We start from the raw sequence: 51,207 nt of genomic DNA, 5'->3' as shown, positions 1-51,207 counted from the left end.
CCAGATGCATTCTTTATCGGCGCTTGGGTGAAAGGAGGAGGGTGAAATCTCCCACGGTCTGTACTGCGCTAACAGTCAGAATCGAGCCTTGTCCCTCCTCCTCCCTTCAAGTCCTACCATACAAGCGTGCTTGCTCGCGTATATGGAGTACCCGATGAATACTCTCTGGCTGGCAGATTGCTTTCGCGTGCAAGCTCGCTCCCAAAGGGTTTGTGTTGATCAGGGGTTTAGTGGAAGTCGCGGCTCTGCACGCGGATGCCGTTGAGCAACGGGCTCAGGTCGCTCAGGCGGCCGGCGATCAGGTGGCGCACTTCGCCCTCGCGCTCCCAGCGGCCATCAACCTTGAGCAATTGCGAGCCGACCAGTACCTGGCGTTGACGCTCGGCCAGATCGCGCCAAACCACCACGTTGACGTTGCCGAACTCGTCTTCCAGGGTCACAAACGTCACGCCGCTGGCGGTGCCTGGTCGTTGGCGTCCGGTCACCAACCCGGCAACGCTGACCGGGCGCCCGTGTTCGATTTCGAGCAACTCCTGCGAACTGCGGCAACGCCGCGCCTTCAGCTCGCCTCGTAACAACGCCAGCGGATGCGGCCCCAATGTGGTGCCAACGGTCGTGTAATCGGCGTGCAGATCCTCGCCGACGCTGGGTTTGGGCAGCACCACGCCGGGCTCTTCCTGACTCGGTAGCCCGGCGAACAGCCCGAGTTGCTTCTGCACCCCGGCCACTTCCCAGCGCGCCCGATGCCGATGACCGGCCAAGCCGCGCAACGCCCCGGAATCGGCCAGCAAGGCTTGCGCTCGACTGTCGAGCCCGGCCCGTTCCCCCAGATCGGCAACATCGGCGAACGCCCCACGCACTCTTGCGGCTTCGATGCGCCGGGCATCGTCCTCGCGAAACCCCTTGATCATGCGCAGGCCCATGCGAATCGCCGGTTGTGCGCCAGTGATGGGTTCCAGGCTGCAATCCCAGTCACTGGCACGCACATCCACCGCACGGATCTGCAACTGATGCCGACGGGCGTCCTGGAGAATCTGGTCCGGGCTGTAGAAGCCCATCGGCCAACTGTTGATCAGCGCACAAGCGAACGCCGCCGGTTCGTGGCACTTGAGCCAGCAACTGGCATACGTCAACAAGGCGAAACTGGCAGCGTGGGACTCAGGAAAGCCGTAACTGCCGAAACCTTTGATCTGCTCGAAAATCTGCGCGGCGAATTCCGGCGTGTAACCGTTTTTCTTCATGCCGGCGGCGAGTCTTTCCTTGTGTGGCTCCAGCCCACCATGACGCTTCCACGCGGCCATGGAGCGGCGCAACTGATCGGCTTCACCGGGGCTGTAATCGGCGGCGACAATGGCGATCTGCATCACCTGCTCCTGAAACAGCGGTACGCCAAGGGTGCGTTTGAGCACCACTTCCAGTTCCGGCGACGGGTAGGTCTCCTCCTCTTCCTTGTTTCGGCGGCGCAGGTACGGATGCACCATTCCACCCTGAATCGGCCCCGGCCGGACGATAGCCACTTCAATCACCAGATCGTAGAACTTCGCCGGTTTCAGGCGTGGCAGCATCGACATCTGCGCCCGGGACTCGATCTGGAACACGCCGATGGTGTCGGCGCGGCTGATCATGTCGTAGGTGGGTTTGTCCTCGGGCGGAATCGTCGCCAGGCTCAGATCCAGATGGCGATGACGGCGCAGCAAATCGAAACAGCGGCGGATCGCACTGAGCATACCGAGGGCGAGGATATCGACCTTGAGCAGCCCGACCGCGTCGAGATCGTCCTTGTCCCACTGAATGATCGTACGGTCGGCCATCGCCGCGTTCTCCACCGGCACCAGACTGTCCAGGGGCTGTTCGGAAATCACGAAACCGCCGGGGTGCTGCGACAGATGCCGGGGGAAACCGATCAGTTGCCCGGTCAGGCTCAGCACCCGGCGCAACACCGGGCTGTCAGGGTCGAACCCGCCTTCGAGCAAACGCGCCAGCGGCGGCGTTTCATCGCTCCAGTGGCCGCAGCAATCGGCCAGTGCGTTTATCTGATCCGGCGGCAGGCCCAAGGCCTTGGCCACATCGCGCACCGCGCCGGCGGCGTGATAGGTGCTGACCACCGCCGTCAGTGCCGCACGATGTCGGCCGTAGCGGCGGAACACGTATTGCAGGACTTCTTCACGGCGTTCGTGCTCGAAGTCGACGTCGATGTCCGGCGGCTCGTTGCGCTCCCTGGACATGAAGCGTTCGAACAGCAGCGTGGTGCGATCCGGGTCGATTTCCGTAATGCCCAGGGCAAAGCACACCGCCGAATTGGCCGCCGAACCACGGCCCTGACAAAGAATCTTTTGCTCGCGGGCGAAGCGCACCACGTCGTGCACAGTGAGGAAGTAGCTTTCGTAGCCGAGTTCGGCGATCAGTTCCAGCTCATCGTCGATCTGCTTGAGCACTTTGGGCTGTGGCCCTTTCGGCCAGCGCCAGGCGATGCCCTCTTCGGTCAGGTGACGCAACCAGGTACTGGCGCTATACCCCTCAGGCACCAGTTCCTTGGGGTATTGATAACGCAACTGGCCCAGGTCGAAAGTGCAGCGTCGGGCCAGGCTCACCGAGGCCTGCAGCAAGGCCGGCGGGTAGACCTCGCGCAGCACCTCGACGCTGCGCAAATGCCGCTCGCCATTGGGGTGCAGGCGTAAACCGGCCTCAGCCACCGGAACGTGATGACGGATCGCGGTCATGGTGTCCTGCAAGGCGCGCCGGCCACGGGCGTGCATGTGTACATCGCCGCTGGCCACCGGCATGATTCCCAGCTCAGCGGCCAGACTCGACAACGCCGCCAGCCGCCGCTGATCGTCCTGCCCGCGGTGCAACTGCACCGCCAGCCACAGCCGCTCGCCGAAGGTTTGCTTCAACCAGCGACCCTCTTCCCTGTCATCCACCGAGTCCGGCACCCACAACACCAGCAACCCGGGCAGCGCTTGGCTGAAATCCTCGCGCAGCACCTGGTACTGGCCTTTCTGCGTGCGCCGCCGGGCACGGGTGATCAAACCGCACAACGCCTGATAACCCTCGAGGTTCTCCACCAGCAGGACCAGTTTCGGGCCGTTGTCGATGCGCACTTCACTGCCGATGATCAGCGGCAGTTCAACGGGTTTCGCCGCTTGCCAGGCACGCACAATTGCGGCCAGCGTGCATTCGTCGGTGATCGCCAGTGCCTGATAGCCGTGTTGTTTCGCCCGCTGGAACAGTTCCAGCGCACTGGACGCACCACGCTGGAAACTGAAGTTCGACAGGCAGTGCAATTCGGCATAACCATCGCTCATGCAAACCAGCCTTGCAGCCACAACGGCCCACCCTCGCCCACGGTTCGATAAGCCCAGCCTTGCTGACCGGCGCGGTTCTGGATCAGGTAATAGTCGCGGCGCACATCGTCACCGTCCCACCAGCCTGACTCGATACGCTCCGGGCCCATGAGAATCCGCGCCGAACCTTGCGGCACGCTCTGCGGTTCGCCCAGCAACCAGCCCGGACGATAGACACTGGGCAAACCTGCACAGCGTTGTTTGTCGACGCCGTTCTGCCAGGCGCATTCGGGCCGGTGATCGGCCTGAAAGCGCAGCCCTTGCACCGCATCATCGCCCAGTCGTGCGCGCAGACGTTCGCGCAATTGCTCCCAGGGCAAGGTCTGCTGTGGGCGGTCGTCGAACAGTTCCTGACATTGCGGCACAAAACTCGGCAGATCTTCGACGCGCAAACGAAAACCGCGTACCGGCGCTTCGACCTGCACTTGTTCCAGTCGCCCACGGGCCAGTTCGAAGAGCATCGCCGGATCGCGCTCGGCGCCGAGCAAGCCGACTTTGATCACTGTGTCCGGCAACCCGGCGTGTTCAAGATGCAAATCGAACCGCTGCACGCCGCTGTCGCGTCCACAAAGGAATGCCGACAGGTCAGCGGTCAGACGTCGTAACGGGAACAGCAGCGCCTGATGGGATTGCACGTCGAAATTGAGTTCAATACGTACATCGAAACGGTCCGGTGGCAGGTAGAACGCCAGCGCGAGTGGACGTGCGCCGGACAAGGTGTCGAGGTGCTTGAGCATTTGCGCCTCGAAACGCCGGGCCAGCGCCTGACGCGGCAAGCTTTGCACCTGACTGAGGTTGCGCAGGCCCATACGCGACAACGCCGTGGCTACAGCCGGCTCCAAGCCAATGCGATCGACGGGCAATTGCCCAAGGTGATGCTGCAAGGCTTCGTCGTCCGGTACCACCAGGCCGTCATAAGCATTGGCCAACACCCGCGCCGCCACCGGGTTTGGCGCGGCGACGATACGGTGACGAAAACCCAGGTCCGTCAGTTCCTTGCGCAACCGCGCCTCGAACTGCGCCCAGGACCCGAACAGGCCCAGGCTCGACTCGATCTCGAACACCACAGTACGCGGGTAATGCACGCTGACTTGCGCACTGAAACGGTAGGCCCATGCGGCCAGAAACTGCTGCCAGTGCTCGACGTCGGCAACATCATAATCCGCCGTGGCAAAGCCCTTGCTCAAGGCTTGCGCGGCGGTCATTGACTGACCGGGCCGCAGCCCGAGTTGGCGCGCCGCCGGGTTGACCGCTTGCAGCACCCGGCGCTGGGCCGGACCGCTGAGCAGCACCAATGGCTCGTCGGGATCGGGACGCTGACGCAGCACCGCGTCCAACGCCAATTGCGCAAACACAATACACACCCAGCGCATGACGGCCTCAGTGCCCCACGGCAAAAGCAATCGGTGCCGGGCGCGCCAGTCCGCCACGGCACTTGAGGATACGTAATTGCGCGGGTTTGGCGTCGATGGCAATCCGTAAGGCAGCGGGCGAAGGGTTGATCGCTTCGCTCAACGGCCGCCACGCAAATGCCAGGGTCTGGCCCGTTTCCGCCGCTACCTGCAAACGCCGCAACGCGCGGTCATCCGCCTTGTGCGGCCAGCACAGCACCGCACCACAACTGCCTGAGCGCAGGCATTGCTCCGCCGCCCACAAGGCATCGCGCTCACTGGCCTGAATGACCGACAACTGGCGAAGATCGACCCCGGCGTTTTCCCACGCCTGGGGGTACGGCACGAAGGGCGGTGCAACCAGCACGATGCGTTCACCTGCCGCCGATAGCCGCGCCAATGTCGGCCAGACCAGTTGCAGTTCGCCGACACCGGGGCCGGCCAACAGGATTTCGCTCAACGCGGCTTCCGGCCAGCCACCGCTGGGCAGCGCCGCATCCAGTGCCGCATGCCCGGTGGGTTGCGGACTGGCGGCCGGTGGCGCAGGCCGGCCCTTCCAGACCTGGCCGCCATTGAACAGCGTATCCAGCGCAATGACGGCGCCCATCAGCCTTGCCTCACCAGACCGCAGAACACCCCTTCGATGGCCAGATCCTGATCATCGCCCACGACAATCGGCCGGTACGCCGGGTTGCGCGGCAACAACCGCACCCCATCGCCGACACGTTCGAAGCGTTTGATGGTGACTTCACCGTCGAGGCGCGCCACGACGATCTGGCCATTCAGCGCCTCGGGATGGCGTCGCACGCCGACCAGATCACCGTCGAGAATGCCGTCTTCGATCATTGAGTCGCCCTGCACCCGCAGCATGTAATCCGGTGTGCGAGAGAACAGCGCCGGGTCGAGCATCAAGCGGCTATGAATCTCGGCATCGGCGCCAATCGGCGCACCGGCGGCCACACGACCAAGCACCGGGATATCGAGCCACTCCGGGCGCGCCGGTTGCCCGAGCAAGCGAATGCCCCGGGCCTGATGCGGGTTGACCTCGATAAACCCGGCTTCGGTGAGCGCCAGCACATGCTTGCGCGCCACGCTACGGGAGGCAAAACCAAAAGCCTCGCTGATTTCAGCGAGGCTTGGGGGCTGACCGTGTTCGGCGATGCGTTCGCGGATAAAGGTCAGGATGGCGGTGCGGCGGGGAGTCAGATTGGCCATGGAGTACATTTGTACTCCTGTAGGATTTTCCTGACAAGCACCATCAGTCAGGTGGGTGTCGCGACAGAAAAATGTGAAACATGTGACAGGATGTTTACGATTTTTTTACTAATGTTCTTCTACAGTTACACACGTTACTGCGTGTGTTTTCTATTCATGTAGAGGAAGGTTTGACATGGCTTTGGGCAACGGACTGCGTTCACCGTCCATCACTTCTACGCGACTGGTGTTGCTGTTTCCCTGGCGCTGGTGGCGTTGTACAACCTGGCGACCTGGAAGGCGCTGGGCACACTGATCACCCTGCAAGGCGCGTACAAACTGGCATTTTTCGCCTCTTTCGGGCTGTTTTTATGGTCCGCAATCACTCTGCTGCTGACCCTGGTGTCGTTCCGCTGGACGCTGAAACCGGTGCTGACCGTGGTCGCCCTGCTCTCGGCTTGCGCCGCGTATTTCATGAACGAATACGGGATCACCATCGACACGGTGATGATCCAGAACGTGTTCGAAACCAACCCCGGTGAAGCCACCGCGCTGTTGAGCGGCAAGCTGATGGCCTATGTGCTAGTGCTCGGCGTACTGCCGGCGGCGCTGATCTGGCGTTGGCCGGTGAGCTATCGACCGTTCTTTCGCGGCCTGCTGAACAAGATTCTGGTGATCATCGCCTGCGTGCTGGTGATCGCGGCCTCGGTGGGCACGTTCTATTCGACCTACGCGCCGATCTTTCGCGAAGAAGACAAACTCACCCACTTCATCAACCCGACCAACTACATCTACGCGATCAGCAAATACACCAAGCAACGCCTGGGCATCAAAAAGCACTTCGTGGTGCAGGCTGTCGGCGAAGACGCAGTGATGAGCGCCAAGGCTGCCAGCCGCGAGAAGAAATCGCTGATGGTGTTCGTGGTCGGTGAAACCGCCCGCGCCGATCACTTTTCGTTGAACGGTTATGAGCGTGAGACCAATCCAGAGCTGAGCAAACTGGACATCCTCAACTTCACCCAGGTGCATTCCTGCGGCACGTCGACAGCGGTGTCGGTGCCGTGCATGTTCTCGATGTTCCCCCGCGAGGATTACAGCGACAAGAAAGGCAAAACCTACGAAGGCCTGCTGGACATCCTCCAGCGCGCCGGCGTGCAAGTGCTGTGGCTGGACAACAACAGCGACTGCAAAGGCACCTGCCTGCGCGTACCGCATCGCGATATTTCGAAGAACCAGCCGGGACCGTTCTGTGACGGCAACAACTGCCTCGACGAAGCCTTGTTAGCCGATCTGCAAAGCTACATCGACAGCCTCAAGGGCCACGCGATCATTGTTCTGCATGCCGATGGCAGCCATGGCCCGGAATACTACGAGCGCTATCCGAAGGACATGGAGCGTTTCAAACCAATCTGCCACACCAACCAATTGGGCAGTTGCAGCCGTGATGAGCTGGTGAACGTCTACGACAACACCATCCTCTACACCGACCATTTCCTGGCCAAGGTGATCGAGTTGCTCAAGCGCAATCAGGATGCACTGGATACATCGATGGTTTACGTCTCTGATCACGGGGAATCGTTGGGGGAAAACGGGTTGTATCTGCATGCAGCGCCTTATGCACTGGCACCCGAGGCACAGACCCATGTGCCGATGGTGATGTGGTTTGGCAACAACACCTTGGCCAGCGAAGGCATCGACCGGGGCTGCCTGCAAGGCAAGACCGGCCAGGCGGATCTGAGCCATGACAACCTGTTTCATTCGGTGCTGGGGTTGTTCGGGGTGAAGACCTCGCTGTATCAGCCGGGGCTGGATATTTTCCACGGCTGCCGCCCGTCCATGACCGCCGCACAATAACCCGCCCCCACACCCCCCTTGTGGGAGCGGGCTTGCTCCTACAGGGGATGGTGTGTCGCTTGAGAGGTCATTGACGCTTGAGGATCTGGTCCATGACCCAGTCGGTTTTCAGGGCCTGTTCGGCCATCGCCGGGTGTTGCGAATCACCGCGAATGTGGGCGTTCATGCCCAAGACGTGGTGCCATTGGATGTGTTCGTGATGGGGGATGTCCAGGCTGACGGTTTGATCGGTATGCAATTGAACGGGATGTTCATCAAACACCGAAAAGCTGATTCGCCCCTGGCTGCCGATGATCTCGACCCGATCCTCGCGCCGATCGGCAACAAAGCTCCAGCACCCCATGCCCAACGCTCCGCTGGCGAAGCGCCAACTGGCGCTGACCGCATCTTCCGCCGCGTACAACCCGGCCTGATGCGCGGTGAAACCAGCGACATCAATGATGTCGCCGAGCAAATACTGGAACAGGTCAATGCCATGGCTGGCCAGATCGGCGAAGTAACCGCCACCGGCGACCGCCGGATCCGTACGCCAGTTGTGACGCCCATCCAGGTCTGCGGAGGACGGCGCTTTGGTCAGTGTCCAGCTCAGGTGCCGCACCGCGCCGATACGCCCCTGCTCCAGCCATTGCCGCACTTGCGCAAAGCGCGGCAACGAACGCCGATAGTAGGAAACGAACAGGTGCAACCCGGCGTCGGCAAACGCCTGCTGCATCTCACGGCTTTGCCCGGCATTGAGCGACATGGGTTTTTCCACGCAGCCATGTTTACCGGCGGCAGCGACTTTCAGGCTGTAGGCGTGGTGACTGTCGGGAGGCGTGGCGATGTACACCGCGTCCACCTCGGGATCGTTGATCAGCGCATCGACATCGGTGTAGACCCGTTCGATGCCGTGGCGCGCGGCGTAATCGCTCACCGCCTCAAGACGTCGTCCCATCACCGCCACCAGCGCCGAACCGGGAGCCTTGTAAAAGGCCGGCCCGCTCTTGCGCTCGGCGACGCTGCCACAACCGATCATGCCCCAACGCACCACGTCCATTGTTGCCTCCCTGTGTCTTGACGATCAGCCGATACGCAAGGCACGCAGATCGAGGCGCCCGTCCTTGAGCGGCGGGCACCAGTAGTAGCCGCCGGTGATCGGCCGGCTGATGCGATACAGACCATCGGTGATGCCATCTTCCAGACCGCTCATGCGGCGCAGTTGCGCTTCGAAGGCATCCAGCGAAAAACCGAACGCGAGGAACATCAAACCGGCGCGATGACCCTCGATCCACGGCATCGAGCGACGCACGACAAACGCCTCAGGGGCGAAGCTTTCCTGCGCCGTGCGTTTGACGTGGGCGGAAATGGGTGCGTCGTCGATTTCTTCGTTGTCGCTCAAGCGACGGCCCATGATGTTGTCCTTGTCTTCGGCGGACAATGTGTGAAAACCCTTGAGGTCATGCTGCCACTGCTGGATCGCCGCGAAGCTGCCACCAACCAGACCTTCAGCGCCCTCTGCTAGCAACGCAGCGGCAATAGCCGCTTCATCGTGCGGGTTTTCAGTACCGTCTTCGTAGCCCGTCAGGTCATGACCTTCCTTGTGGCGGAAGGCTTCCTGGGCCTCTACCAGACACAAGGCCGGCGCCAGAGCGGCGTCAAAAGCATTGCAACGATTGAGCAGTTCACCACGGTCGACACCGTGCAGCCAGACCCACAGCGCGTGCTGGGTCGACGGGTTTTCCACGCCGACGCCGGTCATGGCCGGGAAACTGCGCAGGCCGTCGATTTCTACGTTGAGGGCCCTGGTCAGGGATTCACCGAAACCGACCACCACCGACTTGCCATCCACCAGATTCATCAGGTTGTCGATCGCCTGCGGCAGTGCTGCAACCGACTCAAGGGCGAAGAACAGATGACGTGCTTGCGCAGGAACAGGGGTGGCGAGAATGCCCGGTTGGTAGTAACTCATGTGAACTCCTTGGGAAAGTGCGCGGGAGTTTACCCCTGGCCAGAGGATTTGTGTGGGTTCAGATGCCGCAAAACCCTCACCCTAGTCTTGTCTCAGAGACGAAGGGCCGTTCTCAATACGCCACGCACTCGGGCTCATCCCTGTCCAGCGTTTGAACGCCCGGCGAAAGCTGCGCACATCGCTATAACCGGCCTCTTCGGTGATGCGCTCGATAGACATATCCGGATTGGCCAGCAGACTCAGGGTGCGCGCCTGCCGCACTTGCTCCTGTAAAGCTTCAAACGTCAGCGAATGCTCGGTCAAACGCCGGCGCAAGGTGCGGCTGCTCATGTTCAGGTCGCGGGCAATCTTCTCGATATGAGTGCCACAAGCAAGATCCCGAGCTATCGCCCGCTCCACGGCCTGAATCAGATCGAGCTTCTGATGCACCTGCGCGGCTTCAAGCTCCAGCAAGGCCACCGCCTGACGCAACGCCAGCGCATGATGATTGGGCAGCTTGACGTCCAGCCATTGCACATCGATCAGCATACGGTTGTGCAGGCAACCAAAGCGCACGTCCGGCCCAAGCAGGCGGTGGTACTCGCTCAGGTAGCCTGGCGCGGCATGGACAAATTGCACGGCGATCGGCTTGAAATCCGCCCCGGCCAACGCCCGACCGTACACCAGGAGGCTGGCGAAAAACTCCTCGACCGCAAACATCTGCACATCGGCGAACGGCAAGCGACATTCGGCATCGAGATGCACTCGGTCACCCACCACATCGACGCTGGACACCACAATCGCGCCGGAGGTGTGCTGATGGCGAATCCCTACGGAAAACGCATCACGCAAGGTTCTGCACAGCGATAGCACATGTCCGAGCAAACCGAGCGTGCCAAGCACGTTCTGCGCCCCGACCCACAGGCCGAGCCCCTGATTGGGCAGCACTTTGAGCGCACGCTGAATCATTGCCACAGCCTGGCGATAGGAAATCCGTTGCGCCGGATCCTGCAGGTCTTCGAGAGTAAAACCCAGACCACGGCACAGGCTCTCGGGCTCGACGCCGTTGATTTGCGCGACTTCAGCCAGGGTTTGCAGGAGGAACGGCGACACCAGCGCCAGTTCGAAGGTCGGGTCTTGGACTTTTACGTTCATGAGCGGCTGACATTCCGGATTACGCTTGATTGTTATTTTTGTTACCGGTTATGTCGAAGAAAGTTAGCACAGCGTTTATCAACTGTCCGCAGAAGCCCCCCTACGTGTCCGCCAATACCCTGCCCCGTCAGGCTCCAAGCGCTTATTTCTAGAGTGCCGGGCGTCCTGCGTGCCGGCGTTTCGCCCAAACACAATAATAATGAGGACGGATATGTACCCGAACCGCGCGACATCCCCCTTGCGCCTGGCCCTGACATTGCTGGGCTGCACCGCGACCCTGCCGGCGCTCGCCACCGAAGCCGGCGTCGACAACATCGGCCCGGGCACCGATGGCTTCTTCATGCTGCCGCTGGAGGTCGACAGCCTTGCGCAGAACATGGTCGCGTTCAACCTCTACTACAACCATTACAAGTCGACCCGACTCAACATCAGTTCACTGGGCGGCAAAGTGCAGAATGTCGAAATCGAATCCACTGCGGTGATTCCGCGTCTCGATTATTTAAGCCCGGTGCGCGTGTTCGGCGGGCGCCTGGCCGGTTACATCGCCCAGCCGTGGTTGAAGCAGGAAGTCTCGGTGTTCGGCTTGAGCGACACCCGTGAAGGCATGGGCGATACCACCATCGCACCGATCATTCTGTGGGACATGGGCAAGCATCTGACCCTCGGCGCCGCCCTGGAAATCACTGTGCCCACCGGTGAATACAGCGTCGACCGGCTGGCCAACACCAGCAACAATTTCTACACCTACAAACCCATGTTCTCCTTCACCTGGCTGCCGACCGACAACACCGAAGTCTCGATGAAGACCAGCTACAGTTTCAACGAGAAGAACAAGGACACCGACTACAAATCCGGGCAGATCTTTCACTTCGATTATTCGGCCAGCTACAAGATTACCGACGACCTGATGCTCGGCATCAACGGCTACTACCTCAAGCAGACCACAGACGACAAACAGTTCGGCCGCACCGTGCAGTTCGCCGGGCAGGATGTGGATGACGGCGTGCGCGGCAAGGTGTTCGCAATCGGGCCGGCACTGCACTTCACCTTTCTCAAGTACGCCAGTGCGGAGATTCGCTGGGCCAAGGAATTTGACGTGGAGAACCGGCCGAAGGGGGAAATGCTCTGGGCAAAAATCAGCATTCCTTACGCTTTCTGAAACCCATCCCAATCCAATCCAGTGTGGGAGCCTGCTCGCTCCCACAGGGATTTCAGCGCGTTGGTGAATGTTTGTTAAAAAAAGGGCGACCCACCGGCCGCCCAAACGTACTGCACGAGAGTCTTTTACAACGTCAGTTGCCCACGTTCCTCCTCGGTCAACTGCTGCTTCGCCTGTTCATCCAGCGCCCCGGCGCCCAGCACCTGCACCGGACTGTTCGGGTTGTAACCCGGCGTCGACGCGCGGCTGGCGCCATCGCGCGACGGCGCGAGCTGTTCGTTGCCGAAGCTCAGCACCTGCACGGTGAACACCGAGGCCTGGTTCTGCCGCGACGCTGCCTGCTGCTGACGGGCGACGTCTTCTGCCGCTTGCGTGGCAGATGATGCGGCGGAGCTGGCCGAAGTGATCGCCCCGGTATTCACCGCCGATACCACCGGCACCCCCGTCGCCTTGCCCTGAACCGAAATGTTGGCGGCGTTGACCACCGTCAGCGCAGCGATGTTGACGTTGCCCGACACCCGAATCCCCGCCTCGCCCGCATCGATGGTGCCCAGCGGCGCGGTCAGGTCGATATCGCCCGGCACCACTTCGGCAATCGGGTTGAGCGTGGCGATACCGGCGCCGGTACTCGGTACCGATGGCGACAGGCTCACGTTGCCCCAGGTGTCGTAAATGCGTTTTGGCGGCGTGTAGACCACGGTGGTTTTCGAACCACGACCGGCGTTGATGTCGCCCTCGGCCGACCAGCCGAGGATCGACCCGCCGAACGTGGTCATGATCCGGCTCTGGCCGAGCAAAATGCTGCCCTGCGAGTACAGCTGAATATTGCCCGAACCCTGAGTGATGATCCCCGCCGTCGATGGCGGCACCGCGCCTTCGATGCCGAACACCTGACCACCGCCCGGGGTGAGCATCTGAATGTCGCCGCCGAACAGGGTCTTGACCCCTGCTCCGCCATACATCGTGATGTCGCCGTCGTAACGGATCGGATTGCCGGCCACGTCGGTAGTCGGGAACAGCGCCGCGATGGCGTTGCGACCGCGCAAATAACTGCCCTGACGCGGGCCGTCGACATCGTTGTACTCCAGGCCGCCGGCACGCAGTTCGGCGAAGTACACCTGCCGCGCGAAAATCGCCTGCTGGGCACTTGGCAGCGCGGCGTAGAACGCTTGCGCCTGTTCGGCGTTGCCACTGAAGCCGTAGCCGAGGGTCAGCCAGCTCTGCAGTTCGTCAAGGTAGGTCTTGACCACTTTGCCCGGTTGCCCGGTAAGGGACCTTTCCGGATTGGCGAGATTCTGCCGGCTCAGATAGCGCGCGATGAACTGCGCATAATCCGGGCCTTGCGCCCCCGCGCCGGCCTGCAGCACCACACTGGCACCCGCACGATTATCCCCCGCCACCAACGACCCGAGGCTGGTGATGCTGGCACGGTTTTCCATGAGAATGTTGCGTCCGGCGTTGATATCCAGAACACCCGGCCCGGCGATATCGAAACTGCTATAGAGGATGTCGCGACCTGCCGAAACCCGTGAAACGTCTCGCGGATTATTGTGGATGAACAGGTTGCCAGCGGAGGTGATGAGCTCTCGCCCGACACCCATTTCATCCGACTGGACTTGAGTGGGCTGGCCCAGATTGGTCCCGGACGCCACGATGTCGCGACCGGCAATCATCCACACCGGCCCCGCCGCCTCATACCAAGTACGTTTGGACGTAGTGAAATTCAGAGTTTCGCCGTTGCGTACGCCCACCAGATCGCCAGTTAATGCATAGAAGCGTGCGGGCCCCTGCACTCCGCTGAGACCCGAATACGTGTTGGGGCCAAATGCGAACAACGGATAACGCAAGTTGCCGTCCGATGCGACGCCGTCACTGCTGTAATTGGTGGCGACGGGGCTGACTTGCGCGTTGTTGTCAAAGCGGTTGAACGCCGGATTGAACGGCGTGGCAATGGACGCTGGACTCGCTCCGGACTGATTGATCGCATAGCCGCCGGCGTAGATGGAATCGCCCGCCAGCATTTCCAGCTGGCCAGCTGTCGACGGCGCCAAGAGCAATGAGTAGGCGGACAGCGGGAAATCGTTCCTTTTTACCGATGCTGAAGGCCCGGCATAAATCGATCCCTGACCCGCCACTGCGCGCAAAATCGACGGATAGACGAATCGACCGTCTGTAGGCGATGTGTTTCGCCCCAGCGGTAAACTGAAGTTGTTGAACTCATTAAACTCTGCCATTTGGGTAGAAGGCGTAAGGTTTCCCCCGGCCGAAAACAAGTCGATGGCGGTGTGCTCGGTCCACAATGAAAACCCACTGAGGATCCCGCCTCTCTGGATGTCACCATTGGCGTCGAAGACCGGGGTAGCGTTCTGCAGGCTGACGCGTCCCGGGTCGCTTGCTCCGCCCAGCACCAGATCGCCACGGGTGCTGAGGCTCATCCCCGAGTCACCGGGGATCAATACCAGACCACCAGAGGCTGTGCTTGTAGTTGATGTAAACGGGTCAAGCGCGCGGGTTTCCCTGATGTCATGCGAACGTGACGCGGCGCCGTACTGCAGATCGATACCGCCCAAGGCGCCGCCAGTCAATTGCACCGCGCCGCGCAGGTTGACCAACGCACCTTGCAGGTCGTGAAACGGCCGCGCCCCGCCGGTATCGCCAGCCCGGGCCTGCAGTGACGGGTTGAGCTGGCCGCCAATGCGGATATCCATGTCACCGCCACCCGTCATTTGCACGCGGCCATCGCTGCCGACCCTGCCGGTGCTGCCGACTGCAACGTTGAGCCCCTGGCTGCGCAGGTAACTCGTCGCGTCTCCCAGCGGCTTCAACATGCCCGCATCGGCCCCGGCGCGCAGACTGATGTTGCCGCCACCCAACGTACCAAAGCCGGTGAAACCCACCAGGTACGGCTCGGTACTCATATTGCTGTCGGGTATCGGTTGAGTGATGTAGCTGCCGAAATTGATCCACCAGGCCGTTGGAACATCGGCATTCCCCGTGCCTTGACGCCACAGCCAGTTGCCAACGGCAACACTGGCTATCTGCTCACGAGTACCGCCCGACTTCTGCTCTTTACGCCCCACCGAATCGCCGGAGATCGAGCCACCGGCATTGATGCTGAGGTTACCGCCCAGTTGCGGATACCAGGCCTGATAGAGGCTGTCAGTGCCGCCGTTGACCCATTTTTCGTAATCGGCTCCCGTGCTGCCTAAAACCGAGTTTGTATCGGACAGGTGCCCGCGCATCTGGTTGTAGAGCGGGTCGACATTGGCCGACTGCGTCCCTGCGGTGTACACGCCGAAAGGCGAATCCATACTCAGATTGCCGGCCGCCATCAAGTCGAGATCGCCCGTGCCGGTTCGCAGCACGCTGAACATCTGGGTGTGCACCTTGGCGGATTTTTGCGGGTTGTTTTCCAGACACAGGTCCGGCTGCAGTTCGCAGAGGATCAGATAATCATCAGGAACCGGCTCGTAATCAGCGCCCATGCCGCTACCCGGCGCCCAGACCCAACGCGCCATCGGCGCACAATCGCTTGGGCCGATTTCACAAAGAATCAGATACTCGTCGGGGATGGGTTCGTAGGGCGGGAAGCCATACTGATTGTCTACAGCCCAGACCAGTTTCGCTACGCCCTGCGTAATCGTCGCACCATAGTGAGTGTCCGCCAGCCGCAGATGACCTCCGCTGGTCAACGGCTGGACCGTGCGATTATCCGCCGCGTCAAGATCAGCGCCGGCCACCACACGCATCGACCACGAGGCAGTGCCTGCAGGCAGCATGCTCGCCACCGCCCAGTTCTTGCCCTGCTGGGTGCCGTTGAACGACCGCAATTCGATAATCGTTGTCCCATCAGCCAACTTCACGTCCGTCATGGACGGGATGAGTGACCCGCGCAGCAATGCCAGTGAACCGCTCAATTTCACCCCGGAAACGGTTCCCACATCCACATCGTATACGGCCGGCAGCGGCACGCCTTTTGGCCAGGTCATCGCTTGCAGCGACGTGGCGTCGTTCAGGCGAATCCCCGCCCCCAGGCGCGTTGACGCCGGCAACGTCACACTCTCGGAGAGCAAGGTGCCGGCGGCAAACAACAGATTGCCATTGCCGTCATGAATCGCCGCCGCCAGCACGGTGCCAGCGCCAAAGGTATAGGCCTGGGCCAATACCGCTTGAGTCGGCAGCAAGGTGCCGCTGGCCAATACCGCGCCTTGAATCATCACGTCGTAATTAAGCACGGCCCCCACCGGAAACTGCGTGCCTTCGGCCAGTGAAACGCCAGTGCCCGGCACGATAAGATCGCCACCGAACGGCTGCACACCGGTGATCAGCTTCCAACCGGCGTCATCCTGGGTTTGCGGTGGCGGCGCAAAGCCGTCGTTGATGCTGCCGTAAATATCGAGATTGCCGCCGGCGCGGATGACCAGACTGCCGGCCTCACCCGAGCCGTAAACCGACGGGTCCAGTCGCGTGTGCGGATTGAGGCTCGCGTAGCGATAGCCAGACAAGTCCAGATCACCCTCCACCACCAGGTCGCCGTCGGCAGTCTTGCTGGCAATCTCTACGCCCGGGCGCAGATGGAACGCATCGGCATAGGTGGCGTTGTTCAGCCCGGCGAGTTTGCGTTGCAACAGATCATTGTTGCCCAGAGCGGCGTTGATGAAGTTGTTGCTGTCACCGTGAATGCGATCGAGCATGGCCTGATCGATCACTTGATACGGGCGGCCAGTGACGGCCTGATCGGTGCCATCGCGAGCATCGGTGTAGCGACGCACGCCATTGAGACCGATGGAACGTGCGCCCTGAATGGTCAACGCACCACTGGCATCAATGGCGATGTCATTGCTGCCCAGCCGCGGCGCGTTCAGCTCCAGCGTGCCACGCAGCATTCCATCGTTTTGCCCCGCGAGAATGCCAGGTACCGCATCAGTGCCGTGACGCAGATCGATCCGCGCGCCAGAAGCCAGGGTGAGCAGACCATCACCGGAATTGAGCTCGACCGTCGCCCGGTTCGGCGCATCGATGATCTTGCCGTAGCTGTCGACCCGCAGCACACGACCATGGGCATCGAGCACGCTGTTGCCGGTCAGGGTCAGAGCGTTTTTCGCCGACAGACGAATACTGCCGACACGCTCGCCGCTGGCGTCGATCAGACCGGCCACCGTCAGACTGCCATTGTCCACCGAGACATTGACCTCGCCAGCCTTGAGGCCGTCGCCGATGAGCAGGTTGCCTTGCTTGAGCTGCAAGCTACGGCTGCCGAAGACCTGCCCGGCATTCAAACGCTGGTTGAGCGCGGCGAACTGTTCAGTGGCATCCCCCCCCAGACGCTGCGCGCGAATGTCAACGCCGCCGGCCTTGTACGGCACCAACGTGCCCCCGGCGTCGTAGTAACCGCTGCTGCCACCAAGGATCTCGCCTTGCAGATCGACCATACCGGCCGCCTCGGCCAACGCGACGACGCTGAGATTACCGGCCTGATTGTTCTTCGCCGACAGATCGATTCGCGAGCCCGCCGCCTGACGAATATTGCCGTTGGCGCTGTACAGCGATATGTCACCGCCCCAGCTGTACTTGCTGACATCGTTGAACGGCAAGGTACGCCCGGTCAGATCCAGCACGGCGGCGTTGCCAAGGCTTAAATCATCTTCGGACTTCACGGTCAGTTTGCCGCTGGCCAAGGCGATACGGCTATCGAGAACGATGTTGCGAGCCTCAAGGTTGAGTTCCGCACCCAAGGCATCCGCCCCCCCATAAGCCCCGCCACTGCTGAGCGTCAGGCTGTTGCCGGCCTTGAGCAAACTGACCGATGCTGCTTCACCGGTGAGCAGCGGCGTGCGCAGGTTCAGATTGCCGCCGCTGTAGCTGTAGCCCTTGACCGGGTCGTAAGCGCCCTGCTCCTGATACACCGCCAGACTGCCCTTGTGGTTGGCGGTGATGCGTTCGCTGGCCGTCAGGTTGACGTTGGCAAAACCCAGCGCCAGACGATTGTTCTGATCCAGGCCGCTGGGCTGTGGCATCGGGCCGTAACCCAGTTCGATGCGTTGCGCCTGGATATCCAGCGTGCCGCTGCCCGTGCCGGCGCCGCCAGTGATGACGCTGCCGGGTGTTTGGGTGGCGCCGTTCCAGACCAGGTTGGCGGTGCGGATGGTCGCCACATCGTTGGCATCGCCCAGACCGTAGATCGCCGGAGTGATGAGCACCAGGTTCTGCAGTTTGCTTTGGCCGGTCTGCGGATCAAGCGTATCGAGGCTTACACTGCCGTAGAAATTGAAAGCATCGCGGGTAGTCAGGCTCAAGGTTTCCAGTGCCGGAGCGCCAAATTGGGTATCGCCGCGCAACAGTCGATCAAGCACATTCTGGTTGAGGGTCAAACCTGCCGGTACGCGATTGCCTGCCGCCGCCAGCGCCTCGGCACTGCCGGCATTCACCGAACCGACCGACAACGCCAGATGACGCGTGCCGAAGCGCACGGTTTCACCGAGCTCAAACTGGTTATCCGTGGCAGCGGTGATGCTGCCGTTCGAATAAAGCAGCGCCGGATTACTGCATGAATCAGCCGCACAGGTGCCAATTCGGATACTGCCGGCACCACTCAGATTTGAGCCCGCTTGTGGCGCCAGCACGTGGGTCCAGCCGTTCGACACGAGCAACAGGCTTGATGCCCCCGGCTGATATATGAAGCCCGCCGTTGAATCGTAAGGTACGTTGCCGCGACCGAGCGTGTTGATCCCGGCACCCGCCTCGACCGTAATACCGCCAGTGGTCAAGGTGGTGCGCAGCAAGACTTCCGGCGCAGAAAGGACGGCCCCCTCACGCAACACGATATTGGCGGTGGTGCCGAGGAAGCTGATGATATTGCCTGACGTGTTGTACACAACGTCCGGCATTGCACCGAGGGTCAAACGCCCGGCGTTGAGGTTATTCAGCGTGTCGGCATACAACGACACACCAGCGACATGCGCGGTCGGCGCCTGCCCGGTTCCGAGGATTTCCAGGTCACTGCCGGCATAACCACCGCGCACCACCGCCGTCCCGGTCAACCCACCCTCGGCGGGGTTGAACAGCGCGCGCCCGTTGAACTGCAAAGCAATGTCTTGCTGACCACCGGTACTCAAACGCAGATCCAGGGTCTTGCCGTCCATAGGCGCCAATGCACGGGGCAGCCCGCGCCTGGCGGCATCATTGCGGATGAATGGGGTAAGCCCGGTTTCGTTGTACTGCGAGTAACGGCGCAGCACGTCCGCCGACGTCAGGATGACCTGACTGGCCAGGCTGTCGCGCAGGCCGGTATTGGCAATCGACATCTGCCCGCTGCTGGTCCACGAACCATTGCGCAGTTGCAGCGCCGCCGTCGTCGCAGTCGGTGTTGCCTGACCGTTGACTTCGACCCGGAACGCCCCCGGCAACAAGGCAAAGGTGGATGGCAACAGCGTGTAAGTTCCCGCCGCCAACCCCGGGACACCGGCGCCAATGGTGATTTGCTGGCCCACGCGCGGATCGACCGCGCCCGCTTCCGCCAGCACTGGCGCATAGCGGCTCTGATTGCCCGGAACGATGGCATAGACCGGGTTGCTCGTCAGCCCCGGCAAGCTGAAAGTGCCGTCGGTGGCATTGCGCACCAGCGGATTGAAACGCGCATCGGTAGAACCGCCGCGCCCGGAGATGAAACCAGCGCCGCGAAGATCGCCACCACCGGACAGATCAATCAGGGCACCGCTCTGCACATCAACGTATTGCCCACCGATTGCCACACCGTTTTTTTCGCCAGTGATGCCGTTCAACACCACGGATTTGCCGTTGTAGAGATAATCGATGCCGTCGGTAGTGCCGCCGTAGGGCATGACCAGACCGGCACCGCTCACCGACGTTGTACTGCCAGAAAGCAGGCGTACCTCGTGGCTGGTAGTCAGCAAATCGTCGCCCAGGACAATCTTGCCCAACGGTGCCCGCACAACACCGCCCTGCTCGATGTACGCAGCGGAAAAGCTCAGATTGCCGAAAACCGAGTACGGCACCTCAGCGGGCGCCGCGCCGTGGCCGCTGATGCGCAGGGTGTGGTCGGATACCGCAACGGCGCCCTGATAACCGACCCGCACTTCAGCCTGGACGCCAGTGCCCGGATAGATCTGCGCAGCACCAAGATTCAAGTCACCCGGCGTCCACAGCCGGGTTTTCTCGGCACCATCGTTTGGCGCGAGGAAACGCAGGTCGCCGCGGCTGTCAAGTGACACCACACCGAACGCCCGGCGGCTGTACTCAACAGCCGGGGCATTGAGTTGCAGAATCGAACCCTGCGTGCCGACGGAAAGGCCATTACCCACGTCCAGCAAGTCTGCCGACGCATTGAATGTCGCGTCCGACAGTTGAGCCGTCGGGTTATTGGTCAACCGCGGCCGGATCCTGTTGACGCCCGCGAAGTAGCTGCCCACACCGGACAAACGCAAGTACGGAGCGCTCAAGTCGACACGTGTCGTTTCCCTGGACGTTTCGGCCAGCGACAACGCTGCGGCGTACAGATTGAGGCTCTGGTTCATGTGCAGATTGACGTCGCCGTCAAACGACAGCAGGCCGTTGCTCAACAGGCCCAGGTTATCGAAACCGCCCGCCATCAAGCCGTCGGCACTCAGACGAGCCTGGCCATAGCGCAAGCCTTCGGCGCCCTGGCCCGGTCGCAGATTGACGGCCAGCAATTCCTCACCCGCGCCTTGGCCGATGATGATCTCCCTCGGCGCCCGCACCGCATTGCTTGCCGAGTCAGCGTAAAGAGGCGTCTCAAGGGCGATGTCCAGACGACCGCCGGCAGCGCCGACACCGCCCGCCGCCGCACGCAAGTGACCATCAATGAACAGGCCGTTGTAGGAACCCAGGCTGATGTGACCGCCATCTGTCGCAACGCGGGTTGGCCCCTGACCGGCGACATCCAGAATCGCCTCGGTGCCAGAGGCATCAAGCCGCGCGCCCGGACGCACAATCACGTAGGCGTCGGCAGCCGTGGCAGTCGCGCGTTTCGAATCGATTTCACCGCCGATGATGATGCTGCCACCCTTGCCGACCTGCCCGTAGGTTCGACCCAAGGCATCGAGCGCGGTGTTGGCGCGTCCAGCGACATCCAGCACCGCCTGCTCGCCGATCCAGATAGAACGGTTATGCGCAGTCGGATCGGCCAATTGAATCGACGTATCCGGTTTGATCGAGCCGAACTGTTGCTGGCGGATATCAACCGTGCCGCCCCAGGCATTGAGCTCACCTTCAACCGTGATCTGCCCGGCACCGCGCAGCTTGATGCTCTGCCCCGGATCGACGCTGATGCGCGAACCACGGCCAAGCGTCAACGCACTGTTGGCCGCGTCGATCAGACCGACCAGACTGGCCCCGCCCTGCAATGTCAGGCTGGCTCCGGCACGTTGGGTCAGCACTCCCTTGATCGGGTTTTCCTGGAAGAGCATTGGCGTCCACAGTTCCAGTGCCGATTGCGGATCAACACCGCTGACCTGATCCGGCGCGGCTTCGGCAAAGCGGTACACCGGCATGCTCACGTCAATCGCCGTGTCTTCGGCAACGTCGAGCCCGCTCAGACCGATCAGGTTGTAAGCGCTGAAGCCCTTGTTGAACAGGTCGGCGGACAACTGCAGGGTGTTGTCGGCCAGCACCTTGTCAGCCTGCCCGATGAGTAGCTTGTTAGCCTGCACGGTCAGGGTGCCGCCGCCCGTCACACCGTAGCCACGCACTTCGCCAGCAAGGTTCAAATGCGATTGGCCCGGTGCGCTAATGGCGCTGGATTCCAGCGTCAAATCACCGCCCTTGCCGCCCCGGGTCTTGCCGTTGGCGAGCAGCGCGCCGCCAGAAGACACATCGAGCAGACTGCCGGCGTCGATATCGATATCGCCACTGCTGCGAATCGACACCAGCCCCCCGTTGAGATACGCCAGGCTCGCGCCATCATCCGGATTGGTGCGCAGGTTGCTCCACACACCGCGAGTATCCAGTCGCACGCCTTCGGCAACCACTACCTGTGCCGCGTTGCCGGGTTTCGCCGTGAGTTGCGTGTCGGTGGTTGTCGAGCCGTTGAACTGATTGAGCACGTTACCCAGCCGCACACTGCCACCGCGAGCCGTCAGGTCGGCGCCCATTTGCACATCCGGGGCATACAGGGTGATGTCGCCACCGGCATCGACCGCGAGCGCGCCATCCACGGTGACTTGATCCTTGGCCGAAACCTTGAGCGCGCCGAGGCGAAAACCATTGAGTTGACCGTTATCCAGAAACAGCTTGCCCTTGCGCGAATCGGATACCGCGCCGGCCAGATCCAGATCACTGCCGGCCACCGGACGCTCGCCGCCAATCTGCACCTGATCCAGCAACGGATTGAGCGTGTAGAGCAATCCACTCGCCGCCGCCACATACGCCGGGTCATAACTGCCGACAATCAATTGCGCACGACGTGCCAGCGCCGTCTGGCTTTGTTCGTAGCCATCAAGCAACGGTTTCGGCGCCTGATTCTGCCGCTCGCCCTGATACACCTGGCCAATCATCTGCCCCTCGAGCACGGCGTTGGCGGTGGCGATTACCAGTTGCCCGGCATCACGCCCCACGGTGTACCCCGACTCGAAACGTGCGCGCGGCGCAATCAGCGGATTGTAGAAGTAGCTCGTCTGGCCCCAGCGCTCGCTGTTGTCTTCATAACCTTTGTACAGCCCGGTATAGAGCAGATCCCCCGGAGCACGGGAAACTTCATACAAGCGCCCATCCGCGCCACGCAACCAGCTCTGGCGGATCTGCCCGCTCTGCACATCCAGGGTGCCGCCGGACAGGTTGATCAGCGAGCCCTTTTCAGTGACCACATCGTTGCCGGCAAAACTCACCGTGCCGCCCTGCGCCATCCACTCGCCAACGCGGTGGCCCTGAGTGCCTAAGTAGCCGCCGACTTCAAGCAAACCGCCCGCCGTGTACCAACGATCCGTGGCATAGCCGTTGGTGCCGGCCGGCACGTAGACCAGCTCGCGCACATCGACCCAGATGTCATTGCTGTTGAGCGCACCTTTCTCACGGTTGACCGAGGCATCGCGCTGCTCGTTGCCCTGCACATTGATCTTGATGTTGTTGTTTTCCATCGCCACTTTGACGCCAAGAGCACCGGACACATCGATCATCGCGCCGTCACGCACCAGACTGCGGCGCTGGGCATTGACCGCAACCTGACCACCAGTGGCCAGGGTGATCGAGCCGTTCTGGAACTCGACGCTGGCGCCACTCTGGATTTCGATGCGCGACTGATCGCCACGAATCCGGTTGTTGGCGCTGACGGCGGTCAGGGCCGCGTCGCGCTGACTGTCGAGGGCCGTGAGTTCACTGCTGTCGAGCATGATCGCCGTGGCACTGCCCTGCCCCAGCGTGACGCTACCGCCGGTGTCGGTGATCGGGTTCGTCAGGTGAATCGTGCCGCGTGTCGCCACTGAAGTGCTGGCGAGCAACACGCCGTTCTGCACCACTTCATGACCGGTCAGGGTGATGTCGCCGGTGGCGGATTGAATCAACCCATTGTTAGTGACTTTGCCCGCCACAGCCCCGGCCTTGAAGCCCGGAATGACTTCGTTACCGAAGGTGGTGGACAGCGCATTGCCTTCGGTGCCCGAACCTTTACGGATGTAGAAACGGTCACCGGCCGCTAATACCGTCTGGCCCTTGATGGTGCTAATGCTGCCGTCGTTCTGCACTTCGTTGCCGAGCAGTAACGCGTACCCCCCGGCATCGGTGGAGGCCACAGGTTTATGCGTCGCGATGGAGGCGCCGCGCTCCACCAGCACCTTGCCGGCGGCATCAGTGAAGGTCGGCGCTGTGCCGGTGCTGTCGAAGTACAGGCCACGATCACGGAACTGGATATCGGTGATATTCGCTGCCGCCGCCACCAGGTTGCGCACGTTGACCTGGCTGCTGCCACTGAAGACGATGCCGTTGCGGTTGATCAGCATCACCGTGCCGTCACCCTTGATCTGACCCTGGATCTGGCTGGCGTGTGCGTTCGGATCATTGACGCGGTTGAGCACTGCCCAGTTCGCTTGTTGGGCGAACTCGACCGAGGTGTTACGACCGACGTTGAAAGTTTCCCAGTTGAGAATCGCCTTGTCGGCGGTCTGCTCGATCTTCACCGTGGTCTTGCCGTCGGCCAGGGTCTGTTGCGGCCCCTTGGCGTTCTGCCAACCTTGCGCAAGGCTGTTATCGACCTTCAAACCGCCCTCGCCCAGACCGTCCGGGACAAACTGCACCGAACCCAGCGCCGTTGCGCGCCCGGCCGCCTGCGCCGCTTGCTGTGCTGCAATCGCGGCAACGGTGTTGTTCAAGGTCTGGATCGACCGCTGCAACTGCTGATTGGCCCTCTGTTGCTGAGCCAATGGCGGCGTCATCCCCGGCAAACCACCGACGCTCGGCCGCGCTGCCGCGGCTTGCTGCGCGGCGCCCTTGGCAGCGAACCAGCTCGAACTGAAGGCCGTCTGCGCGTGCGCGCTGCCCGCCACCAGACACAACGCCACCGCTTGCGCCAACGGCTTGAGCAGCCACAGCGCCGGGTCCACGGCATCACGCTTGAAGGACGGAACGTTGGTACGACGACGGGATGGGCGAGCGAGCATCACTACGAGATCCTTTTTGATTGCCACACTTGGGTTGCCACGCAAGGCCGCAGGCGTGCAAAAACCTGCTGTTACGACATAGGCCGTTGGCGAGAGTCACGACCGAACGGATGTCACACAAACTTCATGTTCGGGGTGTATTCGAGCAAAAAAATGGCGGCAACCCGAAGGTTGCCGCCATTTCGATTACGCCAGCTTGAGCTTACAAAGGACGACCGATAGCGTTGCAGACGCTGGCGTTGTTGATGTCCAGGTTGTAGCCCGACGTGTTGGTGATGAAGTTGGCGGTTACAGCGGTTTTCCAGGCGTTAGGCACAGCGACGAATTTGTGAGCCTGAGTCGCGGTGTTGTTACCCGGGTTGCTGTAGTGAGTGGTCAGGAAGGCTTTGACGTCAGCGGCCACCGCTGCATCCTTGTAGCACTGGCCGAAGATGAAGTTGGTGTAGGCAGCCAGTTTGTAACCCACGGCAGGGTTAGGTACCACTGGCGACCAGTTGGCTGGGTTGGCAGCCTGAGTAGCGGTAGACGGAGCAGCAACAGCGGCCAGTGCCAGGTTGACGTTAGCCGAAGTCGGCTGAACACCGTTCACACGAGCAACGACCGCGTTGCTGGTCGCATCAACGCCGTCCGGGCCGACATAACCGATGGAACCGTCAACCGCGTTCACGGCAGTGGCGACTTCAGAAGTGCTGGCGACGCCGACCCAGTTCGAAGGCAGGGTCGAACCTGCTGGCAAACGAGCGTTGGTGAAGGTGGTGCTGGTGGTGAACTGAGCCGGGCAGACCGAAGTCAGGTGGCGGGTCAGGATTTCCGAAGTGCCGCTGGAGACGTTGCGATAAACAATGCGGATCTTGGTGGAGTCGGAAGTACCCAGCAGCGCGCCCCAAGTGGTTTTTGCGCCAGAGAAAGCATCGCACAGCTGAGCACTGGTCAGGTTCAGAGCAGTCTGGCCGGCTTTTTTGTACGGAATGACAACCGAAGTGGCAACCGATGGCAGTTGGATCAGCGGGCCGTACGAAGCACCGAAGTTGGTGTTGTAGGTGTTGATTTCCGAAGCGCTGAGAATCGAGTCGCTACCGGCGAAGTGCACAGTGCCGGTGGTGCCGAAACCGGCTGGGTTGTTGGTCAGGAAAGCCGTCTTGCCACCGCCGCTACCGATGGCGGCGTAACTGAAGTTGGCTGGCAGGATGCTGTCGGCAGAACCTTTGTACAGAGCGGCTGGCAGAGTTGCGCCACCACCGGTAACGGCCATGGCTTGAGCGGAGGCCAGAGCGGCGACGGTCAGGGAAGCGGCGATCAGAGTGCGCTTGAACATGAAGAATCTCCTTTTCAACTAGGGTGTGAACACAGGTTTTCAGGGGGCTGCATGACACTTGAAAGACTCACCTGGCCCTCGCAGGCGTTGGCCCGGGTTAAGTCGCACTGAGAAATTCGCAGGTTCCGGTGACAGATAAAGGAAAAAACCTCGGGAGGTGCGCGGTGATTTTTGCGCGATTTTCTCGGGTGTTTGCAGTGGCTGGCGGGGTGTCTGGATCAGGGTTTTGGCTGAATCGGGCTGGAGCCGTTGACGGGTCGTTGCAGATGACAGAAAGGAGAACCCGAGGATGGTTGAGTCAACGGTCGGGTGATGCTGAAGTCCTGGGAAAAAATCTGGATTATTTATTGCCCTGACTGGCCTCTTCGCGAGCAAGCCCGCTCCCACAGTTGAAATGCGTTCCTCCTGTGGGAGCGGGCTTGCTCGCGAAGAGGCCCGATCAGACACCATCAAAACCCGCTACTGCACCAACTGATTGATCTCAATGATCGGCAACAACACTGCCATCACAATCACCAGCACCACCGCGCCCATCACCACAATCATCAAGGGCTCAAGCAGCGCGGTCATGCCCATCGCCCGCCGCTCGATATCCCGGGACAGGGTCAGCGCCGCACGTTCGAGCATCGGTGGCAGCGAACCGGTTTTCTCGCCGCTGGCGATCAGGTGAATCAGCACTGGCGGAAACACGTTCTCCACCCGCAACGCCGCCGCGAGGTTCACGCCCTCGCGCACCTTGGCCGTGGCGTCGCTGACACTCAGGCTCAAGCGGTCGTTGGACAAGGTCTGCCGCGCCGCTTCCAGTGCGCGCAGCAGCGGTACCCCGGCGCCGCCGAGAATCGCCAGGGTCGAGGCGAATCGGGCGGTATTCAGGCCGAGGATGAAGCGCCCGATCAGCGGCAGTTTCAGCACTCGATGATGCCAACTCAAACGCGCCGCCGGGTTGCGCAGATACAGGCGCCAGCTCCAGAAGCTTGCGGCCATGATCCCCGCGCACAGCCAACCCCAACTGCGGATGAAATCACTCGCGTTAAGCATCGCCAGGGTTAAGCCCGGCAGATCCTGTCGCGCCTGAGAAAACGCACTGACCACCTGCGGTACCACATAACTGAGCAGGAAAATCACAATGCCAATCGACACCAGCCCGACCACGCCCGGATAGATAAACGCGGTGAGAATCTTGCCCCGCAAATTGTTGCGCTCCTCGATGTAATCCGCGAGCCGCTCCATGACCTGCGCCAGATCACCGGACTCCTCCCCCGCCGCGATCAGCGCCCGGTAGATCTCGGGAAAATCCCGTGGTCGCGCCGCCAGCGATTCGGCCAGACGCATGCCACTGCGCACGTCGGCGCGCACCGCGCTGAGGGTGTGGGCGATGTGCTTTTTCTCGGCCTGCTCGACCGTGGCACTCAACGCCGCTTCCAGCGGCAAACTGGCGCCGAGCAGGCTCGCCAGTTGCCGGGTGGCCCAGGCCAGGTCGTTGTCCGAGAGCTTGGCACTGAACAATCCACCACCGCCCTGATGGGCGACGTTGCTTTCCTTTTGCACCGACAACGCGGTCAAGCCGCGCCCACGCAAGGCACTGAACGCGGCGGTTTGACTGTCCGCTTCCAGGTGCCCGGATTCGATTTTGCCGCTGGCGTCAGCGGCTTCAAAACGATAGCGATTCATCAGGCGTCCCGTGTCACACGCAGGATTTCTTCGGGGGCGGTGGCTCCGCTGCGAATCCAGCGCTCACCGTCCTCGCGCAAGCTGGACATGCCAGCCTTGGCTGCCGAAGCGCGCAAGGCTTGCTCCCCTGCCCCTTGGTGAATCAAGGTGCGAATGTCGTCGTCGATGCAGAACAATTCGTGAATGCCGGTGCGGCCGCTGTAGCCGGTTTGATTACACGCCGGGCAACCGATGGGGCGCCAGGTGCCGGGGGCTGCCGGGTCTTCCTGTTTGCACTGATTGCACAGGCGCCGCACCAAGCGCTGCGCCAGCACGCCGAGCATCGACGAGGCCAGCAGAAACGGCTCGACGCCCATGTCGATCAAGCGGTTGACCGCCGACACCGCGTCGTTGGTGTGCAATGTCGCCAACACCAGGTGACCGGTCAGCGAAGCCTGTACAGCGATTTGCGCGGTTTCCAGATCGCGGATCTCGCCGATCATGATGATGTCCGGGTCCTGGCGCAGAATTGCCCGCAGCGCGAGGGCGAAGGTCATGTCGATCTTGGCGTTGACCTGGATCTGGCTGATCCCCGGCAGGTCGTATTCCACCGGGTCTTCGACGGTGAGGATGTTGCTGGTGCTGGCATCGAGTCGCGCCAGTGCGGCGTAGAGGCTGGTGGTCTTGCCACTGCCGGTGGGGCCGGTAACCAGGACGATGCCGTGGGGCTGGCGGATCAGGTGGTCGAGTTTGCCCAGCACCTGCGCGTCCATGCCGAGGGTTTCCAGATGCAGACGCCCGGCCTGTTTGTCGAGCAAACGCATCACCACGCGTTCGCCATGGCCGGTGGGCACCGTTGAAACGCGAATATCAATCGGCCGCCCGGCCACGCGCAGCGCGATACGACCGTCCTGCGGCAGGCGTTTTTCGGCGATATCGAGCTGGGCCATGATCTTGATCCGCGACACCAGCGCACCGTGCAACGCCTTGCGCGGCGAGACCACGTCACGCAGGGTGCCGTCGACCCGATAGCGCACCACTGAATGGGTTTCGAACGGTTCGATGTGAATATCGCTGGCCTCATCGCGAGCGGCCTGGGTGAGCAGCGCGTTGATCATGCGGATCACCGGCGCGCCGTCCTGGGTGTCCAGCAGGTCGGTGATTTCCGGCATGTCCTGCATCAGACGATCAAGGTCGACTTCGTTTTCAGCAGCGCCGACCACCGCCGCGGCGCTGCCCGTGTCGGCGTAGGCGGCGGCGAGCAAACCGTCGAGTTCGTCATCGCGCACCCGCGCAACTTTTGCCGCGCCGAACTGGCGTCGCACCTCGCTGATCGACCAGCCGGGCGTTGACGGGCACACCGTCAGCACGCCGTCACACAACAGAATGCGTTGAGCCTTGGCCCAGGCGTAAGGCAAGACGCTCATTGCAAAGGCACTGCTTTAATCGTGGCGCGCGGCCCCGACGTCGGCCTGCTCACCGGAACGCCTTGCGCCGCCGTGGGTAATTGCGGCGCCTGCATGTCCGGCATCGCCCAACTGCGCTCCGGTTGCAAACCGCCCTGTGCGCGGCGCATGAAGTCATAACGGTTCAGTGTGATGCTGCGTCCCGCTTCGCTGTCGCGAATGATGTACGGGCGCAGGAACACCATCAGGTTGGTCTTGCTGATCGCCCGGCGCTCGTTGCGAAACAGCGCGCCAATTCCGGGGATGGTCGACAGCCACGGCACCGCGTCATTGCTCTGGCTGTAGCCATCCTGCAGCAAGCCGCCGAGCACCATGATCTGTCCGTCATCGAGCAGGATGCTGGTGTCGATCGCACGTTTGTTGGTGACAATGCCCGCCGCTCTCGCGCTGTTGGACGCGCGCTCGTCAATGCTGCTGACTTCCTGATAGATGTCGAGTTTGACCGTACCGCCCTCGGAAATCTGCGGGCGCACGTTGAGTTTCAACCCCACTTCTTCACGCGTCACGGTCTGGAACGGGTTGTTGCTGGTGCCCCCGCCGCCGGTGACGTAGCTGCCGCTGACAAACGGGATGGTCTGGCCGACGAAAATGCTCGCCGCTTCGTTGTCCAGCGTCAGCAGGTTCGGTGTCGACAGCACGTTGGTACCGCCCTTGCTCTTCAGCGCTCGCGCCAACACCTTCAGATCAAGAATCTTGCCGATGCCGGGGATGTCGACGGTGCCGTTGACGTAACCGAGGTTCAAGCCTTGCGGCAACACGTCTAGGCTGGTCTTGCCGCTAAGGTTGATCCCGGAACCACCGAGATTCGCCCCGCCGATCACGCCATTGCCGCCCAGGTTGCCAGTCTGCCACTGCACGCCGAACTCACTGGCATCATCCTCGCCGACTTCAACGATCAGGCTTTCGATCACCACTTGCGCGCGGCGCTGGTCGAGCAGATCAATGACTTCGCGCAGGTTGCGGTAGAGCGGCTCCGGCGCGGAAATCAGCAAGGTGTTAGTGGTCGCGTCCGCCTGAATCGTCACGCCACCCGCGCTGAACGCAACGTTCTGTTCGGTGCTTTGGGCGCTGCCGCTGGTGGCGCTGCTGCCCTGGGCATAACTGCCGCCAGTGCTACCGTTGCTGGAAGTGGTCGAAGTAGTGCCGCTGGTTTGCGTACCACTCTGAGCGCTCGAGCCACCATTACTGCCGCTGCTGCCCATGGCACTGAGCACCGAACGCGCGCTGTCACTGGTGCCGCTGTCGCTTTCGCCAGTGAGCAAACCACGTAACGCCTGTGCCAGTTTCGCCGCCTGCGCATTGCGCAGATACACCACATGCAGATTGCTCGGATTGCTCTGCGCGTTATCCAGTTTGTAGATCAGATTACGCGCCAGTTCCGTGCGCTCCGGACTGCCGGCGCGAATGATGATGGTGTTCGAACGCGGATCGCCAATCACCGCGATTTTCTGCGTCGGATCATTGCCCGGCGTGTCGAGTAAATCAGCGACCATCGGCGCGATGTCAGCAGCGATGCCGTTCTGGATCTGTACCACGTCGGTGTCGATGGCGCTTGGCGTGTCGATACTGGCGATCAACTGCGCGACGCGGGTCAGGTTGTCGGCGTAATCGGTGATGACCACGGTGTTGTTGCCGGGATAGGCGTTGATCGGATTGTTCGGCGAGACAATCGGCCGCAACACCGGAATCAGGTTCACCGCGTTCTCGTATTGCAGTCGAAACGTGCGGGTGAGCATGCCGTTGCCGGCAGGCTTGTCGGCGCTGTAGATCGGCCCGCCGAGCAGTTTGGCATCGGCCTCAGGCACGACGTGGGCGACCCCGCCGACATCGACCACGGCAAAGCCTTGCATGCGCAGAGCCGACAGCAGCATGTCGTAGGCCTGGTGCGCCGGCACCTGCCCTTGCGAAACCAGCGTCAGAGTGCCCTTGACCCGTGGATCGACCAGAAACTGCTGACCGGTCGAACGTGACAAGGCGCGCACCACCGCCTGAATATCGGCCTCGACAAAATTCAGCGTCACCGGTTGATCACCCAGCGGATTGCTCGGCACGGCGCTGCCCCGTGAGGCGGCGCTACCACGAGCGCGCTGGGTGATGTTGTGCAATTGCTTGGGCGCGGGCCTGACTTGCGCCTGAGCCCGCTCGCGATCAAGCACCGCATCACCGCTGCGCTGAGTGTTGGCCAACGGCCGGCCGAGTTCGCTGTCGACCAGCAACGGCGGCGGATTTGGCGGTGTAGAGGTGTTGCTGCACGCGCTCAATGCCATCAGCAGCATCGGCAATGCCATGCGTGCCGGTTTGGATCCTGACCCCTTCATGAAGCTTCCTTAGCGCCCAGCGCCTGATCCATGCGAACGGTGCCTGACAGAGTGCCGGCAGTAACCTCGGTCGAGGTGTTGTCGGTGCGTTGCAAACGGGCCTCGACCACTTGCAGAGAACGTTGCGACGGCTGGCTCAGCAGCCAGTCGAGCACCGCGTCGGCCGGTGCGGCGTCGAAGGTCAGTTGCCATGAACCGGCGCCTGCGGCGTGTAATTGGTAGTGTCCGGCCAGACCACTGGCCTGCAGGGTTTGCTCCAGTGACTGGCCGACGCTTTGCCCGTCCGGGCGCACGTTGACCTCGCGCAGCAGCACTTGCAGCGCCTCGGTCTGGGCGCGCAGTTTTGGCGTTTCGGCTTGCCAATAGGCGATTTTCTTCAGCGGTGGCTGGATCAGCGCCACCCAGACCAGCAACCCGAACAGCGCGATGGCCATCCCCGCGACCATACGTTTCTCGCGCAACGCCAACGGCTGCCAACGCGCCTGCAACTGACGATTGAAGCCCTGCCAGCGGGCGCGGTACACCACAAACGCAGCCTTATTCATCGTCTGCCTCGCTGCTGTTGTCTTCGGTTTCATGGGTGCTGGCTTCAGCGGCCGGGCGCAACGTCCAGCCCTCGTCGTCGGCTGTCACGCTGGTCCCGGCCTGGGCCAGGGCGCTTTGCCAATCCTTGTCATTGCCGCTGCGGCGAGCGTCGGTCGGCAGAGTCAATTGCAACGTCCCGTCGACATAGGCCAGACGCTCGACGCTGCCGGCCATGAACGGCATGCCAGTGCCGGCCTGCAGCACCAGGCGATTGAAGGTTTGCGCCGGATCATCCGCCGCGCCTTTGCGCCGCGCCGCCAATTGCTGACGAGCCTGTTGCAGCGGATTGAGGATCACCGGTAACTGCGGGAAAGCCTGTTTTACCCGCTGACTCATTTGTGCCTTGAGTTGCTGGCCCTGGCTCGCTTCGCGGGCGGCATAGAGGTTCAATCCGATTACCCACACCGCCACGGCCAACGCGCAAAAACCAATCGCCCGCCCCCAGCCGCGATGTTCATGGCTTTGTTGTTGCACCGCGCCGTGCAAGCCCCACCCCGGTACCGGCCCGGTCCAGCGCTGGGCTTCGCTCATGGGCAGTTCGGCACCGGGTGGCGGCGCAGCGCCGATCCAGTGCAGCGTAACGCCCGGCTCCCACAGCGAGTTGTCGACGCCTTCATCAAACAACGGTTGCACCCGTGCCGATTGCAGACTTTCGCGCAGCAACAGATGGCCGTCCTGCACGTACGCGACAAGGCCCGGCAGCACCGGCAAGCTGTAGACCGCCGGGTACAGACCGCGCAGGTTCAGGCCGGAATGCTTGAGGAGATGCGCAAGGTGCAGCAGGCGTTGACGCGACGCCCACGCGATTTGCACCCGCCCCGCCTCGTCACGCGGACTGTGGGCGATGTGCATTTCGCTGCTGTCGCCGAGCATCAGCGCCTGCGCCGCGCACTGCACCGCCGCTGCGGTCTTGTTTGCGGGCAGCGGCGGCAGATCGATACTCGCCAACAGACTGTCCGCCGGGTGCAGAAAACACAGCAGTGGCGGCAGTTTCGGCAGCTGAATCAACTGCGCCAACGTCAGCCAGTCTTCACGGCTGACCTGGCCCTGACGATCCAGCCATGCGCAATTCAGCGTGCTGTCCAAGTCCAGTTCCGCCAATGGCGGCAGCGCAACCCTTAACTGAGTCATACGCCCACCCGCGACCAGATCACCTGCGGCAAACGGTCCTGGCTACGATGCAACAACGCATCAAGGCTGACCCGGCGCAGCTCGCGTCGCGCTTCACCGCGCAGGCGAAACCAGTCGCTGGTGATGCCGACCTTGACGCTGCTGACTTCCAGATTCGGCATGCGCAAGCGGTTGACGAAGTCGCCCCGGTTGATGAACCAGCGTCCGGCGTCCCGCTCATTGATCAACGCCTGCGCGCGCGCCAGCGACAGCCCCGGCACATACGCCGCCAGCACCGGTGCAGTGGCGGTATTGCCGTTGATCCAGGTGGTCGCGGGAATCACCGTGAGGTACGGCGCCAGTTTGCCAATCACCGCGTCATTCACACCGTCAACACTGCGCAAATCATCGATGCTGCGCAGCATCGGCAGCGTCGGATTTTGTGGTTTGCGCGAGGCGTTAGGCGATGTGGCGCGACCGCTATCGAAGCCGTTGTTGTTCTCGGCAATCTGCACATTCAACAGGCGCGGGTACGACTCGATCACCCGCTGACGGATACGCTGATTCAAAGCGGCACTGACCCCGATCAACTCGCACAAACGCTCAAACGCCTGCACCTGCGCCTCATCGACACGTTCGTTGGCCACCAGATTGCGCAGGTTGAACTTGCCTTGTTCGTCTTCCAGTCGCCCCTCAAAACCCTGCGCCACCAAGCGCTGTGCCCACGGCTGATCGAGCCGGGTCAACGGATCGCGCTGGCGGGCATCCCAAAGAATTTGGCGGCTGATCTCCACGCCGCCCTGCACCATCCAACGCCCCTGCACCCGCTGCTGATCGGCCTCCAGCGCACGGGTGGCGACGCTCTGGCGCGTCAACATGCCCGCCGCAATCACCGCCACCACGGCGGCAATCAGCAACGCGCTGATGATCGCCATGCCCTGTTGCTTCGCCCCATTAGGCGAACGTCTGTTCATGGCCGGCCTTAAAGCTGCCAGGAACCGATATCGGCATTGACGCCGTCGCCGTCCGGCTGACCGTCGGCACCGAGCGAGAAAATGTCGATCTCGCCGTTGGCACCCGGATTGAGGTACTGATAAGGACGGCCCCACGGATCATTCGGCAAACGCTCCAGGTACGAACGCCAGTTGCTGTTCTTCGCATCCGCCGTGCGCTCTACCAGCACTTTCAAGCCCTGATTCATGCTCGGGTAAGTGCCGTGATCGAGACGATACAGCTTCAACGCCTGCATCAACCCGCCAATGTCCTGCTTCGCCGCCGTCGCCCGCGCCTGATCCGGCCGGTCGAGCACCTTGGGCACCACCATCGCCGCCAGAATCCCCAAAATCACCACCACCACCATGATCTCGATCAGGGTAAAACCCTGCTGCCCACGGGGCTTGCGCGGCGACTGTTCAGGCGGTGTGCACGGTGCGATATCCATCTCGACATTCCTTTGGCTTGATTCGATTCGACGCGCAGTGTTGCAAGAAGATATGTCAGGGATGTTGAAAAACCTCGGGAGTTTTCGTCGTCAAGCCGTCAAGGACGGGGGTTAGCGTCGAGGGCTGTGCTTTGGTTTTGGGCCATTTATGCGTGCGCGTTCCCGAGAAGCGGGTTTCACATTGATTGAGGTGCTGGTGGCGCTGGCGATTATTGCCGTGGCGATGTCGGCGGCTGTGCGCGTGGCGGGGTTGATGACGCAGAGCAATGGGGTGTTGCGGGATCGGTCGGTGGCGATGATTGCGGCGCAGAGTCGGATGGCGGAGTTGCGGCTTGAGGGGCGATTGCCGATGGGGATGAAGGCTCAGGACTGCGATCAGGGCCGGCTATTGCTGCGCTGTGAACAGGTGATCGCAGCGGCAGAGAATGGTCGGTTGCTGAAGATCGGAATTCAGGTATTCGACCGCAACCAGGATGCGCCGCCGTTGGCCAGGCTTGAGACGTTGCTAAGCCGCCCGGAAAGCGCCTCGCCCTAGCCCGCCCGAAACGTTGAACCACTAAAGCCCTCGGATAGACGACTGGTTTCTGAATGGTGCTTACTCGAACAGTTCTAAATATTCCGCCCAACCATACAAAGCCAGAATTCCCAGCAGAGAAAATGCATTCAATCGATATGGAATTTCGACCCACCGCCGCAAATTCAGCGGAAGGCTCCGGACATCCTCGAGGGCGCTCGGATTATCCAGCAACAGGCGCGAAGGACGTTTACGAAGCAAAGCAGTGATCAGATTGAGCCTGTACCTGCGCGCCCAAAAACCGGAACGGCCCTTCTGCGGGCAGTTGTGGAGCAGATAGCAATTTTCAAGGTGCGACTCAATTTCGGAAAGCTTGAAATACCCGACATAGATCATCACCAGAACGTTGGAGATGATCAGCACCAGTAACGCAATGCCAGTGGCGGCGAACAGAAGTTTGATTTCAGTCATGGGGAGAGTCTTCGTAAACGACCTCACCGAAGGACTGATTTTCTTTCTGCCCCATTACAAAAAACCTCCGTATTTCCCATACAGCCAAAGCAGCGACGTCCCGCCGCACACGAAATAGCCGACATGAAATGGGCACGTTGCCCAGAACTTGAGTCCTCTGGGAAGGCGTTGAACGGCGTCGATCAGCAAGGGTTCCTGCCGTTGGATACTCTTGGACGTTATCAACCGGCTTACTGCGGTCATCCGCTGAGTTCTCGAGTAAAAACTTCCCCCTGATGAACCACAGTCCATGGATAGGTACAGCCACTCATCAAAGTGTTTTTCCAGAGCATCAAGTTTTGTATAAACGGCGTAGAAAATCATCGCGCAGTTGATTACGCCCATCACGATCTGCGCCCCACATGCCCAGGCAAATACTGTGCTGGTGATTTCCATTATTCGGAATACTCATGGATTTCCTGCCCCAATACCTCTCCTAGCTCCGTCATCTTTGTTCCTGTCTCCACGGACCCTGCCGCACCGACCACAAGCACACACACAAGTTTTCCCATTCCTTTCAATTTCGCGCAGACCGCCAAACCTGCTTTCCCTCCGATATATCCACCAGCAAGAGCTCCAGCGGTACCGCCGACCATTTTCCCTCCCCCTACAAACCTCACTTGCCTGCATTCCGCCTCGCGGTCGGACGCGCAGACCTCGTGGATTTTTGAGCTGGATGCGCCCAGTTGTAGACCAATGCCGAGATAGCCACCGCCCTTCATGAACTTCGCTGCTCTGGCAACGCCCGCAATGTTAGTTGCATATCCGGGCAGTCGGATTAAGCGGTTAGGCTGCTAAATCACCGCAAATTAAAAATCAATTTGCCTACCGCCGATTTGAATTTCCGTATCATTCTGACCGGCAACCATAGCCGAAGCGCTAATTGCATTTTGATTCGCCCAATTACGAAGTTTCGTGAACTCGTCTTTACGCATTTTGCTCATGGGTACAAAACGCGAAATAGTCGTTTCAAAATCCACCATCGTCAGGTCGCTTAAATCACCAGCGCCATTCATCCGCCGTGAGAACGCTTCAATCAGCGAGTCCCCAACCCAAGCTTCGATTTCAGCACCAGAAAGCACAATGTCTTTACCAAAATTCGACTCGCCGCCTAGAGCAGACAATCGATCCAAATCGAATTTTTCTGGATCACGCTTCAATTTCTTCAGATGTATTTCAAGAATCTTCTTTCTTTCCGATGTCGACGGGAAGTCAACGAAAAATATTTCGTCGAATCGCCCCTTCCTCAACAACTCCGGCGGTAAGCTGTTGATATTGTTAGCGGTAGCAAACACAAAAACAGGTGCCGTTTTTTCTTGCATCCAAGTCAACAGCGTGCCGAATACGCGTGTAGCAGTGCCACCATCAGATGCCCCTCCGGAAGAGCCAGAAAGTCCTTTTTCAATTTCATCGATCCATAGGATGCAGGGCGAGATAGCTTCGGCAGTACGTAGTGCGGAACGAATATTGGATTCTGAAGAGCCGACCACCCCTTGGAAGATTTTTCCCATATCCAAACGCAATAAGGGCATGTTCCATGACGACGATATGCATTTCGCCGTTAGCGACTTGCCGCAACCAGGAACTCCCGTTAAGAGCAAACCCTTCGGGGTTCTGACACCAAACTCCTGAGCCAACTGCCCAAAACACTGGCTACGCAAATGGAGCCATTTTTTAAGAGTTGCCAGCCCTCCAACATCTTCAAGACTTACCTTTGAGTCAATGTATTCCAAAATACCTGTTTTCCGTATAATTTGTTTTTTCTCGGAAAGCAGATCCTTTACGGTGTTTTCATTTATACTCAGGCTGGATACCAATGAACGAGACAAGCTATTGTCAATTTCCAATCCCGTGAGACCCAAAGCGGCATCAATAAGTTTATCTTTGGCCTCACTAGAAAGATCAATCTTAACACTGCCGTTGCCCTGCCATGAATTAACAAAGTTATTTATCTGATTTTTAACTTCTTCTCTTGATGGCAGTGGAAAATCAATTAACGTGATTTCCTTTTGAAGATCATTAGCAACTTCAAAGCTGGGCGCCACGACAATGCAGTTGCTTCGATAACCACGTGAACGGATATTGATGGCTAAATCTCGAAGTCGACGGCGGTAGACAGGATTTGAGCTTGAGGCAAGGTAGTTATGAGCATCACAAAAAACAAAAATGTTTTTGCTGCCCTCCTCCTTCGCCTTTTCTTCGCAAAAATCCAAGGCCACTTTCAAATCAAAGGTTTTATCCCCAGCCACGACGCCATTTATCTGGACGCCTAGCGTCGAGTTCCAAACGAACAAACGATGGCTGAGCGCCTTGGCGATTTCAGAAATCTCATTGAGAGCACGCTCTTCCTCAAAAGTTTCAATGACCAAAATCGCATAACGCGCTTTCAGGTAATCTGTTATCTGCTTGGTACGGCTCATGCTTATTATCCCTGCGCTTGAACTGAGTTATACATGCATCGGAAGGCCGGTTTTGGTAACGCCAGAATTTGAAACAATAAACTCGACAACTCTTCCAGTACGAAAAAAGTCAATATCGACTCTGTCACTGGTTTTGATAATTTGCTTGTGCTGAAAGGGATGTTTAGCGTTATGCCGATACCGACCTGCCAGCGTCAAGTCTACGGCTTTAACAACTCGAATCATGCCTTCATTCTGGAATATCTCTTTTGGCGTATAGCCTGTATAGAGTATCCAGTTTTTCTCGCCATTGACGGCGTGTATTAATTGTTCCAAGGCTGGCGCCTGGTCGAGCGGCTCCCCCCCGGAGAGGGTAACCCCAGCGATGTCCATTGCATTTATCTTCTGAGCCAATTCATAAACAGACATCAGCGTATTCGCTTCGCCATCATGCGTCGCCTGGTTGAAACATCCCTTACAATTCAGCACACAACCCTGCACCCATAATGTCAAGCGTAATCCAGGGCCGTTAACGCTGCTTAACTCCATATGGTGTAAATTGATTTCCATTTAGAAGTTCGCACTGAGAATTTGAAGGGTTTGCTCTTCATGAACTACGGTATACTCCGGCTTCCACTCTGTTACAAGCTCCGCCATAGGGCTAGAAAGTAGAGCCTCAAGCTCTTCAGTAAGTTTTGTGCAAATATCGCCTTTCACGCCATGCACTTCCTCCGTAATTGCATCGCCCGTAAAAGTGACATGAATACCGTATTCATAGCGAGGTCCAAATTCAATCTCGAACCCTTGAAGCGTTTCTTTCACCCTTGCTGGAACCCCTGATGCTTCTATGCGCTTGATGGTTTCATCGATGGCTACGCTGATGTATGCTTTCTGAAAGCTTAAAGCCAAATCATCCATTATCGCTTCATCGCTGACTGAAATATTTTCCCGTTCGATGAGGAGTTTGTATGAGCCCGCCTCAATTTGGCAAACAAATAGATTGAATCCATCAGCGGTTTGGCCACAAATAGCCCTGTATTGCTGCGTGCCCAAATAGCCTAACTTGCTCAACACTTTTTTACTGAAATCGCTGGCAAACGTGGAAACCAGACTCGTCGTCGGGCTAAGGCCAATCTTGCCGAAAGCTTTGGCAATAGCTTCTTCATTAACATAAGAAAATTCAAACTTTGTACAATGCGACATTATTAAAGCTCCAGCCTGCGACCGGGAACAACTTCTTCGGCGGCCTGGATAGCAATTAACACATCAGGGGCAACCTCGATGTTACGCAGAGGCGCCATGGGTACAAGCGTCGCTTCAGGCGCAACATTTTTTAAAACCGGGGTTGGAGTTTCGGAGTTGACAACCACTCGACGTCTTTGTACTGCCTGTGATGCACCACTATCGCTCAGAAGACTTGCATCAATCGCTTCTAACAGCCGTCTTATTATCAGGGTTGGATTTGATGTGAGCTTTTCATATAGTTCAATGCGCAACAAAGCATCGGCTCCATCATTGAATTGCAATTTAACAAAATGATTTTGGGATGCATCGCCGGCGATGCCAATGCGCGAGATCTGATTCAGGTCCCGTGACAGCTTTCTCCAAACACTCCCGTCAAACGACGCAACAATTAACTTGGTTCCTGTTGCGGCAAAAGCATTGCAACCATTTTTAACCTCATCGGCATCAAAATTCTGGTAGCTGACCAGAATTTTCTCCCCGGCAGGAAATCCCAGAGCGGTTTCCAAATATTCATTTGTCGAAAAATCGATATCCTCATGAAATTTTAATGTTCTTGAATAAAAATAAAGACAAACAATGCCACCTAAACCATAGTACAGTGTTGTCATCGCCGTTTCCGGTGCAAGAACTGCAATAATTACCCCCGACAGAATAATGAATGCATAACCGTAATTTATACCCGCCATTGTATTGAATTTTTTATTTCTATAAGCCTGAAATGTTTTACCGGGGATATATTTTTTTGAAGGTGCAAATAGCAGAGCACCCACACCAAAAAAAATCAGAGTGATAAACCCCATTGCAGCCTGGCGAATTTGCCCATTCTGCAACCCTTCAAGAAGTACCCTCGCACCGCCAAAGATAAAAACAGGTATGCTTGCCAGGATTAAAAGTCCCAATATCTTACCTTTGGCGATCATCATCATTTTCCACACCGGGATAGTTCTTATCATTCACAAACCTTCTAGAGTTGATTCAGTAGCGCGTAGTGACGGGATGGCTGTAGAACTGCTGATGGGTCTATGCTACATGACGACCTTTGATTTATCACGCACTAGGGATGGTCTGAAGTAGCCATATGGTTCGAGCTAACTTCAACCACTGCCGATTTTGAAAGTGGCCAGTCGATCCAAAATGCTTTGGCATTGCCAATAGAGAGCGTCACGGGTAGTTGGCTCCCCTGCAGATCGTAACGGCTGTGTACCCTACAATCGAGCGGTAGCTCCGGCAAGGCGCCAAGCACTCGTTTGTGAACGCCAGGATCGGACTTCAAAAAAACCCTCCAATTTATGAAATTGAACGGGGAACACTATCGGTGAGAACCCTGAAAAACCCTGTCAGTCCTAAAGCGCCGTGAGGGAGCGATTCGACGTTTTGTCGGCGAACTCAACTTGGTTAAACTGGAGCCCTTTTTTACACACCCCGCACCAAAAACGGTCATTGCGTGACAATGGTATCGTCCACTCCTTTTCAAAATTCCTGACAGATTATGAATAGAGCAAAATCCTCAATCCGGGCCGTTGCTCCCGCACCAGGCATCCCTGAATCAATGGATACCTGACATGACCAACTCATCGCAGAACGCGAGGTTAAATAAATTGCTGGCCGTGAGCGAAGCCAGTATCGACAAGACTGAGTCCAACACCGACTTATTGAAGGTGATCCATGAGTTCGCCTCGTACGATGGCCCGCTCGAATTCGATCGCACCCGCGCATGGTGGTTTTTCGTCACTGGCCTGTTATTGCTTGCGAGTGCTGTGGCCCTTTATTGGATTGGGAACATCTCTAGCGTCGCTCTGTTCTTTTATCGATTGGAAATTGATCCCGACTCGTTCGGCATGGGCACTGGTTTTCTTGGCATCGTCATTGCCGCTGGGAGTCTGACATGGATGAAATCCAAATCTAATCGGTTGCCGTCGCTCAGTAAAAGAATTGCTCGACTGTCATCCTACTTCCACAACGGACTGACTTTCCTGAAAGAAGACTCGGCCACGACCCTCAAGAAGCTGGACACGGAATTTGGTGATTACCGCCGGGGCAACTACAGCCGCGAGTTGGTCGAGTCGATACAGGGTGTATTTCCCGGCACGCAGCGCAACCTCCCTTACCACTATCGCCAGTTGCACTACGTTAACAGGCGAACAGTGCACACCACGGTGACCGACAAAGATGGAAAAACCAAAACGGAGACTCGAGTGGTTTACGACCACTACGACCGGTACAGCCTTGTCATCGACTTTCCATGGGTCAGCGGGATATCGGTTAGATCTGATGACCAATCGGAGAACGACTATGCGTGCCCCATGGACACGGCTTCTCCGGATTTCAATAAAGCGTTCCGTTTGACCGGTCGCAGCGAGATACTCTGTGCGAAATTCATCAAGCCTTCGACGGTGCTCCACTTGCTGAAGCTGTTCGACATCCTCCATCGTCCGAACCTGGAGTTCGCCGACAGTGGAAAGCTCTGCCTCAGCTTCGCCAGCAAAGACCTGCTCGCGTTCGGTACCGAGTATTCGCTGGCATCACCCAACGAGTTTTACGCAGAAATTTCTGCCGGTGTCGAACTGCCGCGCTTGATGTCGGCGCTCCAATGGAGCCATGCACTCAGCGAGCTGCACGATGACAACTTTGCCTCCTATCCCCTAACAAGCTGCCAAGAGAAGTAAGCCATGGACATTGCACTCATCCTTTCCGCTGTTATCGCTGTCGTCATCATCGTAGCGGGCTTCAGCCTCTACAACGGCATTATTGGGGGACACAACCGAGTACAACGTGCCTGGTCAGACGTGCTCGTTTACGAACGCCAGAAGACCAAGGTGCTCGATCAGCTTCAAAAAGTGCTCTCAGACTTCATGGTCTTTGAGTCCAGCCTCCTCGAAAAAATCGCCGGCCTTCGCAGCGCGGTCAATGCCCTTCCTGCTGGAGCGGACGGCAACGCCCTCACGAAAGTTGAAACCGCCTCGAGGGAGCTGATGGGGGGCTTGCGCGTTACCTTTGAGGCTTACCCTGATCTGAAAGCATCCGAAGCGGCGAACAACATGATGCGTGAAATCGCCGAACAACAAGAAAACGTCGGCGCGGCCATCACCATTTACAACCGCAACGTCGAACTGTTCAACAACTCCATCGAAATGTTCCCAGGCTCGCTCGTCAATGGCCTGTTCAACAAGAAAACGCGTGTGACGCCGTTCTCCGATACCGAAGCTTCGCAAAGTTTCTCTTACACCCCGAATATCTAAACCGCGTCATGCATCGAACCCATCACCCGTGAGGGTGATGGTCGATCACCTGCCTGCTTGAATAGATCCGCGGCTGATTTTTCCAGGCGCGATGCCGAAAGCAGCAACAAAGTAGACAGCCCCGGCTGGAGCGACTGTCAAATGAAGTCTTCAATCCTCGTACTTGCCGCACTTTATTGCATGGGCATCAGCACAGCATTTGCCGACGGCTCACAGGCGATAAGCGACAAACACGGGCCAGCAGGCATCGTCGTCGGTGAGCGTCTGGCTGCGGCCAAGTCCAAGCTAGTCAAACAAGGATGGAAGCCGACGCGGATACATGCCACCGACGGCTATGAATACAGTGGCGTAGAGCGGGAGCTGGCTGCACGCAAGTTCTTCGAACTGGATACCTGCTCGTTTGATAGCTCGCGTTGCGTCTTGTACTACTCGAAGAAAGGAACTTGCCTATGCGTCGATACCATCGGCGAGCAATTCAATGACATGACGGTCACGTGATGGACCCGTGAATGTCCCGATATTGAAGTATTCACCTGATCCACAAAATCGCAGACTGGAATCATTTGGATGAAGCGTGACCTTCATCCAACTCGTTCACATCCCGCGCCCGCCAGCCTCAATCCTCCCGCGTCAAAACCTCCAGCAACTCGATCTCAAACACCAGATTCGAATGCGGCGGGATCTTGCCCATCGTCCGCTCGCCGTACCCCAAATGCGCCGGCACCAGCAGTTTGCGTTTACCACCGACCTGCATGCCCATCAGTCCTTGATCCCAACCCTTGATCACCCGGCCAGTGCCGATCACGCACTGAAAAGGTTTGCCCCGGGTGTGGGACGAATCGAACTCCGTGCCGTCTTCCAGCCAGCCGGTGTATTGGGTAGTGATCAGCGCGCCTTTGACGGCGGCTTTGCCCTCGCCTACCTGAAGATCGATGACCTGCAGTTCATCATTCATGACATTCACTCTATTGTTCAACTGGCCGCCGTTTTCCCAGAATTGCCGGGTATTGGCAAGCCGTCAGTGACGATCAACGTGGTATCCGAACCGAGTGATGAACCCTTAACATAGCCAACCGCCATTACTTCCCGGATCGACTTGCCATGCTGGCAGCGCCCAAATGACTCAGCTCTTGATCAGCCTTGCCATCGGCGCGGTAATGCTTGCCGTCATTGCCCTGTTGATCTGGCGCGAGCGTGGTTTGCGCCAGCAGCTTGCCCAATACCGTGATCTGCTGACCCGCGCCGCCGAAGGCCGGAACATTCATCAGGACGGCGACGCCGAGCGTTTCAAGCGCAGCCAGTATTTCGCGCGGATCGGCACATGGGATTGGGAAGTCGACACCGACCGGCTGTACTGGTCAGACGCGATCTACGGCATGTTCGGGTTCAACATCGGCGAAGTGACACCTTCCTATGCGTTGTTCTGTTCCTGCGTGCATCCGGACGACCGCGTCAGGGTGCGCGCCGGCGAACTGCGTTGCCTGGAAACCGGTGAAAACCACGACGAGGAATATCGCGTGGTCTGGCCTGACGGCACGATTCGCTGGCTCCGGGAAACCGGCAATGTGGTGCGTAATGAACACGACGCGATGATCAAAATGATGGGCGTAGTGCGCGACATTACCGAAGAAAAAGCCTCGGCCAGTTACCTCAAACACCTCGCCCACTTCGACCCGTTGACCGGTCTGCCCAATCGGCTGGTGCTTGAAGAACGGCTCTGCGAAGCGCTGGACCATGCGCGCCAGAGCGGCACGCGGGTGGCACTGGTCTTCGTCGACCTAAACGGTTTCAAAACCATCAACGACCAGTACGGCCACGCTGCCGGCGACCGGGTTCTGATCACCACCGCCACTCGTCTGAAACGCATCCTGCGCGCCAGCGACACCGTCGCGCGCATCGGCGGCGACGAGTTCGTGGTGATCCTGCAAGACCTCGCACCCGGCATCAACCTGCAGGACGAAGCCCGCAGCATCTGCCAGAAGATCTTCATCGAACTGTCCCCACCGGTCAGCATCGGCAACGACCAGCGCCATATCGGTACCAGCCTTGGCGTCGCAGTGTTTCCCGATCATGCGACGGCGATGGATCGGTTGCTGCACATTGCCGATCTGGCGATGTATGAGGCCAAGCGCAGCGGGAATAATCAGTATCGGTTGGGCGAGGAAAGCCCTGCGCGTCTAAAGGCGCAGGGCTTTTGAATCCTGGGTTTAACGCGGAACCGGTTTCATCTCGACAATGGTCCCGTTGGTGATCATTACCATGACGTACTGGTCATTGATCTGCACCCACTGGGCCTGATCGACCGGTTTTTTCAGGCCCTTGGCTTTCCAGTCGAGGGCTTTCTCGCTGCGCTGATAAACGTCTGGGGCACGATCATTGACCTTCAACTCGCGGTCACTGACCGGAGATTGCACGGCGGGTTCGCTTGAGGTTTGCGCCGCTTGAACGACTGGGCTGATCCCGGCGATGCCGGCGACGAGGGCCAGGCTGGCGATTAGGGTTTTGCTGTTCATCGGTGAACCTTCTGAGATGTCTGATACCTGAACTCCGACTGCGCGGTGCTGGAATCATTCCTTGTTTTTTGTCGGGGCTGGCAGGGGGATTGTAGTTGTCCGTCGGGACGCGATCGCAGGCAAGCCAGGCTCCCACAGGATGGCGCGATGTTCGGCCCAAGTCGAAGTCCAGCTCAAGCGCCGTTACGACTTGATCCCCAATCTGGTGGCCGTTGCCAAGGGGTATATGGCCCACGAACGCGAAACCCTCGAAACGGTCATCGCTGCGCGCAACGCTGCAGTGGCCGTACTTGAGGCCACGCAAGCGCAACCGGGCAACGCAAAAAACATCGAGCAGTTGGGCCAAGCGGACAGCACGCTCAGCAGCGCGGTGGGTCGGTTGCATCTGACGCTGGAGGCCTATCCCGATCTCAAGGCCTCGCAGAACATGCAGCAACTCAGTGAAGAGCTGAGCAGCACCGAAAACAAAGTGAGCTTTGCGCGGCAGGCTTACAACGATGCGGTGATGACCTACAACACCCTCAAACAGGGTTTCCCTGCGGTGCTGCTGGCAACCGGTTTCGGTCATGGTACCGATGCAGCTCCGCTGAAATTTGCTGACACGCTGGCCATCAAGGTCGCTCCGAAAGTTTCTTTCTAACCCTCGTTATTCAAGGACGGCCCATGATTTTTTTTGAAAATCAACGCAGGGCCAGACGCCAGACGACACGTTTGGTGAACCTGATGATCCTGTCGCTGCTGGCTCTGACAGTCCTCACCAGCCTGCCCTTCGTCTTCCATGGTTTCGAAAATTACCTGAGCGGCACCGGCAGCCTGCTGGATGCGCTCATGGCGATTGCCTCAGGTACCCTCGTGCCTGCGGTGTATGCGTTGCCGGATTTATCGGTAATGTTTTCGGCAGCCTGATCAAGGCAGCAGTGAGTCGCCAACGCGAGTTCCTGGCGGATGCCAGCGCGGCGCAATTCACGCGCAATCCGCAGAGCATCGTCGGCGCCCTGAAAAAAATCGGCGCGCAAGGCTCGTCTATCGGTGCTGCCCGAGCCGGTGAGTACAGCCATTTTTATTTCAGCACGGGTGTCTCGAACCCGCTGAGTCGCCTGTTCGCTACCCACCCGGACCTGAACGAGCGCATCCGGCGGATTGATCCGCACTGGGATGGCAGCTTCACCGTTCGCAATGCCGCTGAGCAAGCAAACGGTCAGCAGTAAAGGCCGACAGGTTCAATGGATTGATTGGCGGAGCGAATGCCATCGCTGGCAAGCCAGATCCCAGAGCGGTTCAGCGCCCCTGACTGATCCGCTTTGCGCATCAATCCATACCAACAATGCAATTAACAGATTGTTACACCTGCGCCACTATCCACCCCAACAAAAACCGTGCGCCGCTTCCCCGTAGCGCACGTCATAAAAGCGGTGGAGTACTTTGTCATGACAGCCTCAATCCCACACGGCCGCTCGCGGGCCGGCGCCATTTTCCGGGTGACCTCGGGCAACTTCCTCGAACAGTTCGACTTCTTTCTGTTCGGTTTCTACGCCACCCAGATCGCGGCGGTGTTCTTTCCGGCGAGCAGTGAATTCGCCTCTCTGATGATGACCTTTGCAGTGTTCGGCGCAGGCTTTTTGATGCGCCCACTGGGGGCCATCGTGCTCGGTGCGTACATCGATGACGTCGGTCGCCGCAAAGGCCTGATCGTTACGCTATCGATCATGGCCAGCGGCACGATATTGATCGTGCTGGTGCCCGGATACGAAACCATTGGCCTGTTCGCCCCCGCACTGGTGTTGATCGGACGGCTGCTGCAAGGCTTCTCGGCCGGTGCCGAATTGGGCGGGGTTTCGGTTTATTTGTCCGAAATCGCCACGCCCGGTCGCAAAGGCTTTTTCACCGCTTGGCAGTCGGCCAGCCAGCAAGTGGCAATCATCGTTGCCGCCGCGCTGGGCTACGCGCTGAACGCTTGGATGGCACCGAACGTGGTTGCCGATTGGGGCTGGCGCATTCCGTTTTTCGTCGGCTGCATGATCGTGCCGTTCATCTTTGTGCTGCGCCGTAACCTGGCGGAAACCGAAGCGTTTGCTGCGCGCAAACACCGTCCGAGCATGGGCGAAGTGTTCCGCACCCTGGGTCAGAACTGGGGCGTCGTGCTCGGCGGGATGCTGATGGTCGCCCTGACCACCACCGCGTTCTATCTGATCACGGTGTACGCGCCGACCTTCGGCAAAACCGTGCTGCACCTGAGCACCTCCGACGCACTGCTGGTGACCTTGCTGGTGGGCGTGTCGAACTTCTTCTGGTTGCCGGTTGGCGGCATGCTGTCCGACCGCATTGGCCGTCGTCCGCTGCTGATCGCCATGTCGCTGCTGGCGCTGGCCACGACTTATCCGGCGCTGTCCTACCTGGTGCACGCTCCGAGTTTCAGCCACATGTTGCTGTCGCTGTTGTGGCTGTCGTTTATCTACGGGATGTACAACGGCGCCATGATTCCAGCCCTCACCGAGATCATGCCCGTGGAGGTGCGCGTCGCCGGTTTCTCTCTGGCCTACAGCCTGGCCACCGCGTTTTTTGGCGGTTTCACCCCAGCGATGTCGACCTTCCTGATCCAGTACACCGGCGACAAAGCCGCGCCGGGTTACTGGATGAGCATCGGTGCACTGTGCGCGTTGTGCGCCACCCTTTATCTGTATCGCCGCGCTGGCGGTCGCCTGCAACCTGCCGTCGTTTAAGGAGCGTTTCCCGATGAAAAAACTGTTCACCCTGACCGCCTTCGCCCTCCTCGCTTTCAGCGCCCTGACGCAGGCCGAAGAGCTACGCGTGATGACCTCGGGCGGCTTCACCGCCGCCTACAAAATCCTCGGGCCGAAATTCGCGGCGGCCACCGGCAACACCCTCGACACCACCCTTGGCCCGTCGATGGGCAAGTCCCCGGAGGCGATCCCTAATCGTCTGGCGCGCGGCGAACAGGCCGACGTGGTGATCATGGTCGGCTACGCCCTCGACGACTTGATCAAACAGGGCAAAGTCGACCCGGCGTCACGTGTTGAGCTGGCGGATTCGCGGATCGGCCTGGCAGTGCGCCAGGGCGCGCCGAAACCGGACATCAGCAGCGTCGAAGGCCTGAAGAAAACCCTGCTCGATGCACAGTCGGTGGCCTACTCCGACAGCGCCAGCGGCGTATACATCGAGCAGCAGTTGTTCAAGAAACTGGGCATCGAAGATCAACTGAAACCAAAAGCGAAGATGATCACGAAAATCCCGGTGGGCTCGGTCGTTGCCAGGGGCGATTATCAGTTGGGCTTTCAGCAGGTCAGCGAATTGCTGCCGGTGCCGGGGGTGAGTTTTGTGGCCAGGATTCCTGAGTCGGTGCAATCGGTCACACGATTTGCCGCCGGCATTCCCGTCGGCGCACAGCATCCGCAAGAAGCCAAGGCGCTACTCGCCTACCTCGCCGCACCGGCCGCCCAGGCTGACGTGCAGGCCACCGGGATGGATTCGGTCAAGCGTTGATCGTTGGCGGCTGGACTTTCATTTCCACCACCAGCCGCTCCAGTTCCAACGCCGCCGGGGTCAATGTGCGACCCCGGCGCTTGAGGATACCGACACTGCGCATCACTTGCGGGTCGGTCAATGGCACCCGCGTCAGGATCGGATGATCCGGCCCCGGAAGCGCCATCATCGGTACCGCCGCCACTCCTAGACCGGCCTCCACCAGACCAATCATTGTCGTCACATGCCGCGTTTCGCAGATGCTTTGGCGCTGCGCCACCACACCGTTCAACGCCTGATCGAGCAGAAAGCGATTGCCGGACGTCTTGTCCAGCGAGATGTAATCCTGCCGATAGAACTCATCCCACGTCACGCTGTTGCGTCCGGCCAATGGATGATCACGCCGGCAGGCAACCACATAGCACTCCTGCACAAGCGGTTCAAAATCGACTTTGGCATCCTGCGTGCCCATAAAACTCAATCCGAAATCCGCCTCGCCGTTGACCACTGCGCTGAGGACGTCATGGGCGCTGGAATCGAGCACTTTGACTTTGATTCGCGGGAACTGCTGGTGATAACGGGCAACCACCCGCGGCATGAAGTAGTAAGCGGCGGACGGCACGCAGGCGACAGTGACATGGCCCAATCGGGTCGAGGCAACTTCGCTGATCCCCAGCAACGCCACGTCGAGATCATCCAGCAAACGCTCGACACAGGGCATGAAACCGCGCCCGGCCTGGGTCAGGCTGACTTTGCGGGTGGTGCGTTCGAACAGCTTTACGCCAAGCGCGTCTTCGAGTTTTTCGATGCGCCGGCTCAGCGCCGGTTGCGACAGACGTACGGTGTCGGCGGCCTTGCGGAAACTGCCCTGCTCGACCACGGCGCGAAAGGCTTGCAAGTCGTTGAGATCGAAGTTGATGGCCATGGCGGAACTCGGACGATTGATTCACAAAGGCTATGAATGTAACCAATTGATGCAAATTATTACAGGCTTCAAGAAGATTCCCCCGAGAGAAGGGATTGCTCGCGAAGGCAGTGTGTCAACTGACATTTCGTTCAACCGACCCGCCGCTTTCGCGAGCAAGCCCGCTCCCACAGTGGATCTTCAGTGGATTGGAGGTCTGCCTAGACCTTATCCTTGTCGCCCCCGCCGTACCGCTGTCAGGAGTCATTCAATGCCCCATGAAGGCAATCTGTTGCAAGCTGCTGTCGTGTTTCTGTTCGCCGCCGTACTTACCGTGCCACTGGCCAAGCGCCTGCAATTGGGCGCGGTGATCGGTTATCTGCTTGCCGGGGTGATCATCGGCCCGTCGGTGCTGGGCCTGATCGGCAATCCGCAAAGCGTTGCGCATATCTCGGAACTGGGCGTGGTGTTGCTGCTGTTCATCATCGGCCTTGAGTTGTCGCCGCGACGGTTGTGGGTGATGCGCAAATCGGTGTTTGGCGTTGGTCTGGCGCAGGTGCTGCTGACCGCTTCGGTGATTGGCGTGCTGGCGCTTTCGGTCTTCGGTCAGCCGCTCAACAGCGCGATTGTGCTGGGCCTTGGCCTGGCGCTGTCGTCCACCGCGTTCGGCCTGCAAAGCCTGGCTGAACGCAAGGAACTGACCAGCCCTCACGGGCGCCTGGCGTTTGCGATTTTGCTGTTTCAGGACATCGCCGCGATCCCGTTGATTGCGCTGGTGCCCATGCTCGCCGGCAGCGCCGAAAACACCAGCAGTGCCGAGAGTCTGAATCACGCGTTACAGGTGCTCGGCGGGATCGCTGTGGTGGTGGTGGGCGGGCGCTACCTGTTGCGTCCGGTGTTCCGTGTGGTGGCGAAAACCGGGTTGCCGGAGGTGTCCACCGCCACGGCGTTGCTGGTGGTGATCGGCACGGCGTGGTTGATGGATCTGGTCGGTGTGTCGATGGCGTTGGGAGCGTTTCTTGCCGGCCTGCTGCTGGCGGATTCGGAGTATCGCCATGAACTGGAAGCGCAGATCGAACCGTTCAAAGGCCTGCTGCTCGGGCTGTTTTTCATCAGTGTGGGCATGGGCGCCAACCTCAGTCTGCTGCTTAACGCGCCGTTCACGGTATTGGGCCTGACGCTGCTGCTGATCGGTTTGAAGCTGCCGTTGCTGTTTGTGGTGGGCCGTCTGGCCGGAGGCTTGAACAAGATCAGTGCCATTCGTCTCGGCATCGTCCTGGCGGCCGGTGGTGAATTTGCCTTTGTGGTGTTCAAGATCGGCCGCGATCAAGGCCTGTTCGAGCCGCGCCTGTATGACTTGCTGGTGCTGACCATCACCCTGTCGATGGCGGTGACGCCGTTGCTGCTGTTGGTCTGCGCACGACTGGTCAGCCCCAAAGTGCAACCGGTGGAGGTGCCGGAAAAATTCCGCGAAATCGAAACCGATGCACCGCGCGTGGTGATCGCGGGCATGGGCCGGATGGGCCAGATCGTGGCGCGGATTCTGCGGGCACAGAACATCAAGTTCGTGGCGCTGGACACCTCGGTGGAAACCATCGAACTGTCGCGCAGTTTCGGCGGCGTGCCGGTGTTTTATGGCGACCCGATGCGCCCGGAAATCCTCAACGCCGCCAAGGTCGGCGAGGCGGAATATTTCGTGATTGCCACGGATGATCCGGACACCAACATCAAGACCGCCGAAGTCGTGCGCAAGCTCTACCCGCACATGAAGATCATCGCCCGGGCGCGTAACCGTCAGCATGTGCACCGCTTGGTGGATATCGGCGCTGAAGCGATTCGAGAGACTTACTATTCGAGCCTGGAAATGA

General features: G+C 59.5%; 38 protein-coding genes and 1 pseudogene (1 of these 39 running past the window's edge). 13 read left to right on the top strand and 26 right to left on the bottom strand.

What is annotated here, in order from left to right; all coding sequences use genetic code 11:
- Nucleotides 1–227: 227 nt before the first annotated feature.
- Genes AACY11_RS16175 through lexA form a run of 4 tightly spaced genes read right to left on the bottom strand, consistent with a single transcriptional unit; the run spans nt 228 to nt 5,959 of the window.
- Nucleotides 228–3,326, bottom strand: coding sequence for an error-prone DNA polymerase (locus AACY11_RS16175; RefSeq protein WP_339495280.1), 3,099 nt, complete (start codon nt 3,324–3,326; stop codon nt 228–230).
- Complete coding sequence (locus AACY11_RS16170) at nt 3,302–4,717, bottom strand: Y-family DNA polymerase (RefSeq protein ID WP_339495278.1); 1,416 nt, start codon at nt 4,715–4,717, stop codon at nt 3,302–3,304. The genes AACY11_RS16175 and AACY11_RS16170 overlap by 25 nt, the downstream gene beginning before the upstream one ends.
- 7 nt (nt 4,718–4,724) lie before the next feature.
- Nucleotides 4,725–5,342, bottom strand: coding sequence for a translesion DNA synthesis-associated protein ImuA (imuA, locus tag AACY11_RS16165; protein ID WP_221732761.1), 618 nt, complete (start codon nt 5,340–5,342; stop codon nt 4,725–4,727).
- Complete coding sequence (gene lexA, locus AACY11_RS16160) at nt 5,342–5,959, bottom strand: transcriptional repressor LexA (RefSeq protein WP_339495276.1); 618 nt, start codon at nt 5,957–5,959, stop codon at nt 5,342–5,344. The genes imuA and lexA overlap by 1 nt, the downstream gene beginning before the upstream one ends.
- A gap of 166 nt (nt 5,960–6,125) precedes the next feature.
- On the opposite strand from lexA, the pseudogene AACY11_RS16155 reads away from it, so the two are divergent.
- Nucleotides 6,126–7,783, top strand: a pseudogene (locus AACY11_RS16155) (phosphoethanolamine transferase).
- Nucleotides 7,784–7,850: 67 nt separating this feature from the next.
- Here the strand turns inward: AACY11_RS16155 and AACY11_RS16150 are convergent.
- From AACY11_RS16150 to AACY11_RS16140, 3 genes are all read right to left on the bottom strand, one after another.
- Nucleotides 7,851–8,819 (bottom strand): Gfo/Idh/MocA family protein, encoded by a 969-nt coding sequence (locus AACY11_RS16150; protein ID WP_339432903.1) that lies wholly within the window; start codon nt 8,817–8,819, stop codon nt 7,851–7,853.
- Between the two features lie 24 nt (nt 8,820–8,843).
- Entirely contained in the window at nt 8,844–9,731 is an 888-nt protein-coding gene (locus tag AACY11_RS16145) for a Dyp-type peroxidase (RefSeq protein ID WP_339495275.1), read from the bottom strand.
- Between the two features lie 81 nt (nt 9,732–9,812).
- Nucleotides 9,813–10,865 carry an AraC family transcriptional regulator gene (locus tag AACY11_RS16140; RefSeq protein WP_339495273.1) on the bottom strand — a complete coding sequence of 351 codons (1,053 nt, stop codon included), beginning with the start codon at nt 10,863–10,865 and terminating at the stop codon, nt 9,813–9,815.
- Between the two features lie 211 nt (nt 10,866–11,076).
- Here AACY11_RS16140 and AACY11_RS16135 point away from each other — a divergent pair, with 211 nt between their 5' ends.
- Nucleotides 11,077–12,024 (top strand): SphA family protein, encoded by a 948-nt coding sequence (locus tag AACY11_RS16135; protein ID WP_339495271.1) that lies wholly within the window; start codon nt 11,077–11,079, stop codon nt 12,022–12,024.
- Nucleotides 12,025–12,149: 125 nt separating this feature from the next.
- On the opposite strand, the gene AACY11_RS16130 is transcribed toward AACY11_RS16135, so the two are convergent.
- From AACY11_RS16130 to gspG, 9 genes are all read right to left on the bottom strand, one after another.
- Nucleotides 12,150–24,650 (bottom strand): filamentous haemagglutinin family protein, encoded by a 12,501-nt coding sequence (locus AACY11_RS16130; protein WP_339495269.1) that lies wholly within the window; start codon nt 24,648–24,650, stop codon nt 12,150–12,152.
- A 202-nt stretch (nt 24,651–24,852) separates the two neighbouring features.
- Nucleotides 24,853–25,965: a substrate-binding domain-containing protein gene (locus tag AACY11_RS16125; protein WP_339432896.1), complete on the bottom strand. Its 1,113-nt coding sequence runs from the start codon at nt 25,963–25,965 to the stop codon at nt 24,853–24,855.
- 459 nt (nt 25,966–26,424) lie between these two features.
- Nucleotides 26,425–27,636, bottom strand: coding sequence for a type II secretion system inner membrane protein GspF (gene gspF / locus AACY11_RS16120; RefSeq protein WP_339495267.1), 1,212 nt, complete (start codon nt 27,634–27,636; stop codon nt 26,425–26,427).
- Nucleotides 27,636–29,042 (bottom strand): type II secretion system ATPase GspE, encoded by a 1,407-nt coding sequence (gspE, locus tag AACY11_RS16115; RefSeq protein ID WP_339495265.1) that lies wholly within the window; start codon nt 29,040–29,042, stop codon nt 27,636–27,638. The genes gspF and gspE overlap by 1 nt, the downstream gene beginning before the upstream one ends.
- The gene (gene gspD, locus AACY11_RS16110) at nt 29,039–31,399 is read right to left on the bottom strand and encodes a type II secretion system secretin GspD (RefSeq protein WP_339464535.1); all 2,361 of its coding nucleotides are present in this window, start codon (nt 31,397–31,399) and stop codon (nt 29,039–29,041) included. Before gspD ends, gspE begins: the two co-directional genes overlap by 4 nt.
- Entirely contained in the window at nt 31,396–31,944 is a 549-nt protein-coding gene (gspM, locus tag AACY11_RS16105) for a type II secretion system protein GspM (RefSeq protein ID WP_339432892.1), read from the bottom strand. The genes gspD and gspM overlap by 4 nt, the downstream gene beginning before the upstream one ends.
- The gene (gene gspL / locus AACY11_RS16100; protein ID WP_339495263.1) at nt 31,937–33,115 is read right to left on the bottom strand and encodes a type II secretion system protein GspL; all 1,179 of its coding nucleotides are present in this window, start codon (nt 33,113–33,115) and stop codon (nt 31,937–31,939) included. Before gspL ends, gspM begins: the two co-directional genes overlap by 8 nt.
- Complete coding sequence (gene gspK / locus AACY11_RS16095) at nt 33,112–34,068, bottom strand: type II secretion system minor pseudopilin GspK (protein ID WP_339432890.1); 957 nt, start codon at nt 34,066–34,068, stop codon at nt 33,112–33,114. The genes gspL and gspK overlap by 4 nt, the downstream gene beginning before the upstream one ends.
- A gap of 8 nt (nt 34,069–34,076) precedes the next feature.
- Entirely contained in the window at nt 34,077–34,535 is a 459-nt protein-coding gene (gene gspG / locus AACY11_RS16090) for a type II secretion system major pseudopilin GspG (RefSeq protein WP_339495261.1), read from the bottom strand.
- Between the two features lie 148 nt (nt 34,536–34,683).
- Here gspG and gspI point away from each other — a divergent pair, with 148 nt between their 5' ends.
- The gene (gene gspI, locus AACY11_RS16085; protein WP_339495260.1) at nt 34,684–35,070 is read left to right on the top strand and encodes a type II secretion system minor pseudopilin GspI; all 387 of its coding nucleotides are present in this window, start codon (nt 34,684–34,686) and stop codon (nt 35,068–35,070) included.
- Nucleotides 35,071–35,130: 60 nt separating this feature from the next.
- Here the strand turns inward: gspI and AACY11_RS16080 are convergent, their stop codons facing one another.
- The 7 genes from AACY11_RS16080 to AACY11_RS16050 form a co-directional block, all read right to left on the bottom strand.
- Entirely contained in the window at nt 35,131–35,520 is a 390-nt protein-coding gene (locus AACY11_RS16080; RefSeq protein WP_339495259.1) for a hypothetical protein, read from the bottom strand.
- 54 nt (nt 35,521–35,574) lie between these two features.
- Nucleotides 35,575–35,955 carry a hypothetical protein gene (locus AACY11_RS16075; RefSeq protein ID WP_339495258.1) on the bottom strand — a complete coding sequence of 127 codons (381 nt, stop codon included), beginning with the start codon at nt 35,953–35,955 and terminating at the stop codon, nt 35,575–35,577.
- On the bottom strand, nt 35,955–36,281 hold the full coding sequence (locus AACY11_RS16070; RefSeq protein WP_339495256.1) for a hypothetical protein: 327 nt from the start codon (nt 36,279–36,281) through the stop codon (nt 35,955–35,957). The genes AACY11_RS16075 and AACY11_RS16070 overlap by 1 nt, the downstream gene beginning before the upstream one ends.
- An 87-nt stretch (nt 36,282–36,368) precedes the next feature.
- On the bottom strand, nt 36,369–37,979 hold the full coding sequence (locus tag AACY11_RS16065; protein WP_339433814.1) for an AAA family ATPase: 1,611 nt from the start codon (nt 37,977–37,979) through the stop codon (nt 36,369–36,371).
- A 27-nt stretch (nt 37,980–38,006) separates the two neighbouring features.
- Complete coding sequence (locus tag AACY11_RS16060) at nt 38,007–38,528, bottom strand: 4Fe-4S single cluster domain-containing protein (RefSeq protein WP_339495254.1); 522 nt, start codon at nt 38,526–38,528, stop codon at nt 38,007–38,009.
- The gene (locus tag AACY11_RS16055) at nt 38,529–39,161 is read right to left on the bottom strand and encodes a DUF2997 domain-containing protein (protein WP_339433816.1); all 633 of its coding nucleotides are present in this window, start codon (nt 39,159–39,161) and stop codon (nt 38,529–38,531) included.
- Between the two features lie 2 nt (nt 39,162–39,163).
- On the bottom strand, nt 39,164–40,129 hold the full coding sequence (locus AACY11_RS16050; protein ID WP_339495253.1) for a hypothetical protein: 966 nt from the start codon (nt 40,127–40,129) through the stop codon (nt 39,164–39,166).
- A gap of 636 nt (nt 40,130–40,765) precedes the next feature.
- On the opposite strand from AACY11_RS16050, the gene AACY11_RS16045 reads away from it, so the two are divergent.
- The 3 genes from AACY11_RS16045 to AACY11_RS16035 all read left to right on the top strand — a co-directional run bounded on the left by AACY11_RS16045 (nt 40,766) and on the right by AACY11_RS16035 (nt 42,940).
- Entirely contained in the window at nt 40,766–41,869 is a 1,104-nt protein-coding gene (locus AACY11_RS16045; protein ID WP_339495252.1) for a hypothetical protein, read from the top strand.
- 3 nt (nt 41,870–41,872) lie between these two features.
- On the top strand, nt 41,873–42,442 hold the full coding sequence (locus tag AACY11_RS16040) for a LemA family protein (protein WP_339495251.1): 570 nt from the start codon (nt 41,873–41,875) through the stop codon (nt 42,440–42,442).
- A gap of 141 nt (nt 42,443–42,583) precedes the next feature.
- Nucleotides 42,584–42,940: a hypothetical protein gene (locus AACY11_RS16035; RefSeq protein WP_339433820.1), complete on the top strand. Its 357-nt coding sequence runs from the start codon at nt 42,584–42,586 to the stop codon at nt 42,938–42,940.
- 118 nt (nt 42,941–43,058) lie between these two features.
- On the opposite strand, the gene AACY11_RS16030 is transcribed toward AACY11_RS16035, so the two are convergent.
- Nucleotides 43,059–43,397, bottom strand: coding sequence for an FKBP-type peptidyl-prolyl cis-trans isomerase (locus AACY11_RS16030; RefSeq protein WP_221733630.1), 339 nt, complete (start codon nt 43,395–43,397; stop codon nt 43,059–43,061).
- 163 nt (nt 43,398–43,560) lie between these two features.
- Here AACY11_RS16030 and AACY11_RS16025 point away from each other — a divergent pair, with 163 nt between their 5' ends.
- On the top strand, nt 43,561–44,640 hold the full coding sequence (locus AACY11_RS16025) for a sensor domain-containing diguanylate cyclase (RefSeq protein WP_339433821.1): 1,080 nt from the start codon (nt 43,561–43,563) through the stop codon (nt 44,638–44,640).
- Nucleotides 44,641–44,649: 9 nt separating this feature from the next.
- Here AACY11_RS16025 and AACY11_RS16020 read toward each other — a convergent pair whose 3' ends face one another.
- Nucleotides 44,650–44,955 carry an RcnB family protein gene (locus AACY11_RS16020; RefSeq protein WP_339433822.1) on the bottom strand — a complete coding sequence of 102 codons (306 nt, stop codon included), beginning with the start codon at nt 44,953–44,955 and terminating at the stop codon, nt 44,650–44,652.
- Nucleotides 44,956–45,094: 139 nt separating this feature from the next.
- On the opposite strand from AACY11_RS16020, the gene AACY11_RS16015 reads away from it, so the two are divergent.
- The 5 genes from AACY11_RS16015 (at nt 45,095) to AACY11_RS15995 (ending at nt 48,456) form a co-directional block, all read left to right on the top strand.
- The gene (locus tag AACY11_RS16015; RefSeq protein WP_339495250.1) at nt 45,095–45,595 is read left to right on the top strand and encodes a LemA family protein; all 501 of its coding nucleotides are present in this window, start codon (nt 45,095–45,097) and stop codon (nt 45,593–45,595) included.
- A gap of 23 nt (nt 45,596–45,618) precedes the next feature.
- A complete protein-coding gene (locus AACY11_RS16010) occupies nt 45,619–45,861 on the top strand; it encodes a hypothetical protein (RefSeq protein ID WP_339433824.1) in 243 nt (80 codons plus the stop codon).
- 11 nt (nt 45,862–45,872) lie between these two features.
- A complete protein-coding gene (locus AACY11_RS16005) occupies nt 45,873–46,163 on the top strand; it encodes a M48 family metalloprotease (RefSeq protein WP_339495249.1) in 291 nt (96 codons plus the stop codon).
- Between the two features lie 219 nt (nt 46,164–46,382).
- Nucleotides 46,383–47,675, top strand: coding sequence for an MFS transporter (locus tag AACY11_RS16000; RefSeq protein ID WP_339495248.1), 1,293 nt, complete (start codon nt 46,383–46,385; stop codon nt 47,673–47,675).
- A 13-nt stretch (nt 47,676–47,688) separates the two neighbouring features.
- A complete protein-coding gene (locus AACY11_RS15995; RefSeq protein WP_339433827.1) occupies nt 47,689–48,456 on the top strand; it encodes a substrate-binding domain-containing protein in 768 nt (255 codons plus the stop codon).
- On the opposite strand, the gene AACY11_RS15990 is transcribed toward AACY11_RS15995, so the two are convergent.
- The gene (locus tag AACY11_RS15990) at nt 48,446–49,360 is read right to left on the bottom strand and encodes a LysR family transcriptional regulator (protein ID WP_339495247.1); all 915 of its coding nucleotides are present in this window, start codon (nt 49,358–49,360) and stop codon (nt 48,446–48,448) included. The two genes, AACY11_RS15995 and AACY11_RS15990, sit on opposite strands and share 11 nt — an antisense overlap.
- Nucleotides 49,361–49,610: 250 nt before the next feature.
- Between AACY11_RS15990 and AACY11_RS15985 the strand changes: the two genes are divergently transcribed.
- On the top strand, nt 49,611–51,207 hold the 5' portion of the coding sequence (locus tag AACY11_RS15985; protein ID WP_339495245.1) for a monovalent cation:proton antiporter-2 (CPA2) family protein. 212 nt of this gene lie beyond the right edge of the window; 1,597 of the gene's 1,809 nt are visible here — the first part of the coding sequence; the start codon lies at nt 49,611–49,613; the stop codon falls past the right edge of the window.

Source organism: Pseudomonas sp. RA_105y_Pfl2_P56, from assembly GCF_963970845.1.
Lineage (GTDB): Bacteria > Pseudomonadota > Gammaproteobacteria > Pseudomonadales > Pseudomonadaceae > Aquipseudomonas > Aquipseudomonas baetica_A.
This window is presented reverse-complemented; position numbering and strand designations above follow the sequence as displayed.

Bases quoted from the DNA above. Each gene is read 5' to 3' on its own strand.
- AACY11_RS16065 (WP_339433814.1), bottom strand. From the start codon at position 37,979: ATGAGCCGTACCAAGCAGATAACAGATTACCTGAAAGCGCGTTATGCG.
- AACY11_RS16070 (WP_339495256.1), bottom strand. From the start codon at position 36,281: ATGAAGGGCGGTGGCTATCTCGGCATTGGTCTACAACTGGGCGCATCC.
- gspF (WP_339495267.1), bottom strand. From the start codon at position 27,636: ATGAATCGCTATCGTTTTGAAGCCGCTGACGCCAGCGGCAAAATCGAA.
- gspD (WP_339464535.1), bottom strand. From the start codon at position 31,399: ATGAAGGGGTCAGGATCCAAACCGGCACGCATGGCATTGCCGATGCTG.
- AACY11_RS15995 (WP_339433827.1), top strand. From the start codon at position 47,689: ATGAAAAAACTGTTCACCCTGACCGCCTTCGCCCTCCTCGCTTTCAGC.
- gspG (WP_339495261.1), bottom strand. From the start codon at position 34,535: ATGGATATCGCACCGTGCACACCGCCTGAACAGTCGCCGCGCAAGCCC.
- AACY11_RS16030 (WP_221733630.1), bottom strand. From the start codon at position 43,397: ATGAATGATGAACTGCAGGTCATCGATCTTCAGGTAGGCGAGGGCAAA.
- AACY11_RS16145 (WP_339495275.1), bottom strand. From the start codon at position 9,731: ATGAGTTACTACCAACCGGGCATTCTCGCCACCCCTGTTCCTGCGCAA.
- AACY11_RS16040 (WP_339495251.1), top strand. From the start codon at position 41,873: ATGGACATTGCACTCATCCTTTCCGCTGTTATCGCTGTCGTCATCATC.
- imuA (WP_221732761.1), bottom strand. From the start codon at position 5,342: ATGGGCGCCGTCATTGCGCTGGATACGCTGTTCAATGGCGGCCAGGTC.
- gspK (WP_339432890.1), bottom strand. From the start codon at position 34,068: ATGAACAGACGTTCGCCTAATGGGGCGAAGCAACAGGGCATGGCGATC.
- AACY11_RS16150 (WP_339432903.1), bottom strand. From the start codon at position 8,819: ATGGACGTGGTGCGTTGGGGCATGATCGGTTGTGGCAGCGTCGCCGAG.
- AACY11_RS16010 (WP_339433824.1), top strand. From the start codon at position 45,619: ATGATTTTTTTTGAAAATCAACGCAGGGCCAGACGCCAGACGACACGT.
- AACY11_RS16140 (WP_339495273.1), bottom strand. From the start codon at position 10,865: ATGAACGTAAAAGTCCAAGACCCGACCTTCGAACTGGCGCTGGTGTCG.
- gspL (WP_339495263.1), bottom strand. From the start codon at position 33,115: ATGACTCAGTTAAGGGTTGCGCTGCCGCCATTGGCGGAACTGGACTTG.
- AACY11_RS16125 (WP_339432896.1), bottom strand. From the start codon at position 25,965: ATGTTCAAGCGCACTCTGATCGCCGCTTCCCTGACCGTCGCCGCTCTG.
- AACY11_RS16075 (WP_339495258.1), bottom strand. From the start codon at position 35,955: ATGGAAATCACCAGCACAGTATTTGCCTGGGCATGTGGGGCGCAGATC.
- AACY11_RS16130 (WP_339495269.1), bottom strand. From the start codon at position 24,650: ATGCTCGCTCGCCCATCCCGTCGTCGTACCAACGTTCCGTCCTTCAAG.
- gspI (WP_339495260.1), top strand. From the start codon at position 34,684: ATGCGTGCGCGTTCCCGAGAAGCGGGTTTCACATTGATTGAGGTGCTG.
- AACY11_RS16015 (WP_339495250.1), top strand. From the start codon at position 45,095: ATGGCGCGATGTTCGGCCCAAGTCGAAGTCCAGCTCAAGCGCCGTTAC.
- gspE (WP_339495265.1), bottom strand. From the start codon at position 29,042: ATGAGCGTCTTGCCTTACGCCTGGGCCAAGGCTCAACGCATTCTGTTG.
- AACY11_RS16055 (WP_339433816.1), bottom strand. From the start codon at position 39,161: ATGTCGCATTGTACAAAGTTTGAATTTTCTTATGTTAATGAAGAAGCT.
- AACY11_RS16050 (WP_339495253.1), bottom strand. From the start codon at position 40,129: ATGATGATGATCGCCAAAGGTAAGATATTGGGACTTTTAATCCTGGCA.
- AACY11_RS15990 (WP_339495247.1), bottom strand. From the start codon at position 49,360: ATGGCCATCAACTTCGATCTCAACGACTTGCAAGCCTTTCGCGCCGTG.
- AACY11_RS16045 (WP_339495252.1), top strand. From the start codon at position 40,766: ATGACCAACTCATCGCAGAACGCGAGGTTAAATAAATTGCTGGCCGTG.
- AACY11_RS16060 (WP_339495254.1), bottom strand. From the start codon at position 38,528: ATGGAAATCAATTTACACCATATGGAGTTAAGCAGCGTTAACGGCCCT.
- gspM (WP_339432892.1), bottom strand. From the start codon at position 31,944: ATGAATAAGGCTGCGTTTGTGGTGTACCGCGCCCGCTGGCAGGGCTTC.
- AACY11_RS16135 (WP_339495271.1), top strand. From the start codon at position 11,077: ATGTACCCGAACCGCGCGACATCCCCCTTGCGCCTGGCCCTGACATTG.
- AACY11_RS16025 (WP_339433821.1), top strand. From the start codon at position 43,561: ATGACTCAGCTCTTGATCAGCCTTGCCATCGGCGCGGTAATGCTTGCC.
- AACY11_RS16170 (WP_339495278.1), bottom strand. From the start codon at position 4,717: ATGCGCTGGGTGTGTATTGTGTTTGCGCAATTGGCGTTGGACGCGGTG.
- AACY11_RS16000 (WP_339495248.1), top strand. From the start codon at position 46,383: ATGACAGCCTCAATCCCACACGGCCGCTCGCGGGCCGGCGCCATTTTC.
- AACY11_RS16080 (WP_339495259.1), bottom strand. From the start codon at position 35,520: ATGACTGAAATCAAACTTCTGTTCGCCGCCACTGGCATTGCGTTACTG.
- AACY11_RS16035 (WP_339433820.1), top strand. From the start codon at position 42,584: ATGAAGTCTTCAATCCTCGTACTTGCCGCACTTTATTGCATGGGCATC.
- lexA (WP_339495276.1), bottom strand. From the start codon at position 5,959: ATGTACTCCATGGCCAATCTGACTCCCCGCCGCACCGCCATCCTGACC.
- AACY11_RS16020 (WP_339433822.1), bottom strand. From the start codon at position 44,955: ATGAACAGCAAAACCCTAATCGCCAGCCTGGCCCTCGTCGCCGGCATC.